This window comes from Duganella violaceipulchra, from assembly GCF_019166075.1.
Lineage (GTDB): Bacteria > Pseudomonadota > Gammaproteobacteria > Burkholderiales > Burkholderiaceae_D > Rugamonas > Rugamonas violaceipulchra.
Map to the genome: position 1 here is coordinate 1 of NZ_JAHTGR010000008.1, position 55,402 is coordinate 55,402.

Genomic DNA, 55,402 nt, shown 5'->3' on the forward strand with positions numbered 1-55,402 from the left:
AAAGCGACGGCGAACCCGGCGTCAAGACCATCTGGCTTGGCATGAAAGAGATCTACGTCGCCGCGAAAACAATGGGGAAATTACGAGACCGGGCCAACGCCAAGAATTGTGTATAACGGCGTGGGTTTACCTCTTGATCGAGCAGCGCATACAACAACCTTGCATCGATGAATGGCAAAGAAATCGAGGCTGGCCGATACCTGCGTTCCCGAGTCACCCCGAGTAGCAATGCCAATTGATTCCTTTCCGACTCTAATAACAGCTGCGACTTCACGCCCCGTTAAATACAGATAGTGCACGATCGATGCTTTTTTCTTCTGAATCGCCCATCGCAGAAAGTCATCAAAGGTCCATTTAATGGTAGTGCTCTTTCCTACCTTGCCTGGTCCTGTGAGGATCAACATTTGCTTTTTCATTTATTGCCTATTCCTTGAATTCTCAAATGCGATATGCGTCCGCTGCTGGCCGGTTGCTGAAGCCAGAAAAGAGACATTTTAGTTATCATTGTCTCCTCCTTGTTTGGAAAATGCGAATAAGTTATGCCCCTAACTTCCCAAATCCTTAATGCTAAAGCATTTCGAATTTCCCCCGCCCGCCGCATGTGGCACAAGGTGCAAGCCCTCTTCCTCGGGCCTCCGACTCGCTCAATTGATACCCGGCCTTGCATTTCCCACAAGACATACTATGATAAACCCTGCCAGTTCTCGATATCCTAACGAGAAATATCGCTTTCCCATTTTTCACCAATTCATTTTGCCGTGCTCGCTCAGCATTATTCACAATAATCGCTACGGCAACGACCACTACCATAACAATTGAAACTACGATATAGAATTCATCGCCGCCGCTGCCGCCTTTTGCATAAGTCGACGATGAAAATAGGAGACCAAATAACATGGTTGCAATTCTTATTTGCAATTCCATCTCCGATAAGGCTGTGGTTAGGGCAATTTACCAATGCCTGGATTTGGCCGCATTCAGTCGGAATGTTACGTAAAAAGTGGCAGTAACATGGCGCTGACCAAAATCCCAGTCACAAAACCAGCTACCGCCATAAATGCCCATAGTATTAGTCCGAAATTCATCTCTGCGTTACGCGCAGGCAACCAAAGCGCTTCAAGCATTAGGGCAACTGGGACAGGTGGTCGTCGTTCATTTTTCAAATCTAACGTCGCAAGAAACGCTAAAATCAAAGCAACCAAAATGCTGTAGCCAAGCATGCTTAAGAACCAATCGGAAGGAATCCACTTGGTACACGCTGCCCCTGCTACAACTGTCCCGAACAAACACAGGGCAGGTGCGGGTCGAAATTGTTTGTTTTTTAGCATCGAGAATTTAGTTAGAAAGACTATTTGAACGTCTGCAGCTGGCCCCACGCGGTAATGGTCCACAGAGTAGCATTTTGTTCAAGTGAAAATATCACGAATTATCACACTAGGCCAAAACCGCCCTAAGTTGCACCTTCGAAATCTCCGACGCTTTAACCTCTCAGCGCAACGTATCTGACAACTGTTTGAAGTTTTTCTCGTCTCTCATATCTCAGACTCGATGAACTTATCTCTGAAGTTTGTAAAAAGCATCTGCCGAATCAGAGGGACAGGCGAAGGTTTGCGAATGGGGAGCCAAATACGATGTTCGGCTCCGCAAACCTGAACCCAGAGCTGGTAAGCGCCACGCCAACGGCTCGGATTTTTGGTGAGAATTACTAAATTTACTTCCGACAGGAGAAAGGTATTCTTCCTCCACGGTACATTTCCGTAGCAGAGGACCACGCCGTCCTCAATTTTTATGAATGGAGTTCTTCTTTGATAGATTCCAACAACTATGCCGAAGATTCCGAAAATACAGAGTAGTGTTATCGAAATATAATAGAAAATATTAGAAATTTCTTTCTGGTGACGCAGCCAAATACCGAAGAACTGCGGGATCACTATCAAGAAGAAAATAAATACAGCGGAAGCCTGATTGGCATTTTTCCAGCGGCGTAGGATTGAGTCCTGGGCGACGTCGGGACCTCGAGCTTTGTATAGCAATTGATCGCCTATCGCGTCAACCTGTTCTTTTGATAGCATTTTTGATTCCGACTGTATTCGAAGGGGCTAAGCTAAATGAGATCGGCATCGCAGTCCCATCCATGCATATGATTCTAAAAAGGTGCCGGGCCAATGTCCGTTGCTGGCCGATTTCGGAAATCAGGCTCTCGCCTCATAAGCTTCTGTAAGCTTTTGCAGATGAGCTCGCTCGTCATTTGCAACCGAATTTCCTTGGTCAATCAAAACGGCATGAATGAGATAGTACTCCGTCTCGTCTCTGATGATGCCTCGCTTAATTATGCGCTTGTAGCTCGCCGAGTATCGACGCGTAATTTCTGACACAGTGACGATACCGGCTGATTTGAACGCCTCATCAACAGTAGATTTCGCTTCTCTGCTCCAGTTGTTCGTTTCTTCGACAGTATCGTTGGCAGCTTGACGCAAACCCGCTAGTGCTTTGGATTTTCCGAACTGTTCGACTACTCTTTCAATTGTTTTTGCTGGATGAATTTCCGCCGTCGAGCTAACCTTCCAAACGACTGTAGCGAAGTGACTCACGTAGGCCAACAATTCGTCATACTCCCTTTCACGCTCAGGTGTCATTGCTATCCTTCGTTTTCAAAGGTCTGCTGCTGGCCGTTAGCCGCGACGGTCGCTCAGCAGGTCGATCTCCACCTCTCGCGACACCAAGCAGAAGTACACGTAAATATCGCCTTTTCCATACCCTGCATTAGAGCCTCCGCCATGTCGCGCCCATGGCTCCTGTATGTAGCACTGCCCGTATTCCAGTTCATCAGCCAAACCGTTGACCGAGTTAAATTCACCACTTCGAAGCACTTTGTTACGAATCTCGTCTGCGACAAGGAAATCGTTAAAAAAATAATCCACGTTGCGGTCCACAAAGGTGGACTGACCACGTTGCACGTCAAGGAAAAATACCGCCTCATACTTTGGCGACCAGAAGAACAGGTCGCCGGACCATGTAATGGTAAGTGCCACGACATCTGTGCCAATCAACCAAGCCCACGGCATCAAGGTTTTCGCCGCTAAATTTTGCCCAGGCACTGTAATCAAACCGTGCTCGTATAGTCCTGAACGCACACAGCCATCTGCAACGCTTACGAAGCCATCTTCCGCAGCGGAAGTTAGAGAAAACCAGTCAGAGAAATTCATTAATTGATGCCTAGCTTCACATAAGTTTCAACAGACCGCTTTTGGCCGGTATCGGTCTATGCCATTACGGCATTACCGTTGCGCCGTCAATGGCTGCACTAAAGGCCAAAAACAAAAAAGCTGGGATGAGTACCACGAGCCACAATGATGAGAGCGCTAGTCGCGAAGCAAGTGCACACCCTCTAGTAAGTCGAAAGATACCCGCAAACGCGACAAGTAAGAAAGCAACACAGGCTGTTAAAAAATATATTGGTTGGCCCTCCCAGCTTGAGTGCCTCCAAAGTGAGAGGAAATAAAACCAAAATATAACTGGAAATGTTGCAAGCATCCAGTTAGCTGCGAGACCCATATGACTACGTAATTCCAACCTCATATTAACCTTTTTTAAAATGTCCGCCACTGGCCATTTTCGGCTGTGCTATTTCTTTGATTCAGAATGAAATGCAGCCGCCTTTAGAGCGTCTCTATCCTTTTCAGCGTTCACGTTCTTATCAACGCAATCAGCAAAAGTGTCGGTCCCTGGTGTGAATCCATAACGCCCGCATGCTGTCTTCGCTTGATTGACGTACTTCATTTCTTGGCTATCTTGGTAACCGTTATAGGCCCCCTGGACCTCGGCGCATCCAACAAACACCACGAAAGGCGTAATGAGCAGCAATTTGCGAAGCATAAGTGATTCCTCGTATAAGTTTTCTTTGTCCGCACTGTCAGCTTGTGGCCGGTTGCGGCGCCTCGCCTCTGGTCCACCCTACCGTTACTCTTTCTTTTTCATCAGACCGGCCAATGAGGAAAACGGATTATGCGTGGCCGGCGCGACCTCGGCCGATTTCAGGCCATGTCCCCGATCGGCCTCAAGATAGCGCGAGTGTTCGTTGTCGTGGCAGTAAAGGCACAGCAATTCCCAGTTGCTGCCATCAGGGGGATTGTTGTCGTGATTGTGGTCACGATGATGAACTGTAAGTTGCGACACATTGGTATGCGTGAATTCGCGCATGCAGCGCCCACACACCCACGGATACATTTTCAGCGAGCGCTCGCGATAGCCCAGCTCGCGCTGGTCAGCCGCGCGCCGTGCGTCAGCCACAATTTTGTCCAACCGCGCGGCGTCCGGTTTTTTCCCAACGGTCATGCTTATTCCTTCCATTGCTGTTAAATGTCGGCCGGCAGCGCTCACCGTCGGCCGGCTCGGCCCCTGGCGACCCGTTGCAGGCCTTCGCTCAGCGTTAGACCAGCCGCTTAATAGGAATATCTATAGTGACTGCTCCCGGCCTACACGAACCTATTTGAGAACAACTGTTCGAAAAATCTCATACGCAACAAGAGCAAAAAACAAGTACGCAAACCAAGGAACCAAAAAATATGGCACCGCCGGAATGTGAATTACCTTATCCAATATCAGATACACCGTAGAAAAAACAAAAGCGGTAGCGAGCAACCAGTTCTTTTGCTTAATGAAGAGACCTGCGCATGTCACCGTACCTGCCAAACCAATAATCGTTGCAATCTGCATGTTAATTAATTAATAAAATATATGTTACTAAGAATACCGCTGCGGCAAATGGCCGTCAACGCTCTGCTTACCTCAACAATGCCTGCACTTGGCCGCTTGAGTTCGTCTTCGCGAAGAAACGCCCCTTACGCTTATGTCGCGTCCTCGTCGGCCTTGCTCCGCTTCTTCGCCATGATCGGATGAAGCGTCTCATGCCGAGCCAGCATGGCTGCATACTCCTGTGCCTTGCGTAGTTTGGTCTCAGGCTTTATTGCTGTCTGAACCCGGAACAACACCGCATAGCGGTTTTGCGAATTGAGAGTGGCGAAAAATTCGGCTGCGCCGGGGTGGTCAGCGAATGCAGCTTGAAGTTCGGGCGGCACGCTCGCCATGCTAGCCGATTCGTATGCCGCATCCCATCGACCATCTTTTTTCGCTCGCTCGATTTCAGCCAAGCCGCTCGGCTGCATCTTACCCTCTTCAATATACCTAAGCACCTTCTCACGATTGACCTTGGACCATAGACTGCGTGGGCGACGCGGGGTCCAGCGCTGCAAATAGTGATGGGCGTCGAGCGAACGCTTCTGGCCGTCGATCCAGCCGAAGCACAATGCAACTTCCAATGCCTCTTGATAGCTTACGCTAGGGACCGGGGCTCCCTTTTTCGAGTGCTGCAGCCACACCCCGTCAGAGCCGTCGTGATGGGCTGCCAGCCAATGCGCAAACGCTCCCTGGGATGGGAACAGCATCATCTCAACATCTTCTGCCATTGAATCACTCCGATATTTTTTAGTCAGGCTGCCGGATCTAGCCGTCAGGTTCTGGCCGGACTTGGTCTACGGGGGCAGCATAACAGTTTGTCCATATGAAAAAAACGCAAATTGTCACCCGATGGTGCGGGTCGAGCGCAGGTAGCGCGGGACGGTGTTTCTGGAGATGCCCAACCACCTGGCGCTCTCTCTCAAGGGATCTCCTCGCGAATGGATCGCGGCCATACCGGCGGGATCGGCGCCACCGTCACCGTCTGGCACGGACGGCAGGGGTACTGTGGGCGGAGGTGGCGGTGCACCTCTCCCCTACCGCTGATCGACAGCGCGTTAAACCGCGCCGAGCGTATTGCGGCGGAGCGCCCCGACCAACAAGCCCAAGCCCAGCAAGAACATCGACGCCATGCCCGGTTCCGGTACCGGGCTGGTAGTATCCCGCGCGATGAAGGACAGGTTATCCGCGTAGCCATCGTTGTCGTTCGAAGCGAGACGCTCCATCGACAGCCAGAACGACAGCTTGCTGGTGCCAGCAGGCATGATTCCCACGGACTCCCGGTAGTACAGGCCCGTCTGGTTGCCGCGATCTTGCGGGGTGACGGGACCGATCGAGGCGTTTCCTATCTGATTATTCGCCGCATCGAGAAACTGCACAAAGAACAGTGCGTTATCGCCCTGGCTGGTCCAGCCGCCGAGCCATCCGCTCAGGGAATAGGAACTGTTCCGGGCGGTCGCCACGCCGAAGTCCAGGGTCTGAGTGCCCACAGCATACTGCCCGAGGCCGGCGAACATCTTGGTTCCGCGATCGACCGGGCCAGGCTGGGTGGGAAGCACCCAGTTGTTGCCATAGTCCACCGACTGGGCCATGTCGTAACCCGGGTAGCCGGTCCACCCGCTCACGCCTGCTTCGGCATCGCCGTTGACAATGAGGTTATGACCGTAGATGACATCAGCCTTGCCACTACACGCCACGGCGAACAAGGCCGCGGCAACGAAAAATCTGCACTTCATGAGAAGCTCCTTATAAAAGTCAAATGACCCGGTACTGGTCAAGTTGCGCTGCCCCGCGCATCGCAGGGTCACTGATAGACGGCAAGCCGTTTTCCAGATGGCCGGCGAAGCGGCGCATCCAGCCCGGCAAGCCAGCCACACGCAGGCTGTAGTCGTACCAGTTGGAACTCGATGCCAGGGGAAGCCGGACGGCGCTCCTCGAGCGTGCGACGACGCGCACTTCCAACGGCTTGCTCGCGTAATACTTGTTGGCGATGAGTACGAAGGTGCATGGCTGTGCGCCATTGTTGACCAGGTCGATGACCAGCTCGCCGGCGCTGCGTTCGGCGCGCAGGCTCATTTCCGGCCATGCAGCGTTGCCGTCACCGCGCACGTCCCCAACGATGTGGCGATGAAAGCCGTTCGGTCCCAGTACCCAGAGATCGTAGGCGGATGCGGTGTTCCATTGGCCTTTGAGCTGCTTGCCAGGTTCGACCGTATAGCGGCGCGGGACCTGCTCCAACGCCAGGCGGTCGTACACATGAAACACCGCCCCGGCCTCGCCCAGGTTGTCGAATCTGAGCTCCACCTGGCCGCCTCCGGCCGGCACCTGTGCCTGCACCTGGAGTTCGTAGGGCAGAGCGCGTGCCGGACGCACGCCGGCAGCCTGGACGGGCGCCGTCAGGGTGGTCGGCGTTGCGGGTACCTTGGTGTTCGGCAGGCTCAGCGCCATCGAACGCCGCGCAGCCGTTTCCGGCAGCAGTTGCGTGAAGCCGTTGTCGTTCGGGTTTGCGAAGTCGAAACAGGACAGCAGGTTGCCGCTCACCGCCCGGCGCCATGGGCTGATCAGCGGCTCGCGCACACCGAAACGCGCCTCGATGAAACGCACCACCGATGTGTGGTCGAAGACCTGCGAATTCACCCAGCCGCCCTTGGTCCATGGCGAGATGACATACATCGGAACGCGCGGCCCAAGACCGTAGGGGCGATGGTGCGTGCGCGCATCGGCGCCGTTGAGCACATGATGGTACTCGCCGGTCGTGTCGACGGTCGATGCACCGGCGAGCTGCGACTGCGCCGGATTGCTGCTGTAACTCGTGTACGCAGGGACCGCCGGCGGTGGCATGTGGTCGAAGAAGCCGTCATTCTCGTCGAAGTTGATGATCAGGACCGTCTTGCTCCAGCTCTCAGGATTGGCGGTCAGGGCGTCCAGCACGCGCGCGATGTAGTCGGCGCCCGACGCAGGACTTGAGGGCCCCGGGTGCTCGGAGCCTTCGGCGGTCGCGACGACCCAGCTGACCTGCGGCAGGCGGTTGGCCAGCACGTCGGCCTTGAGCAGGTCGATGTCACGCGTCGTGGTGCCGCGATCGCGCAGGGATTGCGAATAGCCCGGCCGGCGATACCACGCGTTGCGGAAAGAGCGGAATCCAGCCAGCGAGTTATCGGTGAAGTTGTCCGCCATGTTCTGGTAAACCTGCCAGCTGACACCCGCCGCTTCGAGTCGCTCCGGATAGGTGGTCCACAAGTAGTCGGTGGACATGTCCGGATTGAAGTCGTCGCGGCTGTTGTCCGTCGATGGGCCGCCTGCAGCCGCCAGGGGATCGTTGTGACCGCTGAACAGAAACAGCCGGTTTGTGTTGGTGCCGGTCTTGGTTGCGCAGTGGTAGTGGTCGCAGATGGTGAAGGCACGCGCGAGCGCGAACTGGAAGGGAATGTCGGCGTCAGCGTAATAGCCCATCGCGCGGTTCTGCTTGACCGTGCACCAGTCATTCATACGTCCTTGGTCCCACGCCAGCTGGGCGTCGAGCCAGGCATGCGGCGTCCCGGCCACGCGCATGACGGGAAAGTCCTGCACCGTATTGAGACGGAACGGCGCGATGGCGCTGCCCTGGGGCCAGTTGGGCCGGCCAGGCACCGGCGCCCCTCCGACAGAACGCTGCACGAAGACCGATTTGCGATTGAAGAGATTTTGCCGGTCCATCACCGGAATCGGAAAGGGATCACCGAATCCCCTTACCCCTTCCAGGGTGCCAAAGTAATGGTCGAAACTGCGGTTCTCCTGCGTCAGCACGACGATATGCTCAACATCCTGCAGGCTACGAGTGCGCTGGTTGGCGGGAAGTGCCAGCGCCTTTTGGATGGACGGTGGAAAGGTCGCAAGCACGGCACTTGCGCCGGCCGACTTGCCCATTTTGCGGAGGAAGTCACGTCGGCTCATGCCTGCACCTGCGTGCGGGCGCGCGCGAATTTGGAAATATGCATTTGATTGATCCAGGTCGGTTGTCGGGGAAACATGAATACTGAAGTCATGCAAGGCCGCAGCTTACGTAACAATGATGAAATGTTGATGACATGACATGCAATCGGCCGCCGGTCGAGTTCGACGGAATCGAAACCGTGAACAGCAGGCAGTATCTGGATAGGCGCAGCGAACAATGGCCTGCTGAAGTTCGACCCAACCGACTTGAAGGATGAGTCGCTGAACGTGGTGCAGAAAGGAAGGAGGAGTGCTCCGGCATGATCGCAGCGCAAGACCAGTTCGGTCAGACGACCATGACGATGACCGCGCGCTACGTGCGCAACAGGCGCAACAAGATCGTCGAACCGAGGCCTGTGTGTATGTTGGTGCTCCGAGCCGGAATCGAACTTCTCATATTTTCAATGGGTTAGCGCGCGGATGCGTAAATTTTGCGTAAAGCCGACGCCCCGTCCCAAACACTCTTTACGGTTCTGTATACCGTCTCCATGCAAGCGATCTTTCCCACCGCCGCCCCAACTGCGTTGCGATATCGTGTTCACCCATGGAACCGCACTGCGTCACGCCGCTCAATAGCACTTACCAAACCGCATAGTCCAGCTAGCACTGATAGACGTGCACGCGGTGATTCGGTCCTATTTCTTGACCATCGACCGCGGCGGCCGCTACTTCGAGGTCAGCATGGTAGCGGCACTCCGATTGCAATCCCGGAGAAAATTTCCCAACTTAAGAAAAACGTCTCTGTCATGCAGACCTCATTAATCCCCCCCGAAGGGACAAGGAAACAAAATCTCCTTCCGAACACATCAGCTTCCGTCGCTAGCACCGGTATGTCCCGATGGCTGACCTTATTGCTGGCCTGTGCCTGCGGCCTAATTGTTGCCAATATCTATTACGTACAGCCCTTGATCAGCCTGATCGCTCCAGACATAGGCCTAAGTAACGCAGCAGCCAGTCTGATCGTCACCCTCACACAAAGTGGCTACTGTATCGGCTTGTTACTGCTGGTGCCGCTAGGGGATCTGGTCGAGAACCGACGCCTGATCAGTTGGACCATGGGCGGCGTTATTCTTGCCCTGCTGTTAGCGACTGTTGGGCCCTCGGCGCCCTGGTTCTTGACCGCATCACTATTAATCGGCGTCTCCTCAGTCGCAGTGCAAATGCTGGTACCCATTGCAACTCACCTCGCTCCCGCCGCTACGCGCGGCCGCGTGGTCGGCAACGTCATGAGCGGCCTGTTACTGGGCATCATGCTGGCACGGCCTGTTTCCAGTCTGGTCGCCGGCGCGTTTGGCTGGCGCACCGTGTTCGGCGCGTCCGCTGCTCTGATGCTGCTCCTGCTGCTGGTATTGCGCCGCTTTCTGCCCCTGCGTCGCCCAAGTACTGCCCAAAATTACTCCAGCTTGATTCGCTCACTCTGGGTGTTGCTTCGAGACACGCCAATCCTGCGTCGGCGCGCCGCTTACCAGGCCGCGATGTTTGCAGCGTTCAGCCTGTACTGGACCGCCGTCCCGCTACTGCTGTCCGGCCCGACATTCCGCCTGACTCAAAACGGCATCGCCTTGTTCGCGCTGGCTGGCGCCGTCGGCGCCCTGTCCGCCCCCATAGCAGGTCGCCTTGCCGACAGCGGTCACAGCCGCATCGCCACCAGTCTGTCCCTGCTGATAGTGACGTTCGCCTTCCTGCTATCAAAACTACACCACTCGACGTCGTTAGCTGCTGTGTTGGCAGCTGGCATCCTGCTCGACATCGGTGTGCAATGCAACCTGGTGCTTGGACAGCGCGCTATCTTCGCCCTTGGCGAAGCCACGCGCAGCCGCTTGAATGGACTCTATATGGCGATATTCTTTGCCGGCGGTGCACTCGGCTCGGCGATCACCAGCGCAGCCTATGCCGCCGGCGGCTGGGACTTGGTCAGTTGGATCGGCTGCGCCTTCCCGGTGCTCGCCTTGCTCCTCTACCGCAGCGAATTTGCTCAGACACAAGCCGCTTCCAATGACTAATCAAAATTCAGGCGACCAACCAAAAGACATGGAAAAACTCGTGAAGAACACACTCAAATTCACCGCCCTCCTGCCCATTTACGCCACTCTGTTCAGCTGTGGCGGTGGCGGCCCGGCAACTCCCCGTGTCGATCAAACCACAGTCGAACACGTACCAGTACGGGCCGGCTCTCAACGCGCCGCCGATGGCGTCTGGTTTGGCAGCAACGGTCAAGGTAGCCCGGCTTTCGCGCTTGTCGCTCCCTTGGGGATGTGGACGGACTATACCCAATTTTTCTTCGCTGACAACGCAGGCGCCGACAGTTATCTTGCTACTTATTCCGGCTATTTGACGCTCAACAATAACGCCATCGAGTCCACGAATGTCATCGATCTCAACGGAATATTGTGCCATGGCATGCGCGGCTATGCCGATGCTTCGAATACCCTGTCAAGCGAATTCTATATCCGCAGAAACAGCACCGCCACAACGATGTCCAAATACAGGCTCACGTATAGCGTCGAAAACAACCGGCCGCCGAGGCTCGACGATCTGCATGGCAACTATTCGCGCAAGGCGCGCACCCTGCCGGGGTATGGTGCCTACGATACAAGCACTGCACCAAGGCTCGCCATTGATAGCAAAGGCGGTCTGGTCGGTGAGCTGCGCGGCTGCATCCTGCACGGCGATCTCAACATTATGGACCCAGAAAAAAACCTGTACTCGCTTAATCTGTACGCCAAGCCCGACATTGGCGGTATCTGCGCCGTGGGCGCGGACGAGGTCAATTTGACGGGGCTAGCCTCTCTGGTGACCCTGCCGAATGACAACGTCCAGAGTCTGATCTTCTCCACCAATGGCGTTGGCCGAGGAGGTAAAACGCTGATGCTGGCCGGCTCCGTCCCCAAGCAATAACGCGAGGGTCGGACAAGACCCTGATCACCTGCCTTGAAAAGGCCGAGATGGATGCGCTGCTACGCCAGCCAGACCGGCATACCGTGCTTGGCACGCGCGACTATACCTTGCTCTTGTTTCTTTACAATAGCGGCGCTCGGGCCGATGAAGCCGCGCGCCTGACCATCGAGCATCTTCATCTCGTGGATCCACCGTCGATTCTCGGCGCAGCGCCTGTTGCGCATTGTCGACGCGCGCCAGGAACAGCGTGTTCTCGATCATGCGCGCCAGCCGTTCGTATTCCTCCGAGTTGGATGCCAGTAGCACATGATATTCCTCTGCTGTGCGTTGGCGCGACAGGGCAACCTGTGTCTCCACCATCAGCGTGTTGACCGGTGTGCGCATGTCGTGCGCCAGCAGGTCGGCGGCAAAGCCGGATAGGCGCTGCACGCCATCTTCCAGACGGTCCAGCATGGCATTGAACGCGGCACCAATCTCGCGCAGCTCCACTGGCGCGTCCTACACCGACAAGCGGGTATTTAGACGGCTGGTGCTGATGTCGTTGGCCTTTCCGATCACTGAGCGCAGCTGGCGCATGCTGTGACCGACAATGATATAACCCAGCAGTGAGTCTACTGCTTGCCGCCATCGACCTTCACTATGCCGAATCCGTCCAGCGCAGCGGTATGCACCGCTAGCACGAATGCTATACCTATCGTGCCGCCTATCAGCACATTGATCAGCCGCTCAGCCGCGATCGATGCAGCATTCCCGGCAATGACAATAGTCAGCGCGCTGAAAGCGCAGCGCAGGCCGAATCCCACCACATAACGCCGAAAGCCGACCAGCGTCAGGATCGAAGCCACCGACGCCAGACAAAAGCTGAACAGATTATGCGGAATAAACTGGCTAGCGAGTATGCCCAACGGCACGCCAACCAAGGCACCCACCACGCGGTCGCGCAGCTTGATGCGCGCGCTGCCCGCATCGCCAGTCACTACGCTAGCCGCCGACCAGATCACCCACTGTCCATTGCCCAAATGGTGCCACTGGACCAGCGCAGCGGCGCAGCCCACAGACAGCGCCACGGTCAGCGCCGCAGCCTTCCACGGTTTGCTGCCGCCGAGATCGATATTGCGCCGCAGTTGCCTCCAATAGCCCGACCACGCACCGTGCTCGCGCGCCTGCAGCGCGGCCGACAAGGCCAACGTCGGCAGCAACGCCGCCATCGCAAACGACAGGAACGCCAGACCATGCGCCAGCAGTGCATCAGCAGGCACGCCCTCGCCGCTCTCGCACGCAAGATACACGGCCGGGATAAAAGTAAAATTGCCCACCGAGCGCCATTTGGCGCCGTGTGTGGTCAGCGCGATGGCGGCCGTCGCCAACGCCACGCAGCCGAGCACGAACAGCGGCGGGTAGGCCTGCGCCCACAGCAATCCCATGAAGCCGAAAAGGATCGCCATGCCGTGCAGCACCACGCCCAGTGGCGCCAGGCCGCAGCGTTCCATGCCGATGAAGGTCGACATCGTCACAACGGTGGCCTGCAGCCAGACCTTGTCTCCGGTCCACCAAACGAGCAGCAGCATTGGCACCAGCGCCAGCGCGGCGCGCAGCTGGATGTTTTGCATGGAAGGCAGCGCCAGCGTCGCCATCACATGCCCGTGAGTTCGTCGAAGCGGACGACCTTGGCGATGGCGCCGAGCAGGGCCATCGACGCCTGATGTTCGGCGTCGCTGGCTGCGGCGCAAGCCGCCTCCAGAACGACCACCTGATAGTTGCGGTCATGGGCGTCGCGCGCCGCGCTCTGCACCGCCCAGGAGCTGCTGACGCCAGCGAGCACGACACGTTCAATTTTACGCGCCCGCAGCGCGGCATCCAGGCCGGTGGCATAAAAAGCGCTCACGCGGGGTTTGACGATCACCAGATCTGCCAGCTCGGCATGCAGCTCAGGATGGAATTCTGTACCGGCGCTGCCCAGCGCTAGCGCGCCAAACTCGTGGACGCGGCCGAACAGCGGCGACTGCTTCGGCTGGTCGGCATAGCTGGCATCGAATCCTACTTTGACCAATATCGATAGCCAGCCGCGTTCGCGAGCAAGGGCCAGCGCCTGATTGGCGTTAGCGATCACGCCGCGTTCGGCGGCATGCGCGGCCGAACGCGCGATTTTCCCGCTTGGGTGCATGATGTCGACGATATAGTCGAGGCCGATAAATGCGGTGTTCATGGTCTATCCTTTCAGTACCGAGATGGGGGGATGTTGTAAATGGGGGCACGATGCGCGAGGACAGCGGACAATAATCTAGCACCGCCTCTACCGTCATGACAGGCAGCGGCGGCGCGCCACCTTCATAGACGGCGACGCGCTCCAGCATTTCGCCTGCCGTGAACAGCAACGCGCGCTCTTCTGCAGTTAGGCAGGCGCTGATCGCCTCGGACAGCCAGCGTTCGCGGCGCGCGCGGCTTTCATACAGCAGCCACTGCCCTTCTGCCGTCAACGCCACGCGGATCTTGCGTTTATCGGCCTGGTCGGGCATGCGTTCGATTACCCACTGCGCATTAAGTTCACGCAGCGCCACCGCCAGATTGGAGGAGTGCATTGCCGTGCTCAGCGCTCGCTCGGACGGCATCGCCTGCTTGTTGCTGCGATCGATTGCGCCGAGCAACAAGATGCGCGGCCACGGCTCGACGTCGTTCTGCGCTTCGCGCCGTAGGCGGCGCACTACGGTCATAATTTGGCCGCTTAAGCGCCACGCATTTGATGGTTTTTGAAGCCTCATTTGCCTACCTTACCATAGCTATTTTATTATAGCAAATAAATAGTGCGCCGAAGGGTGGTCAGGCCAGCGCCCCCTCGTATTATGCACAATGCTACCTGTGGCCAGCTATCCAGGGCTTCGACAGACACGTCCATCAGGATCCGGCTGCGTTCAGGCAACATATGTACGCTGAGGTGCTGCACAGGGCAGCGTTCCCGGTCATACAGAATCCGCGTCAACTTGAGCAAAGGCTGCCCCACCTCTGTCTGCAATAAGACAGCGTAGGCGGGAGTGGCGGCCACTGCGGTCGTTTCCTGCACTACACGGTCAGTCAAACCGCACTCCCTGCTCGATCAACAACTCGAACAATGCCTGATGCTGCAATTGCTTTTTTGTGATGGCTACACCTAGGTGCGACGGAATCCAAGCGTCAGTCACCATCACCGGCATATCCGACTGCCTCCGCAATCTCATCACATGTAGCGCCGTCGCCTCCGGGCGCAACTCCAGTTGGTGCCCGATATCAGGCGGCACTGTGACTTCGGCCTCAAAACTCAGTACCGTGACCGTGGTTTCGCTGGACACCTGCTGTTGCTGGCCGATAAACCCAAGCGTTGCCGGCGCACGCGCTGGCGGCAGCCGGGGGCTGACAAAAGTGCCACTACCTTGACGCTTCTCCAATAGATCAAGCGCCTCCAGATCGGATAGAGCGCGGTGCACTGTAATGCGAGAAAACGCCGAATTGGGCGCACAACTGGTCTTCATTGGGCAGCAAGGCTGCCAGGAGCATAGCTGCTGAACAGTCACGAACTTTCTTACCCTTGACAACCACTACAAAAGAAACCTCGAAATACCCGGCGTTCCCGGCCGCCATTGTCGCCTATGCACGTCCGTCGGACGCTACGACAAAATTCCGGCATCAAGTCAAACAAGGAAAGAGTATGAAAAATGGAAATAATCCAAAATGTCCGCGGAGTAATTTCGGAATTAGGAAGAAAAATAGGTATCGATTGTCGCTGGAATGATCGAGCAATTGTTATTCAGGATAATTCCGGCAGAAAATGCCATATCGAACTGCTACAGAGCGAAGGTCTATTAATAGTTAGTCTTCCCCTGGAACATCCCAAGCATAAAGAATACACGCATGCAGACATCTTGGAATTAAATATTGACATTTCATTTCTAAAGGGCACATGGGCAGGGTACGACTGGAAATCAGATTGCATATGCCTTTGCAAATCAACCGAAGTCGCCATACTTACTGCAGATCACATTAAAGATATTATCCTCCACTTGTTCCACATTGAGGAAAATCTGCAAAAAAAAATATCTTCCACACGGAGAATAGGATTGGGCAGCGCGCAAAAAATAAATCGCCACGTCCGTTATTAACATTAAAAATCCTCAGTAATCAGGAAAACAATTTATGAAAATCAACGCTCTAAATCCAACGCACGAAGGCTTGGCAGCGGCCTCTGATAAAGTGCCGCAAAACGGTTTTTCGACGTCATATGCGGCCGATCTCAAATTCCAGGGAAGCAGTTCAGATAAGCCAGTTCGATCCGAAAGTCAAGAAAAATTCAGGAGCGCGGTAAAGTTCATGATACCAACGCTGGCTGCAAAAGGTGAACGCCGGGTTGACGAAGACGAAGTAATGCTTGAGGTAAAAGATCCCCAACATAGGTACGCTGCTCACCTGAACGCCGCAAGAAAGCTTTGGCTTGAGAGTGGCGCTCAGAAAACGGACGATCTCTTTACCTGGGTCGAAAAAAATCCCGACTTGAAAATCTCAGTAAATAACCAAGAAATCAATTTAAAAGAAATTCCGAAAGTTGAATATCCAGAAAATAGTGATATTGAAAAACACAGGACCGTCATCAAGAGTGGCCAATGGCAGCGCGCAGGCGGAGCGCAGATCGACACTTCCTCTTCGCCAGGAAAAGTTGGTCTTCCTGCTTATAGCGTAATTGTTATTCATCGAAACGGCAACGCATATGTCCACGATTATGCGAAGGGACGCCTACATCACACAACAACTACTGGAGGAAAGCCTATCGTCTCTGGTGGGATGATTAAAATCGATACCGGAAAAGCAAAGGCATTCCGCCTGGATACTGGGCATTATAAAGCCGAACTGAGTGAGCTCGAGAACGCTCTGGCTTTCTTTAAGAAAAACCATGTTGACATGCGTGAGATGAAATTCGATGCACCGTATATCAAAGATAAACAAGCCGTCGGAGATTTGCTCGAGAAATATGGCGCCATCCCCGGGAGGCCGATTTCGCTCGAAAGCGGAGACCTGCCCAAGCTGCACGATACCCTGTTTAATCACATACCAGCGGCTTGCCTGGAGGCCGGTATTTCCCTCGCAGTACTGGACAAGCCGGGACAAGTCGGCAAGGTAGTCGACGTCTATGCCAAAGCTCTAGCTGGCGTAATACGTCAAGTCTACGAGACGGAGTTGGCTTCAACATCGGTGACCCTACACGGAAAAGTATCGACACTGCGTGCGCTATTTGATCGAAAGTTGACGACTGAGTTTTCGCCAAGATCGGATCAGATTGGTCGGTGCACCGACATCTCAAAGGCCGATGCCTGGATGACCGGTTCGGGCAAAGACTGGTTAATTAATCGGTTAGAAACACCGTCCAGAAATAATGCCCATGAGGAGCTCCTTACCAAGCTCAAGGCGTTCAATGGCTTTGGCGCCATTGTCTGGGAGTCTATATATGGACAACCAACCGCTGAGGCAAACAAGGGGGCGCTTTCCCCTCTTTTGCCAGCCAAAGACAGTTTTGACAAACTGTACGCGTCCATCCGGAGCAATCTGGCACATGAAGAGTTTAATGATCTTAAGGGGCGAGCCAGAACGGAAAGGGCCCCCATCGTAAATGGCACATCCTTAGGTGGCCATCCCAGCGTACAACTGCTGGACGACGGCCGCCCTGTTGGCGAAAGCGCCGGCAGGATCTATCATGTCAGCCAAATTGCAGACAATAAACTTAAGGCGGACTATGCGCAGCAAGAAAAACAATTCGGCCGCCAAGGGATGAAACGCGTCGGCGATCCAATTTCGGATTCGTCGAGGCCCGGCCTGTTGTCTGAATTTGCGCTGCAAGCGATGCCGCAGGAATTCCGTGAAGCAGGCCTACTCGAGACCTTGCAGGCCCACCAATTCCCACATGGTAGTGGCACCAGCCGCTGGCAGCTTCACGGTACGCAAGCCAAAGCGAGCTGGGATGCCGATAAGCCAGCAGCCGGCTCCTATTCGCTAGGCGCGGTGGTCATGCTCTTAGGCTTGGGGAGCTTGCATGCGGGTCGCAACAACTTCCTCGACAATCCAGAACTGATCCATCCGGCCGGCCTTGCTATCGCGGCCTTCATGAACTACGGCGGATATCATAGTTTCGTCGAAACTTTCCCGTCCGCCAAAGCTGCGGCAAGCGGCGAACGTTTGGCAGTACCTGTCAGCGAGGATTGGATGCGCCAGTTGTATGGCGATATGGTAAAGGCGGTTAGAGTATATGCTCCCGATGCTTATGCATCCGTCAGCAAATATCACGATGCTTTCCGTTCGTCCTCTGCCAGGGCAGTGGGACAAGGTACCGCCCGAGCCGGCCATTTGGCGGCTGAACCGGCGTTGGATACCGCCCCCGCTGTTGTAGGAGCGCCGCGTCGGAAGTCAGTATAAGTCGAAGCCTTGCAGCGCCTCATCAAGAATGGCCGTGACTGTTCAGCCGCTATGGCAGCAATAAAAAGGTTGTAAACAGTTCCAGACACGTTCATCATGCCGGCATGGCAAAGAAACCAACGGCTCCCGACCTTTCCTCCTCTCGCACGAGGGGAAGGACAAGCTCATTTTGAGTTTGTTTGCGCGCCTGGACGCGCTGGAGTCGAAGGTGAACAAGACCAGCCAGAATTCGAGCAAGCCGCCGTCGTCCGATGGACTGGCCAAGAAGAAGAGTTCGTTGCGCGGGCCGTCGCATGCACTGTCACAGCGCGCTGCCACTGGAGCAGGCTGAGGTCGCCGAACGGCGCCAGATCATCGATGTGCCCGCCACGGTGTTCGACGTCATCGAACACCGTACGCTGGCGGTGACTTGCCGCTGCGGCCAAACCCACGTGAGCAGCTTCCCCTGCGACGCGACCGAGCTGGTGCAGTACGGCCCTAATGTGCGCGCGCTGGGCGTGCATCTACCCAGGGCCAAATGCTGCCATACGCACGCGCCGCCGAATTGATCCACGATGTCTATGGTCTCTCGATCTCGCCGGCCACGCCGCTGGCGTGGGTGGCCGAAGCGCGCGCGGCCCTGCAAACGACGGCGGACCGCATTGCCGACCAGTTGCATGCCGCGCCGGTCCTGAACGCCGACGAATCGGGCCTGCGCGTGGCCGGCAAACTACACTGGTTGCACATCGCCGCCAGCGACACGCTGACATGGTACGGCGGCACGCCAAGCGGGGCATGGCGGCCATCGAGGCGCATGGCATCCTGCCCAACCGCCTTGGCGTGTTGGTACATGATTGCTGGGCGCCGTACTGGCCCGCCGACGCCGTTTTGCGCTTCATCGGCAACCCGGCTGTGCCGTTCACCAACAACGTTGGCGAGCCCGCCGTGCGCATGCCCAAGGTCAAACAGAAAATCTCCGGATGCTTCCGCACGCTTGCCGGTGCCGAGCATTTCTGCGTCATCCGCTCGTGCCTCGACGCGCTGCGAAAGCAAGGGCACAGCATGCTCACCGTCCTGCAACGTGCCTTCGTCGGCAATCCTATCCAGCTAACTGCTTAGCTGCTGAACAGTCACAAATTTTGTTCCCCAGATTCGCAGGCAATAAATTTGCCTCATAACGCGATTTCAACGTAGGCATCATCGCCGAGCGCGGCGGCACCGCCAGCGATGCCAGCAAGGACATCGGTGGCGGCGTCAAGGTGACTGGCTGTAGCTCAGTTGAGCACATGCAGGTGGCTGCTGCGCCGCTCTCGCCCCAGCCGCCGCCGAGGGCGCGGATCAGCGCCACGGTGGGCACCGCGCGCTCGCCACGCAACTGCACGGCGCTGCGTTCGATGCTGGCAAGGTCACGTTCCGCGTCGAGCAGGTCGAGGTAGCTCGAACGGTCTGGCCAGACAGGATGCGCAGGCCGGCCAGGTTGTCTTCGATTTCGGCGAAGGCCACCAGCACGCTCTGGCGATAGCTGTCCATCGATTCATCAAGCGCCGCTTCGCTATGCGCGATGTTGGCCTTATTGCGGCCACGTCGATGATAGGCGCAGACATCAAAGCGCCCATCAACCACGAATGGCTGCTCCACTTGAAGACATCGGCCACCGTGTTCGACGTCGAGCCGCCGGCCTGCGCGTTCAGCACCAGCGGCGGGAACATCGCCAAGCGAGCCACGCCGAAGCGGGCGTTGGACGCCTCCATCGCGCGCCGCCCGGCGGCGATGTCGGGACGGCGTTCGAGCAGCGACGACGGCATGCCGGCCGGGATGTTCGGCATCAGCGACGAGTCGAGCAGCGGGCTGACACCGGCCGTGAAGCTGGCCGCCGGTTTGCCCAGCAGGACCGCCAGAGCATGCTCGGTGGTCACGCGCTGGCGCTGCAGGCCGATCGCTTCGGCGCGCGAGGTCGCCAGTTCGGTCTTGGCGCGGGCCAGGTCGAATTCGCCGATGTCGCCCAGGTCGTAGCAACGCTGGTTGACCTTGACGTTTTCGGCGCGCAGATCCGAGGTGCGGTTCAGCGTATCGAGTTCGGTGTCGGTTTCACGCAGACGGAAATAGGTCTGCGCCACGCCGGCCTGCAGCGACAACAGCACCGAACGGTAGGTTGCCTCGACCTGCGCCGCGTCGTTGCGGGTCGCCGCGACGTTGGACGATACGCGGCCGAACAGGTCGACCTCGTAGCTGGCCGTCAGGTTGGCCTGGAACAGGTTCCCCGCCGGGACATGCGTGCCTTGCGGCTGGCCCAGCGACAGCGGCGAAGCCTTCTCGCGCGCCGCGCCGGCGTTGCCGCCGATCTGCGGAATGCGGTCGGCTTCGGCGATGTCGGCGATCGGGCGCGCCTGCTTGACGCGCGCTGCGGCGACGGCCAGGTTGGCGTTGGCCTTGGTCGCTTCGGTGATCAGCTCATTGAGGGCCGGGTCGTTAGCCGCCAGCCACCATTCGCCGCGCGCCTGACGCCCGGCTTCATGCGCCTGCTGCCAGCGGGTGCCGTCGGCCGCCGTCTGCACCGCAGGAGCGGTCCAGGTCTGGGTTTCCTTGAAGGCGCCCGGCGTCTCGATCTGCGGCTGCTTGAATTCAGGCGCGGAGCAAGCCACCAGCAGCAACGCTGCCAACAGCGGTGCCACGCCTTTTGCGATCATCTGCAAGTTGTTCATCTTAGCGGTTCCCTTCCAGGGTCGGCGCGGCGTCGATGACGGCGGCCGATTTTTCTTTTCAAAGTGCTGTGCCAAGGTGCGCAGCAAGACGTAGAACACCGGCGTCAGGAACAGGCCGAAGAAGGTCACGCTCAGCATGCCGGCGAACGTTGTTGTCGCCGTGGGTCAGCTTCACGCCGATCAGCGCGCACAGGATGGACCTCGGCACGATCAGGATCACGGCCAGCGGTAGCGTCCAGCTTTCGCATTGGGCGGCCAGCACCAGGAACACCAGCAGCACGCACAATGGGAACACATAGATCATCGTGTTACCGGACAGGATGTCCTGATAAGCCAGCTCGGTCCATCAAGTCTTGATGTGGCCATCAACAGGGGCACCAATTAGCATATCTATGCTATCGATGCCTCCTATTTTGGAGTAATCAAACCCCAAAGGACATCAATGTCCGGCTTGAAGAGAATATTCACTTTATATCAACAATGTAGTTCGAGTCACCGTACAGCATTACGGTGCCATCGTCCCTCCCCTGTCAGTGTCAAAATGCGGGCGACATGCTGCGGACAGCACTGAGCGTGGCCATGCCGGCCGTGCGCCAACAGCCACGGTCCAGTTGAGACCGTATTAGTCCATCGGCGGCGAGGGGCCGTCATAGGCGGCGATACGTTCGAGCAACTCGCCAGCCTTGAGCAATTGAGCCTGTTCGTCCGCAGTCAAGCTGGCCCGGATCGCCTCGGCCAGCCAACGTTCGCGGCGAGCTCGGCTTTCATACAGCAGGCACTCCCCTTGGGCAGTCAATGCCACCCGAACCTTGCGCTTGTCGGCTGTGTCGGGCGTCCGCACGATCAAGCCCTGTTCATCTAGTTCACGCAATGCCGCCGCCAGATTGGACGAGCGCATGACCGCGCTCAGCGCCAATTCGGTCGGCGTGGCCCGGTTGCCGCTGCGGTCTATCGCGCCGAGCAACAAAATGCGCGCCCAGGATTCTGCGTCATTCTGTGATTCGCGCCGAATGCGGCGTACCACGGCCATTATCTGGGAGCTGAACCGCGCAACGGCGGAGGGTTTTGACTTTTTCATGCCTCTATTTTCACATATCTATTCAAATATACGACGGCCGCGTTCCCGGCCCGCCCCACGCGCCGGACGAGGCGCGCCGCAACGACTGACAGCAGGCGCTCGACGACATGGGACTGCAGGCGGGCCAACCGCTGGCCGGCGGGCCAGTGGACCGGGTTTTCATCTGCTGCAAGGACGCCGCGTCGCCGCTGGCGTCACCGCCTGGGTCGTGCCTGGCTAGCTGCAAGTGAAGCGCGAGGCGGAAGCCGAGGATCTGCACCGTATCTTCCTGGAAGCAGGCTTTGAATGGCGCGAGCCGGGCTGCAGCATGTGCGTGGCCGCCAATGGCGAGCAGATTCCGCCGCAGGCGCGGGTCGCCTCCACCTCCAACCGCAACTTTGTAGGCCACCCGGGATTTAATCATGCAACCATCTATCTTCGTCACCGGCCCGCCGTTCCCGTCCTGCGGGCCAACGTCGATGCCGACATCATCATCCGCATCGACCGCATGACCAGCATCGCGCAGGAACAGCTCGGTCACTACGCATTCGAAGCGCTGCGCAGCCTGCCGGACGGCTCGCCCGATCCGGCCTGCGGTCCCAACCAGCCAGAGTTCCGTGATGCGGCCATCTTGCTGGCCGGCACCAACTTCGGCTGCGGCTTCTCGCGCGAGAGCGCGGTATGGGCACTGCAAGCGATGGGCGTGCGCTGCGTGATCGTCCCCAGCTTCGGCGATATCTTCGCCAACAACGGCTACCAGAATGGCATCCTGCCGCTGGTGCTGCCGGCGGCTGACAGACCACGTTCGCGCTCGATCAGTTACGCCGCGCCTCGATGCTGGCTGGACTCGATGAAATCGGCCTGACGCTGCTGCACGATGCGCGCATCCAAGCTTGGCAACTGGCCGACCGCGCCACCCGGCCGTGAATCAGGCAGCTCGACCATCTGCCGTACGGCCGGATCCAGCCATCAGAACCAGTGCAACCATCAACACCGCTGGAGTCATCATGCTAGCCCGCTGGGTAGGACGCCTACTGCGCGGCGTCAAGGCCGGCGAGCGCCACCTGGCATGGAACCATCCGGTCTGCGTCCACGCGCCGGACACGCTGGTGCTGCGCAGCGCCGGCTTCGGTGCCGTGCTGGGCCTCGACGTTGCCCGCTTCGAGCACGCCCTCGGCTTGGCCGGTACCCAGTCTGGCGGCCTGATGGCGGCGCAGCATGAAGCCATGTCCAAGCGCACGCACCACGGCTTCAGCCACCGCAACGGCCTGTACGCGGCCTTCCTGGCGTAGGGCGGCCACACCGGCATCAAGCGCGTGTTCGAGCACGAATACGGCGACTTCCTGTCGAACTTCGGCAAGGGCCACTCACCCGATGCTACGCAGATCGCCGCAGGGCTCGGCGCGCAGTGAGAGATGGAACGTATCGTCATCAAAAACTACGCAGCGATGGGCGGACTATATGCGCCGCTCGACGCGCTGTTCCAGAAGCACGGCAATTCCTGGACAATATCCCGCTCCAGCGCGCGCGCGGCAATTCGTCCCGATAGGTGCGCGGCGTATCGATGCGATCGAGGCGCTAGCACAGGTCGCCGCGATCATGACAGAACCAAAGAAAGGCGCGCAGGTACGCCACTATATGCTGCAGACTCTGACGCTTTAGCCGTGTCCGGCAGCGACGACGAACTGTTCAACCGCCTGTACCGAGAGGGCCTGGAGTGACATGCCATCTGGCACGGCCTGAGCAAGAAACTCATCCGCAGTCGATAGATGCTGGCTGATCGTCGTCGGAGCGAGTCCGCGAATCTCGGTCAGGTGGCACCGATAAGCAGATCGTGTCCCCAGGCGTGGTGTATGAAGGTGGTACCGAGTTCGGCACCGAGGCTTGAACTTTGTTGAGGCGGCCATTGTGATTCATGGGTAGGTTTGGGTTTGCCAACTCAACCTAACTCAGAGGAGATCACAATGACCGACCCCACTACTATGGCACTGACGGAACTTGCCGCCAAGGGTGCCGATGCCGATTTCGTCAAACAAACGCTGCAATTTGCCTTGCAACGGCTCATGGAAATGGATGTCGAGACGCTGTCCAAGGCTGCCTACGGCGAGCGCAGCGAAGAACGTATCAATAGCCGCAACGGCTACCGCGACCGCGCCTGGGAAACCCGCGCCGGCACTGTCGACCTGAAAATTCCCAAACTGCGTAGCGGCAGCTATTTCCCGGCTTTTTGGAACCCCGTCGGACTGCCGAGAAGGCCCTGACCGCAGTCATCCAGGAAGCATATATCCAAGGCATTTCGACGCGCTCGGTCGACGAACTGGTCAAAGCCATGGGTATGAGCGGCGTCTCCAAGAGTCAGGTGTCACGGCTGTGCCAAGAGATCGACGTGCGTGTGAAGGAATTCCTGAATCGGCCGCTCGAAGGTAACTGGCCCTATCTTTGGATCGACGCGACCTACGTCAAAACCCGCGAGGCAGGAAGGATCGTGTCCGTGGCCGTAATAATCGCTGTGGCGGTCAACACCGATGGCGTGCGTGAAATCCTCGGCGTAGCCACCGGCGCCTCGGAGGCCGAACCGTTCTGGAGCGAGTTTCTGCGTGGCCTAACGCGGCGCGGGCTGCGCGGCGTCAAGTTGGTCATTTCAGATGCCCACGAAGGACTCAAGGCCGCTGTCGCCAAGGTCATGAACGCGAGCTGGCAGCGCTGGCGCGTTCATTTCATGCGTAACGCCCTGGTGCACGCCAACAAAGGCCAGCGCCAAGCGCTGGTGGCATTGATCAACACGATTTTCGCCAAGGAGACGGCGGAGGCAGCCAGCGTCAAATGGCGCAGCGTCACCGACCAGCTGCGCACTAAACTCCCCAAGCTGGCCGACATGATGGACGCTGCCGAGCATGACGTGCTGGCCTACATGGCGTTTCCCAGTGCGCATCGGGTCCAGCTGCGCACCACCAATCCACTGGAGCGATTAAACGCCGAGGTCAAGCGGCGCACCAACGTCGTCGGCATCTTCCCCAACGAGCGCGCCATCATTCGCCTCGTCGGCGCTATCATGTTGGAACAGAACGATGAATGGTCTTTACAGCGGCGCTACATGCAGCTCGAAGGCCTGCAGTCGCTTTATGAAACGCAGCCGACACGGCTTTCAGCCGTGATCAGCTAAGCGGGAGCCCAGCCTCCTAGGAATCACAACTCATACACCACACCTGGGGACGCAATCGCCACCCCTCGCCAACGTTCGAATAGTAGGGTTGACCACATGCACACTGCCGCTCCGCCGGCTTATGCAACATTCAGGCTAGCTGCCGAACCCAGCACCACCTTCATATATCACTCCAAGGGACACAATCGGACGAACGGTGTCAAACCTGTCCTGGTACGAATCGCCTGAGCACTGTGCATTTCGACATTCGAGCCTACCGGGGGTGATTATGTCCTAAAAAAACACAGCCATGATTTTGTGTTTCAGTCTGCCCTTAGTATCGCCACCGCAGCAAACAGCCAGCCGGATTGCCAAAGGGTACACCGGCCGGATCACTTCAATTCTTTGGTAAATCACTGATGAAACACACTCGCAAAAAGACTTTTTCCACCATCGCACTAACCTTCGCCTCCATGCTGCCGCTAGCATCCCATGCCGCCGATGGCACCGTTACGTTCACCGGCATCCTCAGTGCCCAAACTTGCGAGATCCGAGGCAATGGCGGTGGTAAGGACTTCACGGTGAAGCTGCCGCCCATCTCGACTACAACGCTCGCAAAAGCAGGCGCGACCGCTGGCAGAACCCCATTCAACATCACTCTGAGCAACTGCGCCGCCGCAAGCGGAATCGCGACTTTCTTTGAATCCGGCCCTACAACCAATGCGATAACTGGCGCGTTGAAGAACTCGACGGCACTGGGCTCCGCGAGCAATGTCGAAGTCGCCTTACTTAACAAGGATGAGTCGAAGATCAAACTGGGCGCACCGCAAGCTTTGCAAGGGGTTCCGTTCGTCGCAGCAGCCAAGGCTGGCGGTGCGACGCTTGAATATATGGCGCAATACTCAGCGACGGGCGTCAGCACTGCCGGTCCAATCAATACCTCGACCGTGTACTCCATCGTCTATCAGTAATAGCCCCAGGCCAGGCAACTGCGCGGCATCGCAGCCAAGGCGGTGATTCGGTCCTAAAACGAACTCCGTCACCAACACCACTCCTGCCGCCTCCTTAACATAGCGGCCGCAGCAGACAAACGGCTGGGCCGTCAGAAGCGGAACAGTCTTTTTTTATTTTCTATTTTTTTAATAGGTTAGTTATGACACACGCACGTATGAAAATTTTCGCCACTACCGCACTGGCCATTGCAGCGATCCTGCCATCGGTATCCCATGCCGCCGACGGAACTATCACGTTTACCGGTAGCCTGTCCGCCAAGACCTGCAAGATCAGCGGCAATGGCGCCGGCAAGGATTTCACCGTGACGCTGCCACCTGTATCGACCGCAACACTCGCCAAACTTGGCGACAAGGCGGGCGGTACTCCGTTCCACATCACGCTGAGCGATTGCTCCGACGCGGGCAAGGCAGCTGTATATTTCGAGCCTGGCCTTTCCACCAACTGGGCGACTGGTGCGCTAAAGAACTCCGGCACTGCGGCCAATGTCGAAGTCGCCTTGCTGAACAAAGACATGTCGCCGATCAAACTGGGGCAGACGGCGCAAGGCGTTCTGTTGGCCGACACCGCCAAGGGCGGTACCACTACGCTTGAATACATTGCGCAGTACACCGCAACGGGCATAACCGCTGCCGGCACGATCAACACCTCGTCGATGTACACCATCTCGTACCAGTAAGCGCCATCCGGTAAGCCCCGGCGCCGCCGTCCCGTCCATACGAAGCGGCGGCGCCCCTTTCACATAATTCAACCCAACTCATCAGGATAGCGAAATGCTCGTGCGAAAAAAAACCCGCTTGGCTCTGGCCGCCTTGGCCATGACGCTGGCCGCCGGCGGCGCCCATGCCAACATCGTCATTGGCGGAACCCGCGTGGTCTATCCCGCCAAAGAGCGCGAAGTCACCATCAAACTCAACAACGAGGGCGACGCCCCCGCGCTCGCCCAGGTATGGCTGGACGACGGCGATCCGAAGGCAACGCCAGACCAGTCCAAGGCTCCGTTCATGCTGTCACCACCGCTGTTCCGCGTCGAGCCAATGAAGGGCCAGAGTGTGCGTCTGATCTATACCGGCGAAACGCTGCCGCAGGACAAAGAGTCGCTGTTCTGGTTCAACGTGCTCGACGTTCCGCCGCGCGCGGCGCATACACCGGCGAACTCGCTGCAACTGGCATTCCGCTCCCGCATCAAGTTATTCTTCCGTCCGGCTGGTCTGCGGGGCGAGCCCGCCGACGCTGCGGCCAAGGTGAGCTGGGCCTGGCGGCACAAGGAAACCGGCGGCTATGTCCTGTCCGCCACCAACCCGACCCCCTTTCACGTTACCTTCAACAAGCTCAGCGTAAAAGCGGGCGAGACAAGCTACGAAAATTCAAGCGGCGGCATGGTCGCGCCGGGTGCCAGCCAGGACTTCGAGGTCGGCGATATTGCCACTGCACCCGCAGGCCCGCTCAAGGTCGACTATTCCTTCATCAACGATTACGGTGGTGGCACGCCAGGCGTCAGCACGGCTCCAACCCTGTAGGCCAAACGGCATGACCGAACCCGGCATCGACGGGCGTCTGACAACAACAACAAGCGACTTTATGCAAAACAAAAAGCCCCCCTCCCCTCGCGCTGGCCACGTCCGCACACGTGGTTGTGCCGCGATACTGGGCGCATTCGTGTCCTATGCGCCGCTGGCGGCGCTGGCGGACTCGCCGCCAGCATCGGTGCAGTTTAACCCCGAGTTCCTGATGAAGTCCCCCAGCGGCACGGTCGACGTAGCACGCTTTTCCCGCAGCAACCCAGTGGCACCGGGCGAGTATCTGGTCGACCTGTACATCAACGGCAGTTGGGCCGGGCGCAAATCGGTACGTTTTGCCGCCACGCGTGCCGACGATAACGCGACGCCGCGCTTCAACAAAGCGCTGATCGAGCGCCTCGGCCTGGACTACGCCACGCTGTCGGACAAGAGCCGCGCCGAATTGGCGAAAGCCCAGGCTGGCGATAGCGTCACCCTGTCTGCGCTCGTCGATGGCGCCACGACGCACTTTGACTCGTCCGACCTGCGGCTGGACGTAAGCGTACCCCAGATCGCCCTGCTTCGCCATGCTCAGGGCTATGTCAGCCCCGAATTTTGGGATGAAGGCGTCCCCTCCGGCACGCTCGCCTACGACGCCAACACCTATCGCAGTACCACCCCAGGCGGCGACTCCACCAGCAACAACTACCTACGCCTCCGCTCCGGCCTGAACATCGGCTCCTGGCATTTTCGCCACGCGGCAGCCCTGCAAACGCAATCGGATGGGCAGCGCTCCTTCCACAGCATCGAAAGCTACCTCCAGCACGACCTGCCGTCGTTGCAAAGCCAACTGACGCTGGGCGACGCCTATACCGACGGCGCCGTTTTCGACAGCGTCGGTCTGCGCGGCATCGCGCTCGGCAGCGACGACCGCATGCTGCCCGACTCGCTGCGCGGCTACGCGCCGCAGATCCGCGGGGTGGCGCAGACCAACGCCCGCGTCACGGTGACGCAAAATGGCGTGACGCTGTATGAAACGACCGTGGCGCCAGGGGCGTTCGAGATCGATGACCTGTACGCCACTGGCTACGGTGGCAATCTGACGGTCACGGTCGCCGAAGCTGATGGCAACAAGCATAACTTCACGGTGCCGTTCGCCTCGGTGGCGCAATTGCTGCGGCCAGGAACAATGCGCTACAACATCGCAGCGGGGCAGTTGCGCAATGACCACCAAGGCAGCGCCGACAAGGTGCTCCAATTTACGCTGCAACGCGGCATCAATAACACTATCACCGGCTACGTCGGCGCGATCATGGCCGAGCACTACTGGGCGGTCCTGGGCGGCGCGGCCCTCAACACGCCGCTGGGCGCGGTTGCGGCCGACCTTACCCAGGCCAACGCAACCATCGGCGGGGTCGAGAACACGCTCGGCCAAAGCTTGCGCCTGCGCTACAGCAAACTACTACCGACCTCCCGCACGAATCTGACGCTGGCCGCCTACCGCTACTCATCCAGCGGCTACTGGGGCCTGAGTGACGCCACGGCGGCACGCGACCTGCTCGCGGCCGGCCAAGACATCAGGGCCGTCGACCGTCAGCGCAATCAGCTGCAACTGACGCTGAGCCAGCCGCTGGGCGACCGAAGCGGTAACCTCTATCTGCAAGGGGCGTCAAGCAACTACTGGAACCGTACGGGCTCGTTCACCAACTTCAATATCGGCTACAACAACAGCCTGCGCGCATTCGGGCGCGACGTCAGCTATAGCGTCTCGTTGACTCGTCAGCACGACCAATTAAACGGCGGCGCGGACAACCGTGTCTATGCGCAGTTGTCCTTGCCGCTCGGCCGTGGCGAACACGCGTCGTCCCTGTCAATGAGCCTGACGCAGGACAAACGAGGCATGGCCAGCCAAACCGTGCTTACCGGCACAGCCGGATACGACAACGCCTTCAGCTATGGCCTCACCGGCAACCGCGACACGGACTCAAGCACGTTAGGCTTGAACGGCCAATACCGTAGTGCCTACGCGACGCTTTCGGCAAGCGCCAGCCGCGGCGCCGGCTATTCGCAATTGTCGGCCGGCGCGTCCGGTGCGCTAGTAGTCCATCCGGGAGGCGTCACCCTCGCCAACGACATCGGCGATACGGTCGGGATCGTCGAGGCCCGGGACGCCAAGGGTGCCCGTGTCGCCAACGCGGCCGGCGTCCATATCGATGGCCGCGGCTATGCGGTCATCCCTTACCTGACGCCTTACAGCTTGAACACAGTCGAGATCGATCCCAAGGGCATACCTCTGGAGGTGGAGTTCAAATCAACCAGCGAGCAGGTCGCGCCACGGGCGAACTCGGTTGTGATGGTGCATTTCGGCACCGTGACCGGGCGCGCGGCATTGATCACCGTCGCCCGTCAGGACGGCATGCCGCTGCCTTTCGGCGCCAGCGTGTTCGACGCCGAGGGCGCCGAGGTCGGCACCGTCGGCCAAGGCAGTCGCGCCTTCGTGCACGGCATCGCCGAGCGCGGATTCTTGACGGCCAATTGGGGTAAGGCGGCTGGCGAGAGCTGCACCTTCGCCTATGCCATTCCGCCCAAGGGCAAGAAACCGGCCGCCTACGCTCATTTTACTGTGGTATGTATTGCCCCCCGTTTGGCCAGTGTGGCGCAGCCCCCCGCCGCGCACGTGCCGACCGCTGTCGCTCCCCACGATCCGGCCACGGGTATAGCCATGCCAACGTCCTCCAGAGGAGCTAAGCCAGAATAGACTTTTTAACCCCAAATGCACTCAGTTGCCTCTGCCCTTATGCTGCCGTCCGCAACACACCATGCCAGGTCTGCCAAAGAAGCAGGCCTGCCAGTTCCATTTAATTAAAAGATACATAAATGACACGCGCAAAAAAAATTCTTGCCACCACCACGCTGACAATCGCGGCCGTTCTGCCGGTAACATCCCAAGCCTCTGACGCCACAATTACTATCGAGGGAAACATCGCCGCTTCGACTTGCACGATTAAAGGTAATGGCGGCACCGAGAATTTCACGGTAATGCTACCGCAGGTATCCATTAAGTCATTTACCAAAGCTGGCGATACAGCGGGGAGGACGTCGTTCAAGCTCATCCTGAGCGATTGCCCAACGAATCAAACCGTAAGGTTCAGACTGGCACCCAATGCGATGTTTAACTCGGAAACAGGTGCCTTGAAAAACGAATTAGGAGCTGGCAATGCGGAAATGGTCGAGGTGGCTATCTTCGACGAGCTCACTGGACGCCAGCTCAGAAACGACGAGACGCAATCCCCCGATCAATTAACCGTCAGAAAAATCCAGAATAATCAGGCTGAGTTTGACCTCTACGCGCAATACGTCGCGCGGGGTCCGGTTAGTCCCGGAGCGGTCAAAGTAACCACTGTATATATGCTCACGTATTATTGAGAGTCTCAATCACCACGCAAAAGTTATGCTACCAACGCTGCAGTTCCACTCTCAATGAACATCGCGAACTAATACGAATCAAGAAATGGTGGGTCGGAATAATCTCTCTTGGCGTAACCGTCAGCCCTAAAAAAAGCCATCGTCAATGAACTAACAAACGTGAGCAGAGTGACTGATACTTTTCGACATTTCTACCGCAGCGGTGGTGGTGCAAAACATGTGTCCCGTTCCAACCTAGAAAAGGAAAAGGCCGGCATCTGGTCCTTCGCCCACAGCCGCGCGCCTGGCCCACCAACCTTGCCTTCCCCGCAGGAGAAAGACCCAATGAACTATACGCTATCAAACACCTTCCTCGGCACCCGAGTCTGTTGCGCCGCCCTGGGCCTTGCCGGACTCGTCGCAGGCGGAACAGCGCAGGCCGCCGCCCCCCCACACTGCACTATCGTGGCTATGTCCGTCGTTGACTTCAAAACGGTCACCGTGCCCGTCAACATGCGCCCGGGCCAATTGGTCGGGCCCCAAAAGACGGCAACCGTTACCTTTGACTGCCCCCCCCCCGGTGGGACTCACACGCCGGGAGTGCCAGACTACGACCTATTGTTTCATGCACTTGTGGGGCAGGACAGCGGGCTCTCGGGAATGATGAATAAAATTTGGAAAACTCCCATGGCGGGAATCGGCTTGTCGGTAACCTCCATGAGGCCGTCCATGCATTGGCTATCTCCCGAAGACTATACGCCCAGTCTGGGAAATCCCTTCGGCTCAGTTGAGCAGACTCAGCCCGAAAGGATGGAAATCCCTATCAGCTTCCAATTGGTAAGAAGCGCAGACCCAATCCCGGCCACCGGCAGCTTTGACTTCAAAGTAATGGATTTCACGGACAGCAATCATAGAATAACAAAACAAGGATATTATGGCGGCGTCACCCTGACGATGCAACTCCGCAGTCCCACCTGCACCCTGACCACGCCGAACATCAATGTGCTGCTGCCGAAGGTCAGCCCTGCGGCATTTGCGCGTAAGGGCGCCACCGTGGGCAGCACCCCGTTCAACATCGGCTTAACTTGCGGCGATGGTGTCAGGGTGTTCGCGACGCTGACAGACGCGACCGATCCAGGCAATACCTCCAACAATCTGTCGCTCGCGAGCGGCTCGACGGCCACCGGGGTGGCGCTACGCATCGTCAAAGATGGCAAGCCCCTCCCCTTCGGACCCGACTCCGCAGCCGCCGGCACCGTCAATCAGTGGCTGGTTGGCCAATCGAAGAGAGCTATCGACATACCTTTGAGCGCTCAATACGTTTCAACAGATGTCGTCACGGTCGGCTCGGTCAAGGGGGCGGCGACGTTTACGCTCAGTTACCAGTAGCACATTATAGGGGCTGCTTCGCCCCGGCCAGCCGGGGCATTCTTTGACGCATTGGCATTGACCACCACGATCGGGGTGCACCCCAAGCCCAACTCAGACTCGGCGGCCCGAATGGCGCGCACCAGCGCATAGCCGTCCAAGCGCGGTATGTGGCAATCCGCCAGCACGATACGCGGCAGTCATGCACGCCATCATGGCTCATGGTGGCCAGGCGAGCGCCGTTGGCCAGACGCTCGCGCGCTTGGAGGAGCGTTTCAACCAAGTCGACGCGAAATTCGTCGGCGCCCTTGCCGACCTGTCCTGAGCAGCCGCGCGGTCAGCGGTACGCCGCCATATATCGGCCACGCTCACCGGACACTCGCCAGAAAGCTGTCCTCGATGGCAGCACTGCACCGTACCGTCGTTTGCTGAGACAACTCGCCCTGGATTTTTTTTACGCCCATGACCGTCAAACGATGAGCGGGCTGGCAGCCGTCGACCAGCATCGACTGCGTGGCCGGCGCCGGCTGTGCATCCAAGATGCCATCCAGGTAGAGGTTTTCAATCTCCATGGCCTCAGCCGCCGCCGCCCGCCGGTAGGCAACCGTGTCGTGCACCGGCGTGTCCGGCGCGAGGTCTTCACGCCGGTAATCACTTGCTGTGCAAAGCCATAGCCCGCCTCGCTCAAGATCCTGTCCGTAAGATAAACCACGGGTCTGCGGTTCAGCAAGTCGAGGGTCCGCTCCGGATCCCGCGCGCCCGTCAAGGCATGCACCATTTCATGCAGATAGACCTGTTCGCGGCTAACGACATTGTTCCTGCCAAGCCAGGGATACGTCATCCCGGCGAGCGTCGCGTCGCTGGGTACGTAGAAATGACGGATGTCGAAATCCGTATAAACCTTGGGGCCAGTGCCCACACCATCGCCGACAATGACCTGCCACTTGTCGCCAGGTACGGTCGCGACGTCGAATTGATTGACCAGCCGTTTAAAGGTGGTACTGCTACCATACAGCCGGCTGAACTGGGGCCGCCGGCATACTGCCGCGCTTTCGTCAGATCCACCCAGCTCGCAGACTCGACGGATAGCCGGTATCGCCGGCGCCTTGGCCGTGGGTGAGGTAGAGAACCGCCGGATCGGCGGGCATGCCCGCTTGCCGCGCCGGCGCCCGTTTAGCGGCGGCGGCAAAGCCCCAATGGTCGTAGGCCAGCGTGCTCGCCACGACAGCGGGCCGCAGCGCTGTTTCGGCATGCGCGCGAACGCTCGGCGCCGGGTCCTGCGTGCCAGAACGGCCCGCTTGTCCCGCGGGGGCCGTCGCCAGCGACGAGGTCAGATTAATTGCCGGCATAGGGATGGGTGACCTTTTTAGAAGAATACGACGCGACAGGCGAACTCGGGGAACGAATGACCCGACCGGTTCAACCAAGCGTCCAGCCTATGGGAAGATTGCGATCTCAGGAGCCAGGCCGGCGGTACAGCCTATGGACGGTGAAAAGCTGGCACAATGGCGATTGGATACCGGCACAGGAGGGGTCATGCAACAATCGCGCGCCGCACTACTTGATTTGGAGGAGTTACAGGATATTTATGACGATGGCGCGCTGCGCGTGTTGCTTGTACAAGTCCGGCAGCACTTGACGACGGATGCCGCCAGCATGCACACCGAGGCGGCTAGCGGCGCATTTGCCGATTGCACTACCACGATCCACAGGCTAAAAAGCATGCTGATGTTTCTGTCCGGCGAACGCTTACGTGCCGATTTCGAAGACGTCGAGGCGGCGTTGCTCAACGCGCCCTCGGCTATTGCCACCACCCTGCTGCGCCTGCAACAACAGCTCGACCGATTCGACGCTGAACTGGCCGAAGCGCTGGCCCGGCTTCCCTGAGCGCAGAGCAATCCCATGCATGGTCCTGCCGCCCGCCGTTAGTACGCGTCTGGCGATAAATTGTAACCTTGGTCGAATTTTTCCTTGAGAAACAAAGCGAGCGACAAGTCGTCCGCCAGCCCAAGCTTGGCCATCGCACTACGCTTGTGGGTGCTGATGGTTTTTTTGCTGCGGCTCAGCCGCTCGGCCACCTGGGTGACCGATAGACCGGTGGCGACATGGCGCAGTACCTCGACCTCCGAGGCCGACAACTTGTCCAGCGCGCGGTGCGGTTCCGCGCTGGCGATTTGGCCGTCTTGCAGTGTGAAAAAAGACTTCGGTGCAGTCACCGCCATACGGATGGCGTCACCCAGCAAGGCCAGCGGCGCCGACTTCGGCAGAAAGGCGTTGGCGCCGCCACGGTAGGCCGCGTATTCGACTTCGGCGAGATTGCCAGCTGAAAAAGTGACGATCACCAGCGCTGGGAAACAACGCCGCACGCGCTTAAGAAAATGAAAACCGTCGATTTCCGCCTCTGGCAAATAAAAATCGACCACGACGGCGTCACATTGATGCTGCTCCAACACGGTCAGGAAACCGTCGACAGAGGTACTTTCAATGACGACGTCGAAATCGCCGTGACCGCGCAGAAAAGCCGCCGTTCCCAAGGCAATGACGGGATGGTCGTCCAGCACGCCGATGCGGATCGTGTGTTTCGGACGCGAGGAAAGCAAATATTGATGCGTTATCATACTTCACTCCAACAATCGTTCTTGATCGCCCACTCGGCCCGCTGCGTGCCAGAACCGCCGGGCGCCTTTGCTATGTGGCAATTTTACCCGCAAACCGCTCCTTCTGCTGAACTTGTACAACCGGGCCCGAATATTCCAGGTCGCAGCTGAGCTATTGACGCTGCCGCGCGCACGACAGCGGATTCAGGCTTGCTGCTTGCGGACCAGTTGTTGTAGCACCAGCGCCCTAGCGTCCAGGGAAGCCCATACCTCGTTGGGCCAGCGCCTGGCTTGACGGTGTAATACGCTGAACAAGCGCCACCTGGCCGCCGGTGCCGACCGTCCGAGGACGGTCACCGCCAATTTGTCCAGCAAGCCGCCTGGAACGGAGGAGTTGGCGATGTCGATCAAGGCGCGCGTGTGCTTGAATGACATGGCGCAATTACTCCCTACGGCTGGTGCCGCCGGATAAGCAGCCAGTTCGCCCCCGTACGCTAGCATGGTCCGTACCGCGCCCACCAGCCGGCTGACGGTGACAAACACGCCGATCTGTTCCAACAAGCCGATTTGTCCGCCCAAGGTCTGCTGCATGGTGTTGAGTACCGGTCCGGCGCCATCCTCACCCGCCGTTTCGGCCAGTACGTCAAGCACGGAGCGGACTGTGGGCGTGGCGGCAAGCAATTGAAGGAACTGTTTGGCTGCCTCGCCCGGCTGTCCCGCAGTCACCGCGCGCGCCTGTTTCAACGCGGGCAGCGTAGCAAACAGGCCACCCATCTGGTCGTGGTGTCGGTCTACCAGCGCGCGCGCATCGTCGGCCAGTCGCCCGGATGCCGCACTGTCCTGGTCAAGGACGTCGGCTGCCAGACGCAGCAGGGCGTAGCGCTCGTGGGGCGCGAAGAATTTGGGCGACAGCAGTTCCATGACTCCCGCCTCGCCCTCACGGAAAGCCTGGGCAAAGACGCGCGCTTGACCACGCAGCCGGTCATAGCCATCTCGCCCCTCCATCAGGCGCAGTACGGCGCGCACTTGGTGAATCGAGATCTGGCTTTCCTCATGCAACTCGTCGCCCGCCGAGAAACGCTCCTCCAGCGTCCTGTCCCGCGCTTCGACCAATTCGCTAAATTGAAACGTTAGTTCCTCGGCGGCGTTGGTCAGGCCTTCCTGAAGGAGACCATCGCGCGGTGCGGCGGCGGCCGATGGGTAGTCCGATTGAAGCAAGTCTTTACTGTGGTTCGACAACGGTGCAAACATTCTGTAGTCCTCATTTTTTTTCCCGGCTAGCCGCTGGGCAGGCCGTTCGGGTGATGGGAGAGCCCGGCGCCGAGGCTAACGGGCCAGCACGCGGGCGGTCAGAATGAACAATCGCTCGAGCTGCTTCGTGCGATTTTTTTTCGCGCCAAACAAACGGCCTAAGAGCGGAATCCTGAACAGCACAGGCACCCGACTCTCACGCTCCTCGTTCTGTTCGCGGCGGTAGCCACCGATCACCAGCGCCTGGTTCGGCCGTACCACGGCCTGCGTGCTGATAGCGTTGCGTTGCGTCTGCGGCGTGCCGCCGGCGGCGCCGGTGTCGGTGATTTTTCCGTCCTCGATATTCAAAAGTACCTGAATGGCCGGCTCGCCTGGTCCAGCCACGATGCGCGGCGTCACCTGCAACATGGTGCCCACCGTAACCCCCTTGAGTTCGGCGGTGCGCTCACCCACCAGTTTAAAGTAGGCCGACTGGCTCATGTCCAGCACGGCGCCGACGTTGTCGAGAGTAAGCACCGAGGGCCTTGATACGACCTGCAGCGCCCCCTCGGACTCCAACGCACGCAGCTTCAGATTCAGCCTGTTAAGCGACCACAGCACGATGTTCGGCGCGTCTGGGGCGGAGCCCGCCTGCAATCCGCCGCCAACACCGTTCAGCGTCAAGCCGGCAGACCAGTCGCGCAGGGTGCCGCTCTCAGCGTCGACGATGGTTACCAGGATTTCCACCTGATCGACCGCCACGTCCAGCGCCGCGATCAAATCCTGGTACAAAGCGCGCCGCTCCGGATAGTCACGCACCAGCACCGCGTTGAGCGGCGCGTAGGCCTCGATCGTCGGAGTAAATGAGGCGCGCCTGGCGCCGCCCGGCACCGCAACGGATGGCGCCAGACGCGCACCGGCGATCGGCCCTGGCTCTCCCGGAGCGCCGGAAGCGACTGAGTGTCCGGCCAACATTTCGCGCAACAGCGCCGCCATCCCTGCTTGCTTGACGACGTGGTCGCGCGCAACGCTCTCGTGGTCGGCCGCCATGGCATACTTCAGACGGAACACCATCAACTGCGGGCCATCCGCCACCCGCTCGGAGGCCCCCTTGCCGAGCACGCCTTTCAACAACGCGATGTATTCGGGCGGACCGGCCACCAGCGCCGCCGCTTCGTTCTCGTCGAGCTCGCCCCAGCCGAATTTCTCCTCAAACAGGCCGAGGCCGATCAAGGCCTGTCTGGCGGCGGTGCCGCTGGCCGCACCAAGGTCCAGCCGCTCCGTCACGGCCGCGTCGGCGGGCGACACGTACAATGTGCCGTTATAGACGAACCATTGGAACCGCTGCGCCGTCGCCATCCGATCCAGATATGCCGCCGGGTTGCTGGCCGTCGGGTCCGGCTCCACCATGGCCTTGGCGAGCCGGCCATTGTCCAAGCGCAAGCGCAGGCCAGTCGAGCGCGCCAGCGCCTCCAGGCGCGCGCCGAGGGTGCCGGCGCCGGAGCGGTAGCTGTACAGCGTCTCCTTCCACGCAGCCGGCACTGTGGCGGCGCACGGTGGCGCACACGCACCAGCGCACAACGCCAGGAGAGTGCGCGCGGCGACGCTACGCAGCGTTGGCACGACGCAGACCAACTGGCGATCGCATGCCGGCCACCTCAACGAATTTCCGCCATGATCTTCTTGAGCAAACCGTGCCGGCGCGTGGTCGCCACGCCGGCTGCCCAATTCGTCATTTGCATTTCCTGCAAGGCCAGCAGATAGGTCTGTGCGTCGTCCGGATTGACCGGCTGCAGGTCCGCGACCATCTCATCGAATTGCCTCATGTTGCTGCCAAGAGCGCTCACGAAACGGTCCATCGGATTGTTACTGTTCATACACTCTCCTCGAAAAAATCACGCCTGTCGCACTGCCCCATGGATGCTATAAGACTGCGCACACTGGCCGTATAGTGCGCGCTAAAATCGACGCCCCGCACCGAAAGGACGCAGCCGCCGTCCGCCACTTGGGCGTCTGCCACGCATCTCCAGCGCGGTCCGGCGCGCAATTCGGCCGGCAGCGACGCGAAGTCGAGCGGATGCACGCGCAATACGGCCTCATCGCCCCCCCGCTCAGCCCGCCATTCCCGCAGCACCAGGCGGATGCTCGAGGCCGGCGCCCAACCTGCTGGCACGTCCAGCAGCAGGCGCTCCAGGCCGCCACGAGCCAATTGCGCCAGCATGCTGCCGGCCGCCGACAGCATGGCTTCGCGCTGGCCGCGCAACTGGTCGAGCAGATGCCGGGCCTCGCCCCATACAGCCTGTTGCGCCTCGAACGCCAATGCCGCCCCCTCGTCCCGCCCCCCACGCAGCAAACCTTCCGCTTCGTCCCGAGCCGTCGCCAGTACGCGGCCGGACTCTGCCTCGGCGCGTTCCAGTAACGCGGTGGCGGAACGAACCGCCTCCAGCATGTCGCGCCGAATCACCACGCCGCAGGCCGCGAGCGGGCCGCAGGCGCCCAGCCGATAGTGCTTGGCGACGGCGATCAGCATGACCGGTTGCGCCTGGTGGCGCAGGGAAACGTTACGTCCATGGCCAACTCAAGCGACTCAATTTGCACAACAGTCGCGGCCGGCCTGAGCCTCGCTGGCAGGCCAGGGGCAGGTCCATGCAACAGGCCCTCAGGCCGCTCCCACAACACCTCTATATTCATTTCACTGCTCCAGAAAGAAAAAGCGCAAGCGCCCAATATGACCTGCGAACGCACCGTGACGCAGTACGCAACCGACTTGGCATCGAATACCTTCAGCAATATTCCCAACTCCACGCCATTGTTGTACCTCCATCGTCTTACGGTCGGCGCTCACTTTCGCGTCGGTGCCGCACTAGTGTGGGCCAAGGGCTCTTGGGTTCATTTTTGTTGCAAACGAACTATTCGCCGGCTGAGTCCCACTGATGAGCACCGTGCCCGCCGGGACCGGATTTCATGAAGGCGCACCTCACCTATGTCCTCAATTCCCATGCCCAGCCTCCGCCGACGGAAAAAATTTGCCTTGCGCCGCCTCGCCGGCGCCTGGGTGCGGCTGCGCCGCAGGGTAGGTCTTGGTCTTGAGTGGCGCGCGAGGGATAGTGAGTGTCCGTGGCTGCGCTTCGAGCTGAGCTGGGTGCGCAACTCCGATGACAGGCCCGGCAACGGCACACCGTGCGTCGCACTGCACACAGCCAACGGCCCGCTGCAGTTGAGCGGCTTCGCGCTGGTGCATCTAGGCAGTGGCATTGCGCTCGACCCACACTGGCCGACGGCGGCCTTGCAAGACATGGCGCGGCTAGCTTATTCCCGCCTGGATTCGGAGTTGTCCGCAGCGTTGGGGGGCGACGCAGAGTGCCGCGCGGAGGCGGACGGCGTAGCGCTTGTGGAGGGGGTGGATTTACTGTTGACACTGGTCGGGCGCTGCGGTGAGCGCCACTGTTTCGGTCTGCGCGCGGCGGCGGCGACGGCGTTGCGCTGGCTGGAACACGAACGTTGGCGGCCACGGCCAAGCGATGCGATGCCACATCTCCTCGCCGACCTGCCATGCCGGGGCCGACTTTGGCTGGGTAGTACCTGCCTGGCGCAGCGTGAACTGTCTTCGCTACGTCCCGGCGACGCGATCCGCATCGAGCACTGCCACCTCGACGCCAACGGTCGTGGCCGCATCAAGCTGGGCCCGCTGCACCTGGACGTGAGCGCGGCGCCGGACGGCGCTGGCGCAGTTCTGTTTCAATCATGGGGAGTACCATTTATGCACGACGACAGCATCGAATTTTCTGCAGGCGATAACGAGAACCTGGCACCATCGGCCGCCATGGACGAGCTGCAAATCAGCCTGGACTTCACCGCCGGGCGCACTCAGATGAGCTTGGGGCAGTTGCGCGCACTGGCTGTGGGCGACGCCATCCAGCTTGGCTTGGCGGCACGGCCAGCCGTCAATATCCTGGCCAACGGCCGGTGCATCGGCTCAGGCGAGTTGGTCGACGTCGATGGCGCGCTCGCCGTCGAGGTGCTCTCCTTAACGCTGACCTGATGAATCTGAACAACCTCGATCCGATCAGCATCGCGCTGGTGCTGGCCGGGCTGTCACTTCTGCCGCTGTTACTCATCTGCACCACCTGCTTCCTCAAGGTGTCGATGGTGCTGGTAATCGTGCGCAACGCCATAGGTGTGCAGCAGGTTCCGCCCAGCATCGCCATCTATGGCGTCGCACTGGCCCTCACACTGTTCGTCATGGCGCCCGTGTTCAATGAAGCCGCCGCCAAGCTGCCTGGCGCCGGGGCGCAGTCCTTTTCCGTCGCCGATCTGGCACCGGCGGCCGAACCCATGCGCCGCTTCATGGTCCGCAACACGCCGCCGGAAAAGCGCGCTCATTTTCTGGCCCTGGCGCAAAGGCAGTGGCGCGGCACGCCATTGGCGGTCCTGGCCACCGACAGCGACTACGTGATCGTCATTCCCTCTTTCGTCATCTCCGAGCTTGAGCTGGCGTTCCAGATCGGTTTCGTACTCTACATCCCCTTTGTCGTGATTGACCTGCTGCTCTCCAACGTCCTGCTGGCACTGGGCATGCAGATGGTGTCGCCGATGGTGGTTTCCCTTCCTTTGAAAATGCTGCTGTTCGTCATGCTCGAGGGTTGGAGCAAGCTGGCCGACGGCTTGCTACGGTCCTATTCATAGGTGACGGCATGATTGAAACAATCGCTTTTTTCCAGAAGGGCATGCTGATGGTGATCTGGTTGTCGGCACCGCCGCTGGCCGTGGCCGTGGTCGCCGGCGTACTGGTGTCACTGCTACAGACCGTACTGTCGATGCAGGACCAGGCCCTGCCCTTCTCTTGCAAACTGCTCGCCGTGGGCCTGACCCTGGCGCTGGCTGGACGTTGGATGGGACTCGAGCTGCTCTCGCTCGCGGACCAAGCCATGCAGGCCGTCGCCACGCTGGGCTACCACGCTGCGCAACCACCGTAGGCGGCCAATGCCCGCCTACATTCCCAACCCGGCGCACGCCGGAACCTCAAGGAGATTCACATGCTTCCACTAATCGGCGCCATCGCCGCCCCCATGCTCGAAGGAGTCGTCAGCAAGGCTGTCAGCACCGTATTGCCGGCCGGCCCGGCACTGTCCCAACCGAAGGAGCTGGTGTCAGGTTTGGCCGCATCCGCGCTTGGCATGTTGGGCGGAAAGCTCAACTCGATGCTGTAGACCCTGGCGGGCTCGGCCGACGCAAAAAAAAATGCGCGTCGACGAACCAAATCCGCGCCGGACGGCACTATTCCATGCGGATTGCTTCCGTACATTAATCGACTACTACTTTTCAAGGAAATTACCATGGCTCAAATTCAGAATCGCGTCGGCGACGCAACCGCCGACGACGTGACCGCCGCATCGGGCGCCGCTGACCAGTCGTCTCTGAACACTCAGTACGACAATTCCAAGACCCTGCAACAACAACTGCAGCAGCAGGCGCAAAACATGAAAATTAACTTCCATCTGCAACAGGCGACTGCGGTCAAAAGCATGGCCGACAAGGTTCAGTTGTAAGCGGACCATGGTCATAAGCAGTTTACATAACGCAAAAGGAGGAACACATAGATGTCAACAAGCCCAAAAAGCTACGCCCCGATAGACAGCCACGACGACGCCAGCACCAGGGTGGACAGCCGCAACTTTTCCACTGTCGATAGCCACAACGACAGCCACAATACACAAGATAGCCATAACACGCAGGACAGCCACAATAGCTCGACGGTCGACAGCCACAATGTGCAAAACGGATTGAATGACAAGCAGTCCCAGATGTTGTTTGACACCATCTCCAGATTGACTCAGACGATGGGGTCGTCGATGGACAGTTTCATGCGCATGCTCGCCAGTTCGGCCATGGGTGGCAGCAATCTCCAAACCATTCTGTAAACACCATTGCCGCGACTGCCGGCGCCGACATCGGCTGGCAGTCGCGGCGTTTTTTTGAGGATCGATCATGGCCGAAGTAAATAAATTACCTATCCCATCCTATTTGGCGAGGCAGCGCGCCTGCCTCGCTCAGTTCATGGACGAGCACCCCAATATATTCGCTGCGCCGGAGGGCGGCGGAGCATGGGCCCGGTTCGTGTTGGTCGGCGCAATACCGGAGGGGCGCGATCGACACGTGGTTGATAAAGCGCTCGGCATGCTGGTTGGTACAATACGCTCGGCCCAGATGTCGCTGAACCAACGCGACAGCCTGACACAAGTATTCGCCCGCACACGCCTGTCTGGCATGGCAGACTTCGCGCCCGACGCCGCCGCGCTGGAACTGGCCAGCGCCGACGAAGATCCGGAGGATCTGGCTGCATACGCTCAGGCCATCACCATTTATAAACGCTGTACGGAGGCAGGAATTATCGACGGCAATGAGCTGCCTCGTTTCGTTGAAGAGGCCTTCGACGCCATGCCCGGCACAACGGCTCTGGCCCGCTCCCTGATCGAGGCCGCCAATCGTATGGTGCAAATCGACCTGGAACACGTACTCGTCGAGGAGCGTCACGGTGAATAAGGCGCCCACCCCATGAGCTCCACCGCTATCGCCGCCGTGCGTCTCGCACAGGTGCAAGACCCTGGTCCCGCGCTGTCGGCGGACGCCGGCCAAACCGCCCTGCCCCCGTCCGGCCGCGCCGACCAGCGGGACCTGGACCTGTTCAACCTGGCCATGCGCGAACCGCTACCGCGCTCCCCTCTGAGTGCGGCGGGCGCCGCGCCGTTACGGGCACTGTCCGATTATTTCCGCGACCGCGGGCAGGCGCTAGCCTCGCAGATGGCACGGGTACAGGCCACACGAGATCCTGCCGCGATGCTCAGAGTAACGAACGAGTTGATCGATCTCGGCGTACAAAACGACTTGCTCGCCAAGGTCGTCGGCAAGAGCGTCTCTGCGGTAGACCAGCTCACCAAGCTGAGCTGACCAAGCCGTGCCGACCACTATTTCCTCTGCTCGCCGGCGCAACGCCGTCGCGCTAGTGTGTTGCCTGCTGCTGCCCGCATGCTCTCGTTCGGTGCCATTGTATTCAGGCTTAAGCGAGGGCGACGCCAACGATATCGTCGCCGCCCTCTTGAGCAATGGCATCTACGCGGGCAAGGCAAGCTCCAAGCAAGGTTACATCGTCAGCGTAGAAGGAGCCGAGCTAGCCGCGGCTGTCGCCCTCTTGCACGAGCGTGGCTTGCCGCGCAATGCGTTCGCCCGCATGGGCGATATTTTCAAAAAGGATGGCATGATTTCCAGTCCCACCGAGGAGCGCGCGCGTTATCTTGCCGCGCTCGCCCAGGAGCTGGAAAATACTTTGTCGCAGATCGACGGGGTGGTGATGGCCCGGGTGCATCCCGTGCTGCCGGAACGCCTGGTGCCGGGCGAGCCCGTGGTGCCGTCGTCCTGTGCGGTGATGATCAAATACCGTCCGGGCTGGGAGCCGGACGCCTACGAGGACAGGATACGTCGCCTGATCCTGGCCAGCATGCCGGGCCTTGCGGCGACCGGCGCCCAAGGCAGAGGCGTCGCTATCGTGTTTGTGCCAGCGACGCCCAGTCCGGCGCGTCCCGGTGCAACGGCAGCGCGTGCCAGACCGCCTTACCTGTGGGCGGCAGCGCCGGCATTGGCGCTGGCGGCGGCCGGTGCGCTCGGCGCCTACGGCCTGCGCATCCGTCGGCGCGTGCGCGCAGGCAGCCCCGCCGTGGAGTCAAGCAATGACCCCGTCTGAGATGTCGGTCTCGACACGACCCAGCCCCGGCTGGACCGAACTGTGGTTCGAGCCGTGGACAGGTGCACACCCAAGTTGGCTGGACACCGCTGCCGGAGCGCCGGAGTGGCCACGCCTGCCCGCCACATCGGCGGCGGGCAGGCGACTGACCTACTGGCTGTTCTGCCACTATCTGGAATGGCCGTCGGTGGCGCCGGCAGCGCTCTGCCCGGCCCGCATTCAAGACTTGGACGGCCTCGCCATGGACCAGGAGACGATGCCCAGGGTCGCGTTATTCCTGGGCATGCTGACATGGGCTAGCACTGAAGGCTTTGTGGCCACATGGACTCGGGACAGAGCCATGTTGCCGGTAGCACCGTTAGCGCAGTGGCGCAGCGCCCTGCGGTTGGCGCGCGCCAGGCCGCTGCCCCCCTCCGGGCCGTCGACGCCCCATCCGCGCACTGCGCTCGACTTGACGATACTGGGCATGGGCCAGATGCGCGCTGCCGCCGAGGCATTGCAACCCGGCCTCTGGCTGCGCCTGCGCCTGCGCTGGGACTGCGCGCTCATCGCCGCGCACGAGCACCTGGCCGGCACAACGCCGGCGCCGGTCAGCGATGCGGCAGTACGCCATATTATCCGCGCCTGGCGCGCCGCCGGTGTCCACCGCGGCGCAGTCGCAACGCACACTCTCCCCGACATTGGAACCCCACATGGAACAAATTGACCAATTTACCTGGCGGCGCGCTGTCCCCACAGACGCCGACGCCATCGCTGCCATCTACAACGAAAGCGTGAATGATGGCGGTCACTCGCCTGTGCTCGCCGCCAGCGAGCCAGCCGAGATGGATCGGCTGATCCGGGAATGCCGCCGCCACGGATGGCCAAGCTGGGTGCTGCTCAACGGCGACGATATCATCGCTTGGTCCCAGATCCGCCCCATCGCCTGGGGGCCGGAGGTATGCCACCGCACCGGCGACTTATCGCTCTACGTACGGCGTGACTGGCACGGCCGCGGTGTCGCCATGCAGGTCGTACGCAACGTCTACCGCGAAGCGCAGCGTCACGGATTCGACGCCATCACTTGCTGGATACTGGGGGGCAACCGCAAGAGCCTGATGGTCGCGCGCGCCTTCCGCATGGCGCGCTGGGGTTGTTTACCGCGTGCCGCGCTCAACGGAGACCGCGAGGACGACGTCGTCATTTACGGCGTCCGCTTCGACGACCTGCGCTGGCAGGGCTTCATGGACGAGCAGAACGTCCGCCACCGGCGACGGCAACGGTTGGCCGGCGCCGGTTGACAACCATGTCCAGTCCCGCCATCGACAGCCTCCTGCTGATGGCCAGCGCGCTGGCGCTGGCGATGCCACGCGCATTGGGCTGCGCACTGGTGTTGCCGGCACTCGGCCGCCAGAACATGGCTGGCATGCAGCGCGCGGCCCTTTGCACGGCGATTTCACTACCCCAGGCCTGTCTGCTCCAGAGCCTGCTGGAGCGACACTCGCTGGCCGTGTCATATGCCAGTGCGCTGGCGCTCAAGGAGGTGCTGATTGGCGCTATGCTTGGCTTCCTGCTCGCTACGCCGTTCTGGGCCATACGCGCCGCCGGCACCTTGATCGACAACCAGCGCGGCGCCAACGCTGCCCAGCAGATCAATCCCGCATTGCAAAGCGATTCCTCCATCCTGGGCGAGTTCTGCGAGCGCGCACTGCTCGTCTACCTTATCGACATCGGCGTCTTCAAGCTCATTTTCGACGTCTTAGCCGACAGCTACCTACTATGGCCGGCACTAGCGCCGTTGCCACAGTTCGATCCGCCGGCGCGCGTCGCCTTGATGGCGGCTTTCACCGACATGACGGCGGGCGCGCTGCTCTATAGCGCGCCCGCGCTGTTGCTGTTGCTGCTAGTGGAATTCCTGATGGCAATCGGCAGCACCGTTGTGCAGGGCATGGACGTCTATCAGGCGGCCATGCCGGTCAAGGCGCTGTTGGCACTGCTCATGTTGCTGCTATGCTTTCCCGGTCTGACGCTCACGGTGGCCGGCGCCGCCGGACAATTCTGGGGCGCTGGCCTAGCGGGGATGTTGCGGCCATGAGCGAAAAAAACCTGCCGCCCAGCGAACAAAAACGCCGCCATGCGCGCGAAAATGGCGAGTTTGGCCTCAGCCAGGAATGGTCTAAGCTGTTGAAATTTTCCCTGCTCGCCGAGACAGTGTTCGGCACGGAGCCGCTGTGGCGTGAAATGCTTGAGCGCAACTTGCAGATTGCTATCATGGCGATCGCGCAGCCCGGACCAGCCCGCCTTGAAGGAGCCTGGTCCACCTTCACGACGGCCGTGCTGCTCATGCTGGCACTGGCCGCCGTCTCCGCCCTGGTGTCGTTACTGGCGACGTTATCGCAAACCGGCTTCAACGTCGCCCCCAAGGCACTTGGAAAAGGGATCAAGAAGCTCGATGTCGCCACAAACTTACGCCAGTTGCTGGCACCGAAAAAATTCCTGATGGCGGTGCTAGGGCCGATGAAAATCGCCGCACTGCTGCTGCCGGGATACGTACACATCCGCGCTCAGCTGCCTGGCCTGGCGCAGCTATACCACCTGTCGCCCCGGCAGGGCTGGAGCGCCGCCATCGAAATGCTGCATCAGGTGGAACGCCGATGCATCGGTGTGCTCATCGTACTGGCCCTTGTTGACGTCGCCCTGCAGCGGTATATGAGTTACCGTGGCATGCGCATGGATATCCAGGAAATGCGGCGTGATCACAAGGAGTCCGAAGGCGATCCTCACGCGAAAGGCCAGCGCAGGGGCATCGCCAAGCAAAACGCCATGGAGGCGCCGCGCGCCCCCGGAACCATGGCCGTGGTGGTCAATCCAGAACACATTGCCGTGGCACTGGCCTACGACATCCGCGCAGGCGGTTTGCCGCGCATCGTGGGCAAGGGGCGCGACGCCGATGCCGATCTGTTGCGCAAGATAGCGGCCGAGCGTCGCATCCCCATCATCAAGTATCCAGGTCTGGCGCGGCAACTCTACGCCACCGGCCAGCCTGGAGCCCACGTGCCCAGTCACACCTTACGGGCCGTGGCCCTGCTCTACCGGGCGGTGCAGGAGCTCGGTGCCGCACCGCCCGGCGGACTACAAGAGATCGACGAGGAGCTCGGACAGGCGATGTTGAAGGGGCCACTCCCAGAGGGGGCGGCGCCTGAGCCCACACGTGCCCGGCATGTGAGTCAACGCAACGCAGCCCGACCATCAAGCATGGATCAATGAATGGCGAGTGCCACCATGATGAAGCCCCGGATGAGCTTGTTTGCAGAACATGAACGCGAAGATCGGCGTACAACGATCGGTGACCCGCTGGTCTCTCGAGCAGCCAGCGAAAGCGTTCCGCAAGGCTGGGCAATTTCACCGTTGCTGTCCAATATCATGCGGCGCGGGTTCGATCCGACGCGCGCAGCGCGGCTCACAGCACCTCAGCCGACAGATGATGGCCCTGGTCGAATTTCTCCTTCAGGAACAAGGCCAGCGATAAGTCGTCCACCATCCCGAGCTTGCTCATCGCACTACGTTTGTGCGTACTGACCGTTTTCTTGCTGCGGTTCAGGCGCTCTGCCACCTGGGTCACCGACAGGCCCGTCGCGATGTGGCGCAAGACCTCTACCTCCGAGGCCGATAATTGATCGGCAGCACTGCGCGGCTGCACTTCGACGATGCGGCCCTCGCGCAAAGCAAAGAAACGCGACGGCGTTGCCGAGGCCAAACGGATGGCGTCGCCCAGCAGCGCCAGTGGCGCCGATTTCGGCAGGAAGGCGCTGGCGCCGGCACGGTAGGCGGCATATTCGATCTCGCTGGCTTTGCCGGCGGAAAAGGTGACAATCACCAGCTCGGGAAACAGGCGCCGCATGCGCTTGAGAAAATAAAAACCGTCGGCGGCGGCCTCGGGCAGATAAAAGTCCAGCACCGCCGTATCGCACGGCCGCCTCGCCAAGGCCTCCGCGAAAGCATCGCCGGAAGTTTCCTCCAGTTCGACCTTGAAGTCGCTCTGACTGCGCAAATAGGCGGCGGTGCCGAGCGCGATCACCGGGTGGTCGTCCAGCACCGCGATACGCATCGTGTGCATGGGGCGGGAAGAAAGCAGGTATTGCCTCGTCAACATAAAGTTACTCCATCGATCAGTGGCTGATCGTCGCGCTACGCCCAGAATGGGGCAAGCCGGCCGAATTTTACCGCACTCGACAGCATTTGATCTGGACAGGCCCACGCCATGGTCGATACCCGACAGGGTAATTCGGTCTGATTTTTCAAGTTGCTTGCATCTGCGAAATCCGTTCATGCACCGCAGCAGTGTTTCACCAGCGACTACTTGACCGGATAAACCTGCGGCGGCGCGGGAGGCGACTATGTCCGCATCCAAGGCTACTGGTGGTCAGGCAGCCCGCTGCAATGGAAGAACATGTTCTACAGCGACGCGCGACAAGACATGCTACAGACAACCTGCCGCGACACCTTGGACGAACAGAATATCCACCAAACGGTCGCGATGGCCGGCGCCGCCAACAACGCCCTGTCATTCAATTACACCGTATGGAGTAACGAGCCGCCGGTTTCGGATGGCGCGGTCGACCGCATCCTCGCGTTTGGCGACAGCCTGTTCGATACCCAGAAAATCTACAATGCAGCGATGTTGCAGTACATGCGCCTGGCCAGCGGTTACCGCGCGGAGAACCCCTTTTCATGGTGTGGATCGGTGCCAACCACCTGCTCAACTATCATCGCAGCGTCGACCAGACACTCGCCGACGTCACCCAGGCCTTGAATCAGCTGGTGGCCGCAGGTGGCCGCCACATCGTGTTGCTGACTTTACCGGACGTTTCGCGCACCCCGGCGTTTCAATACCGTCAGGACGGCGCCAAGGTCGCCGCGCAGGTGCTGGCCTACAATGCCCGGCTGGCACAACTGGTCGAACAATTGCGCCGCAAACATGGCGTCGGCCTGGACCTGCGCCTGTTCTGGGATACCCTGCACCCCACCACGCACACGCACAAATTGCTGGCCGACCGGATTGCCAGCTTCCTCGCAGGAGGTTGACTGATCAAGGCCGCTGGGCGCGGCTTCGTCAAGTGGGAACGATCGTCATCTGGGTTAAGCGGTCTGATATTTCCCCACGCGCGGGTGGGGGCATCCAAGGGTAAATCAGTCCGGGATTGCGGTTGCGCCGGCACTGGCGTGTTACCCCAACAGTACCATAGTGCAACAAGCTTACGTCACGCGCGCGTTGGCTTCAAGCAACCAATAACAACAGGAAATCAACGTGAGCCTCAAACACTATATTTGCCCGCTAAGTGCGGTACTGATCTGGGCCGCCAACACGGTGGTTAACAAGCTGGCGATCGGCGTCATCGACCCGGCCGCGATCTCCTTTTACCGTTGGCTGCTGGCAGGCACCTTGCTGGCGTTGGTCTTCGGCCAGCCGGTGTGGCGCCAGCGTGTGGTCGTGCGCCGCTATCTGCCCCGGTTGTTCTTGCTGGGCATGTTGGGCATGGTGATGTACCAATGCCTCGCCTACATCGCCGCGCAGACCACCAGCGTCACCAACATGGGGATTTTGGCCTCGACGATGCCGCTGATGGCGGTAGGGTTCAGCGTGCTCCTGCTGGGCGAAGCCGCTACCGTCGGCAGCGTATGCGGCGGCCTGCTGTCGCTGCTTGGCCTCGGCTACCTGCTCAGTCATGGCGATCCGGCCACCCTGTTCAGCCACGGCGCTGCGCCTGGCGACGGCCTGATGCTGCTGGCCTGCCTGGCCTACGCCTGCTACGGCGTGCTGCTCAAACTGTGGAATATTCCGCTCAATAACTGGCACTCGCTGCTGGTTCAGGTCTGGTGCGCCATACCGGTGCTGCTGATCTACTACCTGTTCCGTTCGGCTCCGCCGCTCACCGCCGCCGGTCTGCCGTTGGTGCTGTTCGCCGGCATCCCGGCGTCGTTACTGGCGCCTATTCTGTGGATGGTCGGCGTGAACCAGCTCGGCGCCAGCCGCACGACGGCGATGATGACCCTGATTCCGGTATTCACCATCATTCTGGCATTGCTGTTCCTTGGCGAATCCCTGCACGTCTACGACATCGTCGGCGGTGCCATCACTCTGCTCGGAGTTGTGCTGGCGCAGACCGTGAAGCGGCCGCTACTGGTTGCGCCACAGACCGCGATTAAGCGACAAAGCGACAAAGCGACTAAATAATCATGCATACTTCTTCCTCCCCCCGTCGCACCGATGTCACAGTGCGCCGCTGGCCCGCGCGCTGGGCCGCGCTGTCGCTGCTGGCAACCATAGCACCCGCAGATGCGCTGACGCTCAACGACGCCAACTGGAATATCACCATCGATCCAGCCACACTGGCGACCCAGGCGCAGCTGGGCAGCACTGCCCCCCTGCCGCTGTCGATGGCTGGTCCGGCTGATCAGGTGCAAGGTTTGCGCCAACAGGGTGGCCAAGCCAGCTGGCGCCTGCGTGACGCCGCCGTACTGGTCGAGGCCAGACTGGACGGCACGGTATTGACGATGCGCTTCCAGCGCGACCAGCCCGGCGCGATCACCTATCCACGCGTGCCGGCCGGCGCCCGTGGCCTGCTATTGCCGCTGTCCGAAGGAAGCTACATCCCGGCACAGGACGCCAACTGGCACCAAGCGCTGCTGCGGGACTACCAGGACCTCGACACCACCCAGGGTATGGGCTTGCCAGCGCTCGGTTTCGACCACGGCACGCGCGTGCTGTCGTTGCTGTTCGCCACGCCGTTTAACAACCAGCTACACTTCGAACCAAGTGACGCCGGCATCGCACTGACTGCGCGGCATCAATTCACCCGACTCGATTTAGGCTACTACGAGGTCCAGTTTACCCTCGACGGCCCCGACCTGCTGGCGCCGGCGAAACGTTATCGTGCCTGGTTGCAGGCACAAGGCCGCTTCGTGCCGCTCAAGGACAAGCTGGCAGCGGCCCACGACGGCGCCCGCCTGATTGGCGCCAGCCACGCCTATCTGTGGGGCGACGCCATGCTGGCGCGGCAGGACGTTCGCGCCTGGCCAGCGCTGAAGACGGCGTTGGCCGGGCTGCCGACTTGGCGACGCGGCTTCGACGCCGATGGTCGCAAGGCACTGGTCGCAGGCGATCTGGCCATCAACCGCTATCTGCAACGCGTATTGCTCGCCAACGTGAACTCCGCGGCGCAACGTCTGGCGCCCGGCGCCGACGCCGCCAGCCTTGACCGCCGACGCACCCTGATTGCCGCGAAGCTGGGGGGGGCGCTGATCGATCCAGCACGCTGGGGCGACGGCTTGTCGGTGAAGATGGTCGAGGCGCTGCGCGGCGCTGGCCTGGAGCGCCTGTGGCTAGGCGTGCCGGAGATGCAGGCCGGCCTGGCCCACCCCGAGGCGATCGCCGCGGCGCGCGCGGCTGGCTATCTGATCGGTCCGTACGACTCCTACGACACAGCCCTGCCCCAGCAGATCAATCCCAGCTGGACCACCGCGCACCTGGGCCAGGATGCCTATCAGCACTGCGGCGTGATGCGCGAGGATGGCAAGCGCCAGAGCGGTTTCAAGGACAACGGCGTCTATACCAATCCGGCCTGCATACGCCCTCTGCTGGAACAACGCGTACGCGCGGTGCAGCGCGACAGCAACTACAACAGCTGGTTCCTCGACGTCGACGCCACCGGCATGGTGTTCGATGACTACGACCCGGCCAAGCCGACCTCGCAGCAGCGGGATGCATCCAACCGCATCGCCGGCATGGACTGGGTCGCCCGCACGCTCGGCGTGGTGGTGGGTTCGGAAGGCGGCAACGCGGTTGCCAACAGCGCCGTCGCCTTCGGCCATGGCATGGAGACCATGGGCTTCGGCTGGCATGACCCCGACATGCGCGAGCGCCGTGCCTCGCCGTACTACCTGGGCCGCTACTATCCGGCCGATGCGCCGGAGTGGGCCTTCAATCAGGTTTCCATCAAGCCGGTCTACCGGCAGCGCTACTTCGACCCGGCGCTGCGCTTGCCGCTGTTCCAGGCCGCCTTCCACGACAGCGTCATTACCACCCTGCACTGGGAAACGGACATCCTCAAATTCAAGGAAGCGCGCCGCACCAGCGAACTGCTGCTACAGCTGTATAACGTGCCGCCGTTGCTGAACCTGAACCTGGACAGCAACTCCGAACGCCTGCCTTACCTCAAGCGCCTGGACGCCTTTTTCCGTCCGCTGCACGAGCGCCTGGCCTACCAGGCCCTGACCGGCTTCGAGTGGCGCAGCGCCGACCGCCTGGTGCAGCAGACCCGCTTCGCCGACGGCACCCGCCTGCTGGCTAATTTCAAGAGCCAGCCATTCCATGAGGGCGCGCACACACTACCGCCGTTCAGCGTCACGGCATTTCTGCCCGACGGCACCACCCGGCTGTTCCAATCGCGCTAAGCAGCGCCGCCCAGGTTCCGGAAAGCTACCACAATGTCATCTGATCATCAGGATAGAGAGCCAGACCATGCAACCAGACAGCGCGTTACTCGATTTGGAAGAGCTACGGGATATCTATGAAGGGCCGGCTTTGCGCAAGCTCCTCACGCAAGTGCAGCAACATCTAGGCGCGGACGCGGCCATCATGCACGCCGAGGCGGCACGCGGCGCCTATGCCGATTGCCAGGCCAGCACCCACCGGCTCAAGAGCATGCTGATGTTCCTGTGCGGGGAGCGCCTGCGCGCTGATTTCGAACGCCTCGAAGACGCCTTGCGGCAAGCTCCGCTCAGCGTCGATCCAGCCTTGCTGCTGCTGCGGGAACGGCTCAACCAGTTCGACGCGGAACTGGCCGACGCGCTGGCCCGGCTGCCCTGAACCCAGGCGCTGACTGCCTGCGCCATCAAGGCCGGGGGGTAAATGAGTCCGGGAATACCGCAGGGACATACGCCGGCAGCCTTCGTTCCACAATAATTCTCGAACGGCGCAGACCGCAAACATCGGTCCTGTGCCCCCTGTGCAACCGATCGCGCCCCGGCGCCAATACCTCGATGAACATGACCTACACCGAACATCCATACTACAATCCCGACCGACTGCTCGACACGATCAAGGAATTCCTCGGACTCCGCTACGACGCCAGCCTGGCCCGGCATTTGCGGGTAAGCCCATCAACAATCAGCAAGATTCGCCACAGGACCTGCCCAGTCACTGCCGACCTGCTGCTCAGCATGCACGAAGAAACCAGCCTGCTCATCCGCGACCTGCGCTTTCTGGCCGGCGATTTTCGTTGCCACACAGGCAGCTCCGCCCGTACGCTGACGGCGGAGCAAGCGCAGTGCCAATTGTCCTCGCCAGCGAGAACCTGTGCCGAGGCAGCGGGCAAGCGCTTCAAGGTCGGCGCAAGCCACGCCAGCCAAAACAACCAGGCCCGCAGGGGAAATATGGCAGGCTCCCCCTGATCAGAGCGCTGCGCGAGTTGAAAAAAATTGCACTGCGCCGCTCTTTTTAGACCTGGCCCGGTGGCCGGAGATTCAGTCACCAGCCACCTACGACAACATCACATCGGGACGTGATCGCGACTCCGCTGTAAATCCAGGAAGTTCAACTTCATATAGCGATCTTCCGTCGCTGCGCTGCGCCGGGCCGACGTTTGATAAGAGCGCAGCGTCGCCTCCGAACCTGGATTGGAAGGCGACGCAAGTGCGGCGGCAATCTGCTCAGGGAAATGAAAGCCTGCCTCCTCAAGGATTTTATCGGTGAGGAAGACCTCTGACCCGCGATTCAGATAGGCATCGCTTGCCTTCATCTTGCTGCCTCCGGTCAAGATACAAACCATTTCATATGCAAGTTTGCGTTGAAATTCCACATCTTTCAAGCCAGTGGCAGTCAAATAACGAGTGTGGTCGTCAAAAATATAGACTTTTTGGGTGGCGGGATTCAGGCCATGAGCAACCCGGTTTGTTGGCAATTCATGCGTCGCAATTTCCTTGTTGAAAACGAATTTCCACGGGTCGGTGCTACCGCTCAAGCTAGCCCTGGAGGGCAGCCTGTCGAATAAGTCTTTAAAGGTGCGACTTTTTTTATATAAGCGGCGATAAACGTCGGTCACCGCTTTCCACCTGTCGTCGATTACTCCTGGCGGAACATCTATAACTTTCAACATGGCAAAATTTTGATTGAACTTGCCCACAAACCCTTCCCTGTAATTGATGCCTCGCCCGTCGGCGCTATGTATTTCATCCAGGGTTTTTCTCACGCCACTGACCGTGCCACGGTGCTCGACCTTGCTGCCCTCCACCAGCGTGTCTGCTGCAACCGGTACAAGCTTGGCATCGAGGACCTTGTCTAGATATTGGTTTTCTACTTCCATCGATTGCGCGGCCGCATCGCGGTGGTACTCGACTGTGTCATGCGGCGGGGCATCCGGCGAAAGATTTTCACGCCGATACATCACTTGCTGTTTGAAACCATAGCCAGCTTCGCTCAAAATTTTGTCCGTGAGATAAACAACCGGGCCACGATTCAACAAGTCCCGCACCCGATCCGGATCCTGCGCCCCTGTCAGCGCATGAATCATTTCGTGAAGGTAGGCCTGCTCGGGGGTGATGGCTTGCACCCCATCGGCCGACATGTATTTCATCTGTTTAAGCGTCGCATCATCGGATAAATACATGATCTTCTGGTCCCAAACCGTATTCGCCTTGGGCCAACCCACGCCCCTGTCTCCGACCGAGATTTGCCAGGGTCCCGCAGCCGCATTCGAACTATCGTATCGATTGACGATCCGCCTGAAGGAGGCGCTATCTTTATATAGCTTGCCATAGAAGACCTTGGCATCGAAGCTGCTTGTGGCACCTAATGGATTAATAATATTGAAGTGTTTCGAAAATATGGCGTCGAAATCGCGCACAGAATTATCAGATGCGCTAGCCATTAATGGCACCACTTGTTGCGACGTGAGGCGGTCGGACACTTTGACGTTAAAAATTTCAGGTTCCGTTTCAAGCTTTGCCGCAGGTCGCACTCCGCCGTTCAAGCCGCCATTGGATCGAAAGTCGCCGGTCATCGGATCGCGATGGATCAGCGGGGCATTCCGGGTCCGGTGGGTGGTGTGCCAATCGATTTCGTGATAAGAGCCGCCTCTATGTTCAACAGGAACGACCCGATTCTCGTTGCGCAGATGCACCAGATCATAACCCTGCCACTGGATATCGGTTTTCCCGTTGCGCACTTGCTGGGCAAGCGACCGATAGGCTGGCGGAACGTTGGCATCTACTTGTCCAATATCGAATGGTTCGGCGTTGAGCGTGATGGCATCGGGATGATCGACGACACTATTCAAGGGGAGGTTGGTCTTTTTGGCGGTTTCCTGGAAATTCTCGACATGAATATTTTTTCGCGGGGAGATGCCCCTTATCCCGACACCTGTTTTCCCGGCACCTGGTTCAGCGCCGGCAGCGAGATCGAAGATATCCAGGCCAAGGAAGAGCACGCCGAGGAGAGCTTGCTGCGCATCTTTGTGGCGAATACCTTCCTCAATGTTATAGATGGGTCCAAGGACAGGAACCGTGTTGACCCATGTCTCCAACCCGCGCATCCAGGCGCGGTGGCTTTCGGTTTCCGCCTTGAAGTTCGCGGCGATGCGCTGTGCTTCGCCATCCAGCAAGC

61 protein-coding genes and 4 pseudogenes (1 of these 65 cut by a window edge) are annotated in these 55,402 nt (G+C 59.7%); 39 read left to right on the forward strand and 26 right to left on the reverse strand.

The genetic code is table 11. From position 1 onward, the window contains the following. Positions 1–989: 989 nt before the first annotated feature. From KVP70_RS15825 to KVP70_RS15865, 9 genes are all read right to left on the reverse strand, one after another. Positions 990–1,391, reverse strand: a complete 402-nt coding sequence (locus KVP70_RS15825; RefSeq protein WP_217943193.1) for a hypothetical protein — start codon at positions 1,389–1,391, stop codon at positions 990–992. 141 nt (positions 1,392–1,532) lie between these two features. Beyond that, on the reverse strand, positions 1,533–2,072 hold the full coding sequence (locus tag KVP70_RS15830; protein ID WP_217943194.1) for a hypothetical protein: 540 nt from the start codon (positions 2,070–2,072) through the stop codon (positions 1,533–1,535). 120 nt (positions 2,073–2,192) lie between these two features. Beyond that, positions 2,193–2,636, reverse strand: coding sequence for a hypothetical protein (locus tag KVP70_RS15835; RefSeq protein WP_217943195.1), 444 nt, complete (start codon positions 2,634–2,636; stop codon positions 2,193–2,195). A 36-nt stretch (positions 2,637–2,672) separates the two neighbouring features. After that, a complete protein-coding gene (locus KVP70_RS15840; RefSeq protein ID WP_217943196.1) occupies positions 2,673–3,206 on the reverse strand; it encodes a hypothetical protein in 534 nt (177 codons plus the stop codon). A 418-nt stretch (positions 3,207–3,624) separates the two neighbouring features. Then, positions 3,625–3,876 carry a hypothetical protein gene (locus tag KVP70_RS15845; RefSeq protein WP_217943197.1) on the reverse strand — a complete coding sequence of 84 codons (252 nt, stop codon included), beginning with the start codon at positions 3,874–3,876 and terminating at the stop codon, positions 3,625–3,627. Between the two features lie 84 nt (positions 3,877–3,960). Beyond that, a complete protein-coding gene (locus tag KVP70_RS15850; RefSeq protein ID WP_229224856.1) occupies positions 3,961–4,335 on the reverse strand; it encodes a YajD family HNH nuclease in 375 nt (124 codons plus the stop codon). Between the two features lie 512 nt (positions 4,336–4,847). Then, the gene (locus tag KVP70_RS15855; protein WP_217943198.1) at positions 4,848–5,465 is read right to left on the reverse strand and encodes a YdeI/OmpD-associated family protein; all 618 of its coding nucleotides are present in this window, start codon (positions 5,463–5,465) and stop codon (positions 4,848–4,850) included. A 327-nt stretch (positions 5,466–5,792) separates the two neighbouring features. Beyond that, positions 5,793–6,470, reverse strand: coding sequence for a PEP-CTERM sorting domain-containing protein (locus tag KVP70_RS15860; RefSeq protein WP_217943199.1), 678 nt, complete (start codon positions 6,468–6,470; stop codon positions 5,793–5,795). Positions 6,471–6,489: 19 nt separating this feature from the next. Then, the gene (locus KVP70_RS15865; RefSeq protein WP_217943200.1) at positions 6,490–8,667 is read right to left on the reverse strand and encodes a phosphocholine-specific phospholipase C; all 2,178 of its coding nucleotides are present in this window, start codon (positions 8,665–8,667) and stop codon (positions 6,490–6,492) included. Between the two features lie 785 nt (positions 8,668–9,452). On the opposite strand from KVP70_RS15865, the gene KVP70_RS15870 reads away from it, so the two are divergent. Beyond that, entirely contained in the window at positions 9,453–10,709 is a 1,257-nt protein-coding gene (locus KVP70_RS15870) for an MFS transporter (protein ID WP_307730279.1), read from the forward strand. After that, positions 10,702–11,604 (forward strand): hypothetical protein, encoded by a 903-nt coding sequence (locus KVP70_RS15875; protein WP_217943201.1) that lies wholly within the window; start codon positions 10,702–10,704, stop codon positions 11,602–11,604. Before KVP70_RS15870 ends, KVP70_RS15875 begins: the two co-directional genes overlap by 8 nt. Positions 11,605–11,628: 24 nt before the next feature. Here KVP70_RS15875 and KVP70_RS34290 read toward each other — a convergent pair whose 3' ends face one another. From KVP70_RS34290 to KVP70_RS34635, 6 genes are all read right to left on the reverse strand, one after another. After that, positions 11,629–12,093 (reverse strand): histidine kinase dimerization/phospho-acceptor domain-containing protein, encoded by a 465-nt coding sequence (locus KVP70_RS34290; RefSeq protein WP_262311762.1) that lies wholly within the window; start codon positions 12,091–12,093, stop codon positions 11,629–11,631. Between the two features lie 122 nt (positions 12,094–12,215). After that, positions 12,216–13,238, reverse strand: a complete 1,023-nt coding sequence (locus tag KVP70_RS15885) for an FUSC family protein (protein ID WP_217943202.1) — start codon at positions 13,236–13,238, stop codon at positions 12,216–12,218. Beyond that, positions 13,238–13,810, reverse strand: coding sequence for a cysteine hydrolase family protein (locus KVP70_RS15890; RefSeq protein WP_217943203.1), 573 nt, complete (start codon positions 13,808–13,810; stop codon positions 13,238–13,240). Before KVP70_RS15890 ends, KVP70_RS15885 begins: the two co-directional genes overlap by 1 nt. After that, positions 13,704–14,252 carry a helix-turn-helix domain-containing protein gene (locus KVP70_RS34295; protein WP_229224857.1) on the reverse strand — a complete coding sequence of 183 codons (549 nt, stop codon included), beginning with the start codon at positions 14,250–14,252 and terminating at the stop codon, positions 13,704–13,706. The genes KVP70_RS15890 and KVP70_RS34295 overlap by 107 nt, the downstream gene beginning before the upstream one ends. Before the next feature lie 137 nt (positions 14,253–14,389). Next, the gene (locus KVP70_RS35400) at positions 14,390–14,662 is read right to left on the reverse strand and encodes a GntR family transcriptional regulator (protein WP_369698890.1); all 273 of its coding nucleotides are present in this window, start codon (positions 14,660–14,662) and stop codon (positions 14,390–14,392) included. Positions 14,663–14,669: 7 nt separating this feature from the next. Next, positions 14,670–15,107: a GntR family transcriptional regulator gene (locus KVP70_RS34635; RefSeq protein WP_217943456.1), complete on the reverse strand. Its 438-nt coding sequence runs from the start codon at positions 15,105–15,107 to the stop codon at positions 14,670–14,672. Positions 15,108–15,290: 183 nt separating this feature from the next. Between KVP70_RS34635 and KVP70_RS15910 the strand changes: the two genes are divergently transcribed. The 6 genes and pseudogenes from KVP70_RS15910 to KVP70_RS34320 all read left to right on the forward strand — a co-directional run bounded on the left by KVP70_RS15910 (position 15,291) and on the right by KVP70_RS34320 (position 19,131). Further along, positions 15,291–15,734 (forward strand): CesT family type III secretion system chaperone, encoded by a 444-nt coding sequence (locus tag KVP70_RS15910; RefSeq protein ID WP_217943205.1) that lies wholly within the window; start codon positions 15,291–15,293, stop codon positions 15,732–15,734. 34 nt (positions 15,735–15,768) lie between these two features. Next, positions 15,769–18,033 (forward strand): hypothetical protein, encoded by a 2,265-nt coding sequence (locus KVP70_RS15915; protein ID WP_217943206.1) that lies wholly within the window; start codon positions 15,769–15,771, stop codon positions 18,031–18,033. A 208-nt stretch (positions 18,034–18,241) separates the two neighbouring features. Next, on the forward strand, positions 18,242–18,364 hold the full coding sequence (locus KVP70_RS34305; protein ID WP_262311772.1) for a hypothetical protein: 123 nt from the start codon (positions 18,242–18,244) through the stop codon (positions 18,362–18,364). Then, positions 18,327–18,581 carry a hypothetical protein gene (locus tag KVP70_RS34310; protein WP_229224858.1) on the forward strand — a complete coding sequence of 85 codons (255 nt, stop codon included), beginning with the start codon at positions 18,327–18,329 and terminating at the stop codon, positions 18,579–18,581. The genes KVP70_RS34305 and KVP70_RS34310 overlap by 38 nt, the downstream gene beginning before the upstream one ends. Next, positions 18,551–18,742 (forward strand): annotated as a pseudogene (locus KVP70_RS34315) (IS66 family transposase); the annotation flags it as partial. The gene KVP70_RS34310 and the pseudogene KVP70_RS34315, both read left to right, overlap by 31 nt. Positions 18,743–18,807: 65 nt before the next feature. Beyond that, the gene (locus KVP70_RS34320) at positions 18,808–19,131 is read left to right on the forward strand and encodes an IS66 family transposase (RefSeq protein ID WP_229224859.1); all 324 of its coding nucleotides are present in this window, start codon (positions 18,808–18,810) and stop codon (positions 19,129–19,131) included. Positions 19,132–19,418: 287 nt separating this feature from the next. Here the strand turns inward: KVP70_RS34320 and KVP70_RS15925 are convergent, their stop codons facing one another. From KVP70_RS15925 to KVP70_RS15935, 3 genes and pseudogenes are all read right to left on the reverse strand, one after another. Beyond that, positions 19,419–20,714, reverse strand: coding sequence for an efflux transporter outer membrane subunit (locus KVP70_RS15925; protein ID WP_416053864.1), 1,296 nt, complete (start codon positions 20,712–20,714; stop codon positions 19,419–19,421). A gap of 145 nt (positions 20,715–20,859) precedes the next feature. After that, positions 20,860–21,060: pseudogene (locus KVP70_RS35660) on the reverse strand (efflux RND transporter permease subunit); the annotation flags it as partial. Between the two features lie 276 nt (positions 21,061–21,336). Next, a complete protein-coding gene (locus KVP70_RS15935) occupies positions 21,337–21,792 on the reverse strand; it encodes a MarR family winged helix-turn-helix transcriptional regulator (RefSeq protein WP_217943207.1) in 456 nt (151 codons plus the stop codon). Positions 21,793–22,018: 226 nt separating this feature from the next. On the opposite strand from KVP70_RS15935, the gene KVP70_RS34325 reads away from it, so the two are divergent. From KVP70_RS34325 to KVP70_RS34640, 11 genes and pseudogenes are all read left to right on the forward strand, one after another. After that, the gene (locus tag KVP70_RS34325; RefSeq protein WP_262311763.1) at positions 22,019–22,636 is read left to right on the forward strand and encodes an aconitase family protein; all 618 of its coding nucleotides are present in this window, start codon (positions 22,019–22,021) and stop codon (positions 22,634–22,636) included. Positions 22,637–22,778: 142 nt separating this feature from the next. Further along, a complete protein-coding gene (locus tag KVP70_RS15950; protein ID WP_217943208.1) occupies positions 22,779–23,063 on the forward strand; it encodes an MmgE/PrpD family protein in 285 nt (94 codons plus the stop codon). Positions 23,064–23,186: 123 nt separating this feature from the next. Next, a complete protein-coding gene (locus KVP70_RS15955; protein ID WP_217943209.1) occupies positions 23,187–23,492 on the forward strand; it encodes a hypothetical protein in 306 nt (101 codons plus the stop codon). A 243-nt stretch (positions 23,493–23,735) separates the two neighbouring features. After that, positions 23,736–24,934 (forward strand): annotated as a pseudogene (locus KVP70_RS15960) (IS256 family transposase). A 398-nt stretch (positions 24,935–25,332) separates the two neighbouring features. Beyond that, entirely contained in the window at positions 25,333–25,884 is a 552-nt protein-coding gene (locus tag KVP70_RS15965) for a fimbrial protein (RefSeq protein WP_217943210.1), read from the forward strand. Positions 25,885–26,066: 182 nt separating this feature from the next. Next, entirely contained in the window at positions 26,067–26,603 is a 537-nt protein-coding gene (locus KVP70_RS15970; RefSeq protein WP_217943211.1) for a fimbrial protein, read from the forward strand. 94 nt (positions 26,604–26,697) lie between these two features. Continuing rightward, positions 26,698–27,444, forward strand: coding sequence for a fimbrial biogenesis chaperone (locus KVP70_RS15975; RefSeq protein WP_229224861.1), 747 nt, complete (start codon positions 26,698–26,700; stop codon positions 27,442–27,444). A 10-nt stretch (positions 27,445–27,454) separates the two neighbouring features. Further along, complete coding sequence (locus KVP70_RS15980; protein ID WP_217943212.1) at positions 27,455–30,181, forward strand: fimbria/pilus outer membrane usher protein; 2,727 nt, start codon at positions 27,455–27,457, stop codon at positions 30,179–30,181. Positions 30,182–30,300: 119 nt separating this feature from the next. Continuing rightward, positions 30,301–30,849: a fimbrial protein gene (locus tag KVP70_RS15985; protein ID WP_217943213.1), complete on the forward strand. Its 549-nt coding sequence runs from the start codon at positions 30,301–30,303 to the stop codon at positions 30,847–30,849. A 324-nt stretch (positions 30,850–31,173) separates the two neighbouring features. Next, entirely contained in the window at positions 31,174–32,217 is a 1,044-nt protein-coding gene (locus tag KVP70_RS15990; RefSeq protein ID WP_217943214.1) for a fimbrial protein, read from the forward strand. 181 nt (positions 32,218–32,398) lie between these two features. Beyond that, positions 32,399–32,521, forward strand: coding sequence for a hypothetical protein (locus tag KVP70_RS34640; RefSeq protein WP_255575824.1), 123 nt, complete (start codon positions 32,399–32,401; stop codon positions 32,519–32,521). A gap of 43 nt (positions 32,522–32,564) precedes the next feature. On the opposite strand, the gene KVP70_RS15995 is transcribed toward KVP70_RS34640, so the two are convergent. Then, positions 32,565–32,813, reverse strand: a complete 249-nt coding sequence (locus KVP70_RS15995; RefSeq protein WP_217943215.1) for a hypothetical protein — start codon at positions 32,811–32,813, stop codon at positions 32,565–32,567. A gap of 919 nt (positions 32,814–33,732) precedes the next feature. Here KVP70_RS15995 and KVP70_RS16000 point away from each other — a divergent pair. After that, positions 33,733–34,083: a hypothetical protein gene (locus tag KVP70_RS16000; RefSeq protein WP_217943216.1), complete on the forward strand. Its 351-nt coding sequence runs from the start codon at positions 33,733–33,735 to the stop codon at positions 34,081–34,083. Positions 34,084–34,121: 38 nt separating this feature from the next. Here KVP70_RS16000 and KVP70_RS16005 read toward each other — a convergent pair whose 3' ends face one another. The 5 genes from KVP70_RS16005 to KVP70_RS16025 form a co-directional block, all read right to left on the reverse strand. Then, the gene (locus tag KVP70_RS16005; protein ID WP_229224862.1) at positions 34,122–34,814 is read right to left on the reverse strand and encodes a response regulator transcription factor; all 693 of its coding nucleotides are present in this window, start codon (positions 34,812–34,814) and stop codon (positions 34,122–34,124) included. A 183-nt stretch (positions 34,815–34,997) separates the two neighbouring features. Next, entirely contained in the window at positions 34,998–36,044 is a 1,047-nt protein-coding gene (locus KVP70_RS16010; RefSeq protein ID WP_217943217.1) for a hypothetical protein, read from the reverse strand. Between the two features lie 75 nt (positions 36,045–36,119). Then, a complete protein-coding gene (gene sctC, locus KVP70_RS16015) occupies positions 36,120–37,565 on the reverse strand; it encodes a type III secretion system outer membrane ring subunit SctC (protein ID WP_217943218.1) in 1,446 nt (481 codons plus the stop codon). A gap of 116 nt (positions 37,566–37,681) precedes the next feature. Beyond that, entirely contained in the window at positions 37,682–37,900 is a 219-nt protein-coding gene (locus tag KVP70_RS16020) for a type III secretion protein HrpF (RefSeq protein WP_217943219.1), read from the reverse strand. Beyond that, positions 37,897–38,553 (reverse strand): FliH/SctL family protein, encoded by a 657-nt coding sequence (locus tag KVP70_RS16025; protein WP_217943220.1) that lies wholly within the window; start codon positions 38,551–38,553, stop codon positions 37,897–37,899. Before KVP70_RS16025 ends, KVP70_RS16020 begins: the two co-directional genes overlap by 4 nt. Positions 38,554–39,054: 501 nt before the next feature. On the opposite strand from KVP70_RS16025, the gene sctQ reads away from it, so the two are divergent. The 13 genes from sctQ (at position 39,055) to KVP70_RS16090 (ending at position 47,007) form a co-directional block, all read left to right on the forward strand. Then, positions 39,055–40,065: a type III secretion system cytoplasmic ring protein SctQ gene (gene sctQ, locus KVP70_RS16030; protein ID WP_217943221.1), complete on the forward strand. Its 1,011-nt coding sequence runs from the start codon at positions 39,055–39,057 to the stop codon at positions 40,063–40,065. Continuing rightward, positions 40,065–40,709 carry a type III secretion system export apparatus subunit SctR gene (gene sctR, locus KVP70_RS16035; RefSeq protein WP_217943222.1) on the forward strand — a complete coding sequence of 215 codons (645 nt, stop codon included), beginning with the start codon at positions 40,065–40,067 and terminating at the stop codon, positions 40,707–40,709. The genes sctQ and sctR overlap by 1 nt, the downstream gene beginning before the upstream one ends. 8 nt (positions 40,710–40,717) lie before the next feature. Then, complete coding sequence (sctS, locus tag KVP70_RS16040) at positions 40,718–40,999, forward strand: type III secretion system export apparatus subunit SctS (RefSeq protein ID WP_217943223.1); 282 nt, start codon at positions 40,718–40,720, stop codon at positions 40,997–40,999. Between the two features lie 60 nt (positions 41,000–41,059). After that, entirely contained in the window at positions 41,060–41,233 is a 174-nt protein-coding gene (locus KVP70_RS16045) for a hypothetical protein (protein WP_217943224.1), read from the forward strand. 126 nt (positions 41,234–41,359) lie between these two features. Continuing rightward, positions 41,360–41,572 carry a hypothetical protein gene (locus KVP70_RS16050; protein ID WP_217943225.1) on the forward strand — a complete coding sequence of 71 codons (213 nt, stop codon included), beginning with the start codon at positions 41,360–41,362 and terminating at the stop codon, positions 41,570–41,572. A 51-nt stretch (positions 41,573–41,623) separates the two neighbouring features. Then, positions 41,624–41,944 (forward strand): hypothetical protein, encoded by a 321-nt coding sequence (locus KVP70_RS16055; RefSeq protein WP_217943226.1) that lies wholly within the window; start codon positions 41,624–41,626, stop codon positions 41,942–41,944. A 67-nt stretch (positions 41,945–42,011) separates the two neighbouring features. Continuing rightward, a complete protein-coding gene (locus KVP70_RS16060) occupies positions 42,012–42,566 on the forward strand; it encodes a hypothetical protein (RefSeq protein ID WP_217943227.1) in 555 nt (184 codons plus the stop codon). Between the two features lie 12 nt (positions 42,567–42,578). Then, on the forward strand, positions 42,579–42,971 hold the full coding sequence (locus tag KVP70_RS16065; protein ID WP_217943228.1) for an EscF/YscF/HrpA family type III secretion system needle major subunit: 393 nt from the start codon (positions 42,579–42,581) through the stop codon (positions 42,969–42,971). 7 nt (positions 42,972–42,978) lie between these two features. Next, positions 42,979–43,761, forward strand: a complete 783-nt coding sequence (gene sctJ / locus KVP70_RS16070) for a type III secretion system inner membrane ring lipoprotein SctJ (RefSeq protein WP_217943229.1) — start codon at positions 42,979–42,981, stop codon at positions 43,759–43,761. Then, the gene (locus KVP70_RS16075; RefSeq protein ID WP_217943230.1) at positions 43,748–44,467 is read left to right on the forward strand and encodes a hypothetical protein; all 720 of its coding nucleotides are present in this window, start codon (positions 43,748–43,750) and stop codon (positions 44,465–44,467) included. The genes sctJ and KVP70_RS16075 overlap by 14 nt, the downstream gene beginning before the upstream one ends. Then, positions 44,454–45,041, forward strand: a complete 588-nt coding sequence (locus KVP70_RS16080) for a GNAT family N-acetyltransferase (protein WP_217943231.1) — start codon at positions 44,454–44,456, stop codon at positions 45,039–45,041. The genes KVP70_RS16075 and KVP70_RS16080 overlap by 14 nt, the downstream gene beginning before the upstream one ends. A gap of 5 nt (positions 45,042–45,046) precedes the next feature. Beyond that, positions 45,047–45,835 carry a type III secretion system export apparatus subunit SctT gene (gene sctT, locus KVP70_RS16085; protein WP_217943232.1) on the forward strand — a complete coding sequence of 263 codons (789 nt, stop codon included), beginning with the start codon at positions 45,047–45,049 and terminating at the stop codon, positions 45,833–45,835. Beyond that, positions 45,832–47,007 (forward strand): EscU/YscU/HrcU family type III secretion system export apparatus switch protein, encoded by a 1,176-nt coding sequence (locus KVP70_RS16090; RefSeq protein ID WP_217943233.1) that lies wholly within the window; start codon positions 45,832–45,834, stop codon positions 47,005–47,007. Before sctT ends, KVP70_RS16090 begins: the two co-directional genes overlap by 4 nt. A gap of 193 nt (positions 47,008–47,200) precedes the next feature. Here the strand turns inward: KVP70_RS16090 and KVP70_RS16095 are convergent, their stop codons facing one another. Beyond that, positions 47,201–47,848 (reverse strand): response regulator, encoded by a 648-nt coding sequence (locus KVP70_RS16095; RefSeq protein WP_229224863.1) that lies wholly within the window; start codon positions 47,846–47,848, stop codon positions 47,201–47,203. A 291-nt stretch (positions 47,849–48,139) separates the two neighbouring features. Here KVP70_RS16095 and KVP70_RS35850 point away from each other — a divergent pair. From KVP70_RS35850 to KVP70_RS35040, 6 genes and pseudogenes are all read left to right on the forward strand, one after another. After that, a pseudogene (locus KVP70_RS35850) lies at positions 48,140–48,553 on the forward strand (hypothetical protein); the annotation flags it as partial. After that, positions 48,472–48,825, forward strand: a complete 354-nt coding sequence (locus KVP70_RS16100; RefSeq protein WP_217943235.1) for an SGNH/GDSL hydrolase family protein — start codon at positions 48,472–48,474, stop codon at positions 48,823–48,825. The pseudogene KVP70_RS35850 and the gene KVP70_RS16100, both read left to right, overlap by 82 nt. 223 nt (positions 48,826–49,048) lie before the next feature. After that, a complete protein-coding gene (locus KVP70_RS35215) occupies positions 49,049–49,975 on the forward strand; it encodes a DMT family transporter (protein ID WP_217943236.1) in 927 nt (308 codons plus the stop codon). A 2-nt stretch (positions 49,976–49,977) separates the two neighbouring features. Beyond that, a complete protein-coding gene (locus KVP70_RS16110) occupies positions 49,978–52,194 on the forward strand; it encodes a glycoside hydrolase (protein WP_217943237.1) in 2,217 nt (738 codons plus the stop codon). A gap of 130 nt (positions 52,195–52,324) precedes the next feature. Beyond that, on the forward strand, positions 52,325–52,609 hold the full coding sequence (locus KVP70_RS16115) for a hypothetical protein (RefSeq protein ID WP_217943238.1): 285 nt from the start codon (positions 52,325–52,327) through the stop codon (positions 52,607–52,609). 173 nt (positions 52,610–52,782) lie between these two features. Beyond that, entirely contained in the window at positions 52,783–53,193 is a 411-nt protein-coding gene (locus KVP70_RS35040; RefSeq protein WP_217943239.1) for a hypothetical protein, read from the forward strand. A 98-nt stretch (positions 53,194–53,291) separates the two neighbouring features. On the opposite strand, the gene KVP70_RS16125 is transcribed toward KVP70_RS35040, so the two are convergent. Beyond that, positions 53,292–55,402: the 3' portion of a PipA/GogA/GtgA family type III secretion system effector gene (locus tag KVP70_RS16125; protein ID WP_217943240.1), read on the reverse strand. 2,245 nt of this gene lie beyond the right edge of the window; 2,111 of the gene's 4,356 nt are visible here — the last part of the coding sequence; its start codon lies off the right edge, out of view; it ends in the stop codon at positions 53,292–53,294.

What these genes read in the sequence shown, in the direction of transcription:
- KVP70_RS15860 (WP_217943199.1), bottom strand. Translation starts at nt 6,470, where the DNA reads ATGAAGTGCAGATTTTTCGTTGCCGCGGCCTTGTTCGCCGTGGCGTGT.
- KVP70_RS16020 (WP_217943219.1), bottom strand. Translation starts at nt 37,900, where the DNA reads ATGAACAGTAACAATCCGATGGACCGTTTCGTGAGCGCTCTTGGCAGC.
- KVP70_RS15830 (WP_217943194.1), bottom strand. Translation starts at nt 2,072, where the DNA reads ATGCTATCAAAAGAACAGGTTGACGCGATAGGCGATCAATTGCTATAC.
- KVP70_RS15850 (WP_229224856.1), bottom strand. Translation starts at nt 4,335, where the DNA reads ATGACCGTTGGGAAAAAACCGGACGCCGCGCGGTTGGACAAAATTGTG.
- KVP70_RS15970 (WP_217943211.1), top strand. Translation starts at nt 26,067, where the DNA reads ATGACACACGCACGTATGAAAATTTTCGCCACTACCGCACTGGCCATT.
- KVP70_RS16045 (WP_217943224.1), top strand. Translation starts at nt 41,060, where the DNA reads ATGCTTCCACTAATCGGCGCCATCGCCGCCCCCATGCTCGAAGGAGTC.
- KVP70_RS15875 (WP_217943201.1), top strand. Translation starts at nt 10,702, where the DNA reads ATGACTAATCAAAATTCAGGCGACCAACCAAAAGACATGGAAAAACTC.
- KVP70_RS15865 (WP_217943200.1), bottom strand. Translation starts at nt 8,667, where the DNA reads ATGAGCCGACGTGACTTCCTCCGCAAAATGGGCAAGTCGGCCGGCGCA.
- KVP70_RS16080 (WP_217943231.1), top strand. Translation starts at nt 44,454, where the DNA reads ATGGAACAAATTGACCAATTTACCTGGCGGCGCGCTGTCCCCACAGAC.
- sctT (WP_217943232.1), top strand. Translation starts at nt 45,047, where the DNA reads ATGTCCAGTCCCGCCATCGACAGCCTCCTGCTGATGGCCAGCGCGCTG.
- KVP70_RS16010 (WP_217943217.1), bottom strand. Translation starts at nt 36,044, where the DNA reads ATGTTTGCACCGTTGTCGAACCACAGTAAAGACTTGCTTCAATCGGAC.
- KVP70_RS15955 (WP_217943209.1), top strand. Translation starts at nt 23,187, where the DNA reads ATGGAACGTATCGTCATCAAAAACTACGCAGCGATGGGCGGACTATAT.
- KVP70_RS34320 (WP_229224859.1), top strand. Translation starts at nt 18,808, where the DNA reads ATGGCGGCCATCGAGGCGCATGGCATCCTGCCCAACCGCCTTGGCGTG.
- KVP70_RS15935 (WP_217943207.1), bottom strand. Translation starts at nt 21,792, where the DNA reads ATGAAAAAGTCAAAACCCTCCGCCGTTGCGCGGTTCAGCTCCCAGATA.
- KVP70_RS16065 (WP_217943228.1), top strand. Translation starts at nt 42,579, where the DNA reads ATGAGCTCCACCGCTATCGCCGCCGTGCGTCTCGCACAGGTGCAAGAC.
- KVP70_RS16110 (WP_217943237.1), top strand. Translation starts at nt 49,978, where the DNA reads ATGCATACTTCTTCCTCCCCCCGTCGCACCGATGTCACAGTGCGCCGC.
- KVP70_RS16025 (WP_217943220.1), bottom strand. Translation starts at nt 38,553, where the DNA reads ATGCTGATCGCCGTCGCCAAGCACTATCGGCTGGGCGCCTGCGGCCCG.
- sctS (WP_217943223.1), top strand. Translation starts at nt 40,718, where the DNA reads ATGATTGAAACAATCGCTTTTTTCCAGAAGGGCATGCTGATGGTGATC.
- sctR (WP_217943222.1), top strand. Translation starts at nt 40,065, where the DNA reads ATGAATCTGAACAACCTCGATCCGATCAGCATCGCGCTGGTGCTGGCC.
- KVP70_RS16055 (WP_217943226.1), top strand. Translation starts at nt 41,624, where the DNA reads ATGTCAACAAGCCCAAAAAGCTACGCCCCGATAGACAGCCACGACGAC.
- KVP70_RS15925 (WP_416053864.1), bottom strand. Translation starts at nt 20,714, where the DNA reads ATGAACAACTTGCAGATGATCGCAAAAGGCGTGGCACCGCTGTTGGCA.
- KVP70_RS15870 (WP_307730279.1), top strand. Translation starts at nt 9,453, where the DNA reads ATGCAGACCTCATTAATCCCCCCCGAAGGGACAAGGAAACAAAATCTC.
- KVP70_RS15840 (WP_217943196.1), bottom strand. Translation starts at nt 3,206, where the DNA reads ATGAATTTCTCTGACTGGTTTTCTCTAACTTCCGCTGCGGAAGATGGC.
- KVP70_RS15885 (WP_217943202.1), bottom strand. Translation starts at nt 13,238, where the DNA reads ATGGCGACGCTGGCGCTGCCTTCCATGCAAAACATCCAGCTGCGCGCC.
- KVP70_RS15990 (WP_217943214.1), top strand. Translation starts at nt 31,174, where the DNA reads ATGAACTATACGCTATCAAACACCTTCCTCGGCACCCGAGTCTGTTGC.
- KVP70_RS15915 (WP_217943206.1), top strand. Translation starts at nt 15,769, where the DNA reads ATGAAAATCAACGCTCTAAATCCAACGCACGAAGGCTTGGCAGCGGCC.
- KVP70_RS16090 (WP_217943233.1), top strand. Translation starts at nt 45,832, where the DNA reads ATGAGCGAAAAAAACCTGCCGCCCAGCGAACAAAAACGCCGCCATGCG.
- KVP70_RS15985 (WP_217943213.1), top strand. Translation starts at nt 30,301, where the DNA reads ATGACACGCGCAAAAAAAATTCTTGCCACCACCACGCTGACAATCGCG.
- KVP70_RS16000 (WP_217943216.1), top strand. Translation starts at nt 33,733, where the DNA reads ATGCAACAATCGCGCGCCGCACTACTTGATTTGGAGGAGTTACAGGAT.
- KVP70_RS15855 (WP_217943198.1), bottom strand. Translation starts at nt 5,465, where the DNA reads ATGGCAGAAGATGTTGAGATGATGCTGTTCCCATCCCAGGGAGCGTTT.
- KVP70_RS16100 (WP_217943235.1), top strand. Translation starts at nt 48,472, where the DNA reads ATGGTGTGGATCGGTGCCAACCACCTGCTCAACTATCATCGCAGCGTC.
- KVP70_RS15845 (WP_217943197.1), bottom strand. Translation starts at nt 3,876, where the DNA reads ATGCTTCGCAAATTGCTGCTCATTACGCCTTTCGTGGTGTTTGTTGGA.
- KVP70_RS16060 (WP_217943227.1), top strand. Translation starts at nt 42,012, where the DNA reads ATGGCCGAAGTAAATAAATTACCTATCCCATCCTATTTGGCGAGGCAG.
- KVP70_RS34310 (WP_229224858.1), top strand. Translation starts at nt 18,327, where the DNA reads ATGCACTGTCACAGCGCGCTGCCACTGGAGCAGGCTGAGGTCGCCGAA.
- KVP70_RS15950 (WP_217943208.1), top strand. Translation starts at nt 22,779, where the DNA reads ATGCTAGCCCGCTGGGTAGGACGCCTACTGCGCGGCGTCAAGGCCGGC.
- KVP70_RS16095 (WP_229224863.1), bottom strand. Translation starts at nt 47,848, where the DNA reads ATGCGTATCGCGGTGCTGGACGACCACCCGGTGATCGCGCTCGGCACC.
- KVP70_RS15975 (WP_229224861.1), top strand. Translation starts at nt 26,698, where the DNA reads ATGCTCGTGCGAAAAAAAACCCGCTTGGCTCTGGCCGCCTTGGCCATG.
- KVP70_RS16050 (WP_217943225.1), top strand. Translation starts at nt 41,360, where the DNA reads ATGGCTCAAATTCAGAATCGCGTCGGCGACGCAACCGCCGACGACGTG.
- KVP70_RS34640 (WP_255575824.1), top strand. Translation starts at nt 32,399, where the DNA reads ATGCACGCCATCATGGCTCATGGTGGCCAGGCGAGCGCCGTTGGCCAG.
- KVP70_RS15965 (WP_217943210.1), top strand. Translation starts at nt 25,333, where the DNA reads ATGAAACACACTCGCAAAAAGACTTTTTCCACCATCGCACTAACCTTC.
- KVP70_RS16075 (WP_217943230.1), top strand. Translation starts at nt 43,748, where the DNA reads ATGACCCCGTCTGAGATGTCGGTCTCGACACGACCCAGCCCCGGCTGG.
- KVP70_RS34635 (WP_217943456.1), bottom strand. Translation starts at nt 15,107, where the DNA reads ATGAAGACCAGTTGTGCGCCCAATTCGGCGTTTTCTCGCATTACAGTG.
- KVP70_RS15890 (WP_217943203.1), bottom strand. Translation starts at nt 13,810, where the DNA reads ATGAACACCGCATTTATCGGCCTCGACTATATCGTCGACATCATGCAC.
- KVP70_RS35040 (WP_217943239.1), top strand. Translation starts at nt 52,783, where the DNA reads ATGAACATGACCTACACCGAACATCCATACTACAATCCCGACCGACTG.
- KVP70_RS16005 (WP_229224862.1), bottom strand. Translation starts at nt 34,814, where the DNA reads ATGATAACGCATCAATATTTGCTTTCCTCGCGTCCGAAACACACGATC.
- KVP70_RS15835 (WP_217943195.1), bottom strand. Translation starts at nt 2,636, where the DNA reads ATGACACCTGAGCGTGAAAGGGAGTATGACGAATTGTTGGCCTACGTG.
- KVP70_RS15910 (WP_217943205.1), top strand. Translation starts at nt 15,291, where the DNA reads ATGGAAATAATCCAAAATGTCCGCGGAGTAATTTCGGAATTAGGAAGA.
- KVP70_RS15980 (WP_217943212.1), top strand. Translation starts at nt 27,455, where the DNA reads ATGACCGAACCCGGCATCGACGGGCGTCTGACAACAACAACAAGCGAC.